The organism is Hydrogenophaga sp. (assembly GCF_030656115.1).
GTDB lineage: Bacteria > Pseudomonadota > Gammaproteobacteria > Burkholderiales > Burkholderiaceae_C > Hydrogenophaga.
In genome coordinates, this window is record NZ_JAUSOO010000122.1 from 1 (window position 1) to 57671 (window position 57671).

Below are 57671 nucleotides of genomic sequence, written 5' to 3' on the forward strand. Positions count from 1 at the left end.
TCTCCCTGACATCAAGGGCTTGTCGGCTTCCAACCGGAAGTATGGCCTGCGCTTTTTCAGGTCTACACCACGGCGCAAGACACGCACGAACCTGGCAACCCGGATGTGCCATTGGGGCAACAGCCTGTTGACCCAATTCTCTGGGGGCACAACACACAACATACAGATGGATGTGGAACGCCAACCGACCCTGCATATCACCAGCAGTGTTCATTTTGAAACGGTATGCAAGGACAAGTGAACACAGGCCGGAGCCGCTTGGTCACGCCAGCCCCCATCCCAGCCTTCCCCCAGCGGGGGAAGAGGCAAGACACCATTCGCTGCGAGGCGCCTGAGCACGCCATGTCTGACTCCCTCCCCCTCTGGGGGAGGGCTGGGGTGGGGGCTCTCCCGAACTTTTCAAAATGAGAACAGCTGCAGCGTGGCAGAGCCAGCGTCCGCGTGGCGGTTGAGGGGCGGTGGTCGGTAGGGTTGTTGGGCCGTGCGTTTTAGCTGCATCGCCGTCCCGCTACGCTACCATGCCCCGCATGGACAAATTCTTCAACACCGCAGGCCCGAACCAGCCCGACATCCACTACACGCTGAGCCCGATGCAGCGGGTGGACTGGCCTGAACTCTCCGGCCTGATGGCTGCGCGCAAGTATTTCATCCTGCACGCACCGCGCCAAACCGGCAAAACCAGCCTGCTGATCAACCTGATGCACCACCTGAATGCCGAGGGGCATTACCGGGCGTTGTACGTGAACATTGAAGCGGCACAGGCGGCGCGCAACGATGTGCAGCGGGCTGAATCGGGCATGGTGCAAGCCTTGGCCGGGGCAGCGCGCCTGTATTGGAAAGACGCCCCCGAGTTTGAGCAACTGGCCTTGCAGGTGCTGGCACAGTCCGGGGCCGGGGAGCGTGTCCGCCAGACCCTGCAAACCTGGTCGGAGCACAGCGCCAAGCCGCTGGTGGTGTTTTTTGACGAAGTGGACGCGCTGGTGGGCGACACGCTCATCTCGCTGCTGCGCCAGATTCGGGCCGGTTACGCACAGCGCCCCGACGCTTTTCCGCAAAGCATGGTGCTGTGCGGCGTGCGCGATGTGCGCGACTACCGCATCCACCGCAGCGACGGCGAAATCATCACCGGTGGCAGCGCCTTCAACATCAAGAGCGAATCCATTCGCCTGGGCGACTTCACGCAAGACGACGTGGCCGAGTTGCTGCAGCAGCACACCGACGCCACCGGGCAGACCTTCGAGGCCGGTGTGCTGGACGAAATATGGGCCGACACGCAAGGCCAGCCCTGGCTGGTGAACGCGCTGGCCTATGAAGCGTGCTTCAGAAAAACCGGCCAACTCGACCGCACCCAGCCGGTGACGGTGGAGCTGATGCGCCAATCGCGTGAGCGGCTGATTTTGCGGCGCGACACGCACCTGGACCAACTGGCCGACAAGCTGCGCGAAGACCGCGTGCGCCGGGTGGTGGAGCCCATCGTGGCGGGGCTGGGGGGCTCTGAAGACTTGCCCGACGACGATATTCAGTATTGCCGCGATCTCGGTCTGGTGGGCTTGGCGCGCCCTTTGGCCATTGCCAACCGCATTTACCGCGAAATCATTCCCCGCCAGTTGACCTGGAGCACGCAAGAAACGATGGTGCAAACCCAGGCTTGGTATGTGACGCCTGAAGGCCGTATGGACATGGACAAACTGCTGAGCGCGTTCCAGCAGTTTTTCCGGGAAAACGCGCAAAGCTGGCTGGAGCGCTACGCCTACAAAGAGGCCGGGCCGCAGCTGCTGTTGCAAGCGTTTTTGCAGCGCATCGTCAACGGCGGCGGGCGCATTGCGCGCGAATACGGGCTGGGCATGGGGCGCACCGATTTGTTTTTGCAGTGGCCGCTGACCGAGCAAGGCTTTACCGGCCCGATGCAGCAGGTGGTGCTGGAGCTGAAGATTCAGCACAAGGGCAGGGCGGCCACGCTGGCCGCAGGGCTGGAGCAAACCGCGCGTTACGCCGACCAGTGCGGTGCCGAGAGCGCGCACCTGCTGATTTTTGACCGCGACCCGGCCACCCCGTGGGACGACAAGGTGTACCGCCAGACCCACGCCCAGGGCGGGCGGCTGATTGAGGTGTGGGGCATGTGAGAGGCCGAGCATCAGGCACCCGGCGCGCTACCCCGCTGAGGAGATGGACAGGGGCTCTTCGTCGCTTTTGCGCAGGCTTTGCAGGCTGGCGATGAGTTCGGCGCTTTGGGCCTGCAGGTGGTGCCAGGCGCTGGCTGTGTCGGGGTTGTCCAGCCCGTGCTGGTGCGCGGGGTGGCCGGCTTCGGGGCCTGAGGCTGTGGCTTGCTGGAGCAGTTGGGCGCCCAGCGCATGCAGTGTGCTGTGCTGCTGGACGAGCGTCTGGAATGCGCTCAGGTGGCCGTAGCGCTGCCGGGTGGTGGGTTTGTCCAGCCAGTGCCCCAGGCGGCAGGTGTCGTGGCTGTGCGGGGTGGGGGTGCCTTGCTGGCCGGCCAGGCGCGCCTGGGTGGCTTTCATCCAGGCGCGGTGTTCCACTTCGCCCATGAGCAGGGGCACATCGCCGGCCTCCAGGGCGGACGTGGTTTGCCAACTCGGGGGCGGGTGCCACTGGGCCAGCCAGGCGGGCACGGCTTCAGCGGGCATGGGCCGGGCAATGGTGTAGCCCTGGGCCATTTCGCAGCCCAGTTCCACCAGCATCTGGCCGTGGGCTTCGGTTTCCACGCCTTCGGCCAGGGTGTGGCGGTCGAAGCTGCGGGCCAGGCCCAGCACGCTGTTGACGATGCTGGCGTGTTCGGTGTCGTCGAGCATGCCGTGCACAAAGCTCTGGTCGATCTTGATGGTCTGGGCGGCCAGTTGTTTCAGGAAGGTGAGCGACGAGTAGCCGGTGCCAAAGTCGTCGAGCGCGCAGGCCACGCCCATGCCGTGCAGCTGGGCGATCAGCCGCGAGACGTGGGCCATGTTGTCCAGCGCCCCGGTTTCCAGTATTTCCAGCTCCAGCTGGTTCGCTTCCACGCTGGGTTGGTCGGCCAGTTGGCGGGCCAGGCGGGGCACAAAGTCGGGGTCTTGCAGTTGCAGGCTTTCGATGTTGACGCTCAGGCCGGTGCGCAGGCCTTCGGCGTTCCAGCGGGCAAGTTGCGCCAGGGCGGTCTCGATCACCCAGTTGCCGACCTGAATGGCCAGCGGGTGCTGCTCCAGCAGGGGGATGAATTGCCCCGGCAGCACCAGGCCGCGCTGGGGGTGTTGCCAGCGGATGAGGGCTTCAAAGCCCACCACCTTGCCGCTGGTCAGCCAGACTTTGGGCTGGTAATACAGGCACATTTCGCCCTGCATCAGGCCCTGGCGCACTTCTTCGATGTGCATGAAGCGTTCGCGGGTGGACTCGTCCTTCATGGGGTCGAACACGTGGTGGCGGTTCTTGCCCGCCAACTTGGCCAGGTACATGGCCTGGTCGGCCTGGCGCAGCAGTTGTTCGGCTTCCATGTCATCGCTTTGTGGGTATTGCGATACCCCGATGCTGGCCGTGACTTGCGCGGTCGTGCCGTGGAGGTTCAACGGCTTGGACACCGCGGCCAGCATGCGCTGCACCGGTATCAGGTAGTCGTCGGCGTTTTTGAGTCCGGTCAGGACCACCGCAAACTCGTCGCCGCCGATGCGGGCCAGGTATTGGCGGTCCCGCACGGACTGGGCCAGGCGTTGGCCCAATTGCACGATCAGCTGGTTGCCCGCCTCGCGGCCAAACTGGGCGTTGATGGCGGCGAAGCCGTCCATGTCGATGTAGGCCACGGCCAGTTGGGTTTGCAGGGTGCTGCTGTTGGCCATGCACACGCGCAGCAGGTCCAGAAACTGGGCCCGGTTGGGCAGGCCGGTCAGCACATCGTGGTGGGTCATGAAGTCCACCTGCGCCTGGTGGGCCTTGATCTCGGAAATGTCTTGCGTCGTGCCCCAGGCGGTGTGGGGTTGGCCGTCGGTGTCAAAGGCAAACTCGGCGCGCTGGCGCACCCATGCGGCACCGGCGGGCGGCGCGATGCGGTGTTCCACGTCGTAGGGTTGGCCTTGCAGGGCCAATGTCCAGTGGTGGGCCACTTTGCCCTGGTCGTCTGGGTGCACCTTGTCCACGAAGTCGTTCAAGGTCAGCGGTGTGCCCTCGGGCACACCGAACAGGCGGTAGGTTTCGGGCGACCAGCTCAGGGCCTGGGTGCGCAAGTCGAGCTTCCAGCTGCCGATGTGGGCCACTTGCTGGGCGCGCAGCAGGTCGGCGGTGCGTTCGTTGACCAGTTGTTCCAGATCCGCTTTCTGACGGGCCTGGGCTTGCTGCATGGCGTACAGCGCGAGGTGGGTGCGCACCCGGGCCAGCACCTCGCCTTCCTGGAACGGCTTGGTCACATAGTCCATGCCGCCCTGGGCGAAGGCTTTGAGCTTGTTGTCGGTGTCGGCCAGGGCGCTGATGAAAATGACCGGAATGTCTTTGAGCGATGGGTTGGCTTTGAGCTGGCGGCAGACCTCGAAGCCGTCCATCTCGGGCATCATGATGTCGAGCAGGATGAGGCTGGGCGGGTGGGCGGCGGCGGCTTTCAGGGCCAGCGCACCGCGCGGAAACAGCCGCACCTGGTAGCCCTGCTGGCGCAGCAGCTCGTCCAGCAGCCGCAGGTTGGCGGGCGTGTCGTCCACCACCATGATGCTGGGGGAAGCGGTCGCAGGGTTCATGACGGGCTTTCGGTGACTGCGCAGGCAAGCAGCTGTTGCAGCGTATCGTATTCAAAATCGGTGGCCAGCCGTTGCAGGCCCTGCGCCAAGTCGGGCTGCTGGGTGGCCAGTGTGGCCATGTGCACGTTCAGTTGCGCCATGTCGCCTTGGTCCAGCGCCTGGCACATGCCCTGGCGCAAGGCGGGTGGCACATGGGCCTGGATGCGGGCCTGGCTCAGGTCGCCCACGGTGTGGCTGGCGGCGGGTTCTTCGGCCGGTGCCTGGTAGTTCAGGTGCAACAGCTCCTGGAGTTTGGCAAACAGGTGCAAGGGCACGATGGGCTTGCTCAAATAGGCATCGACCCCGCAGTCCATGATGGCTTGCCGGTCGTCTTGCAGTGCGCTGGCGGTGACAGCGATCACGGGGGTGTGTGCACCGTTGGGCGAGGCTTTGATGCGGCGGGTGGCTTCGTATCCGTCCATCACGGGCATGCGCATGTCCATCAGCACCGCATGGGGCGCGTGCTGCTCAAACAGGGTGAGCGCCTCGGCGCCGTTGTGGGCTTGCAGCACGGTGAAGCCGGCGGGTTGCAGCACGTCGTGCAGCAGGCGGCGGTTGTCGGGCAGGTCGTCCACCACCAGCACGCGCACGGCTGGACTGCCTTTGGCCAGTTGCACGTTGACCGCGTGCAGGCCCGGCTCGCGGGGGTGGGCCGGCTCAGTTTCTTGCGCCACGGCCAGTGGCAGGTGGGCGCGAAAGCAGCTGCCGTGGCCGGGTGCGCTGCGCAGGCTGATGCCGCCGCCCATGAGCCGCAGCAGGCGCTGGCTGATGCTCAGGCCCAAGCCGGTGCCGCCGCCCGACTTGCGCCCGGCTTCGGCTTGCTGAAAGGGCCGAAACAGCAGGGCCTGATCGGCCTCGGAGATGCCGGGGCCGGTGTCTTCCACCTCAAACCACACCTGGACCGTGCCGGTGTCGGTGCTGGCGGTGTCGGGTGGGGTGCATCCGGCCCGCAGGCTGACCGCGCCGGCGGCGGTGAACTTGATGGCGTTGCCCAGCAGGTTGATGAGCACCTGGCGCAGCTTGCCCTCGTCGCCCCGCACATGCCGGGGCACGTCTGAGGCGCGTTCCAGGTGCATGTGCAGGCCCTTGGCTTCGGCGCGCAGGCCAAACATTTTGGCCAGGTCGTCCAGCAGCAGGTGCAGGTTGAAGTCGCCCGGGTTGAGGGCCAGCCGCCCGGCTTCGATCTTGGACAGGTCGAGGATGTCGTTGATCAGCCCCAGCAGGTGCTGGCCGCTGCGGGCCACGGTAGCGATCTGTTCCTGCTGGCGTGGGTCCAGCCCGCTGTCGCGCTCCAGAATTTGCGAGAACCCGATGATGGCGTTGAGCGGCGTGCGGATCTCGTGGCTCATGTTGGTCAGAAAAATGCTCTTGGCCCGGTTGGCGGCTTCGGCGTCTTCCTTGGCCTGGGCCAGCTCGGCGGTGCGCGCCTGCACCAGTTCGGTGAGGTGGTGGCGGTGCTGCAGCAGCTCAGCCTCAGATTTTTTGCGCTCGGTGATGTCCACCACGATGCAGGCAAACTGGCGCGGTGCGGGCTGAAAGGCCTTCACTTCAAAGTACTTGCTCAGCGGGGTGGAGAAGTTTTCGTAGGCCACGGATTCGCCCGTCAGGGCCACGCGGCCAAAGGTGTCAATCCAGTGCGGATCGGTGCCGGGCAGCACCTCCATCACGGTGCGGCCCACGGTGTCCTGGGCGCGCAGCCCGGTCATGCGCTCAAAGCTGGGGTTGATGGCCAGGTAGCGGTAGTCCACCGGCACACCGGCGTCGTCGCAGATGATTTCGTGCAGCGCAAAGCCGTCGAGCATTTCGTTGAACAGCATCTGGTAGCGCCGCTCCACCTCCAGGCGCTCGGAGATGTCTTGCAAGGTGCCCACCAGCACATCGCCTTCGGGGGTGCTGACGCGGCCCGAGCAACGCAGTTCGGCCCAGAAGCTGCGGCCGGTGCGGGGGTGCATGCGGCAATGGCGCACAAAAGGCTGGTTGTGTTTCCAGGCGTTCCGGACGTCGGCGGTGATGGAGGCATGGTCGTCGGGGTCGTAATACGCCATGCTCTGCGCCATGGTGGGGGCATCGCCCAGCGGGTGCTCCACCATGCGGTAGACCTCTTCGGTCCACTTCAGCATGCCGCTCTCCGGGTTGGCTTTCCAGCCACCCACGCGGGCAATGGTCTGGGTTTCGCGCATGAACAGCATGGCTTCCTGCAGGTCTTGCTGCATCTGGCGCTGCGCCGTGATGTCGTGGCCAATGCCCAGCACGCCGATCAGCTGGGCGTCGGCCTGTTGGATGCTGACCTTGGTGGTCTCCAGCAGGATGCGCTGGCCGCTGTCAGCCAGCGTCACCCATTCCTCGTTCACCGTTGGCCGGTTGGCCGCCATCGCGGCCCGGTCGTTGGCCCGGAAAAAATCGGCCAGCTCTTTGGGCACAAAGTCGTGGTCGGTTTTGCCCAGAATATCGGCTTCGGCCGCCCCAAAAAACCGCTCAAACGCCGGGTTGCACAGCAGGTACACGCCGTTGGCATCTTTGAGCCACACCATGTCGGGCAGGGTGTTGACCAGCGTGCGCAGCCGGGCTTCGCTGTTGCCCAGGGCTTCGCTGGCCAGCACCCGCTGGGTCACATCGTGCCCGATGCCTTCGAGCCCGATCACCTGGCCCTGCTCATCGAGCATCGGGGTTTCGTTCATTTCCAGCCAGCGGGTGCTGCCGTCCTGGTGGCGGGCCTGCACGAGGTAGGTGGGTTGCTTTTCGCCGCGCAACCCGGCCTCGGTCAGCGGGGCAACCTGTGCGTTGATGGGGTGGTCGGTGAGAAAGGGTTGGTAGGGCCCCAAGGCTTCCTGGGTGCTCCAGCCCAGCATGGTGCTGGCTGATGGGCTGATATAGCTGATGTTGCCTTGGGCATCGCTGGTGTAGAAAAAGTATTCACCGCTGAGGTTTTCCACCAGGTGGCGGTATTTGACTTCGCTGGCCCTCAGCGCGCTGCTGGCCTGCTGCAGGCTGTGTTCCTGGGCCTTGCGCTCTGAAATATCGCGGAAAACGCCCACCTGAAAGTTGCGTCCGTTCACGGTGTAGCGCCGCCCGCTGCTGATTTCCACCGCGATGTCGCGCCCATCGGCGTGGCGGATCAAGGTTTCGTGCAGCCTGGGCCCGGATGCATCGGAATTGATGCGGTGTTTGAAGTTGTCGGGCTCGGTGAGGTGGAGCCCAGGAGGGTGCAGCTGCGAAAAGTGCAGGCCCACCAGCTCGTGCACCGGGCGTCCAAACAGCGCAGCGGCCTGGGCATTGGCGCTGACCACGTTGCCGCTGGCTTCGTCGGCCACCACCACCGCGTCGGCGATCGATTCAAACAGCACCTCATAGCGCTGCACGCTGGCTTGTTGCGCTTGTTCGGCCCGCTGGCGCAGCAGGCTGGCGGTGACCAGGTTGGCCATGAGGCGCAGCCAGCTCAGGTCGTCGTCGCTCCAGTGGCGCGGGGCGCGCACCGCATCGAGCGTTACAAAACCCAGCAGCTGGTCTTGCGCCAGCAGGGGCACCGAGCACACCGACAGCGTGCCGGCCTGCTGCAGCAGGCGCGAGGGGGTTTGTGCCTCGGGGGGCATCTGGTCGGTGCGGTCGATGCGGATGCACCCGGTGCTGAGCAACTGCGTGAACCACCACTGCATGTGCTCGTTCAGGGCCTGGTGGCCGATTCCTTCGGGAATGGCGGGCACCCCAGAGCGGTACCAGCCGTGGGTGCCGGACCACTGCTGCCCGTCGGTGGCCATCAGAAAAATCACGGCCCTGTCCACCCCCACGGCGTCGCCCATGCGCTCCAGCAGGGTGTGCAAGGCGGCGTCGATCTGGCCATGGGGCGTGGCCAGCAGGTGCCCGGCCAGTTCGGTGGCCAGTTGCTGGCGGTCGCGTTCTTGCTGGATACGCTCCAGTGCCTGCTCGGCCTTCAAGCGGGCATGGCGCTCGTGCATCAGGCTCAGCGCCTGGGTGGAAATCTTGCGGTACATGTCGAGCACCGTCTGGATCAGGGTGGCGGTGGCGCCGCGCATCTCGTCGTCGGCCTGCTGGTGGGCCTGGGCCAGCGGCAGGCCCGCCCGGTGCGCCAGGGCCGCCTTGGCCATGCGCTTGTCGCAGTCGAGGATGTGAAAGGCCAGCCAGCTGCTCAGGTAGCCAAACAGATCGTCCAGCACCGCCTGGAAAGGCCGTTGACCGGTTTGCAGTTCGGCAATGTGTTCAAAAAACTGCCGGTGGTACTGCTGGTGGCTCTGCAGGTGCGGGTCGTCGCCCAGGGATTCCATCCACACCGCTTCTTCGGTGCTGAAGTGGACCTGCGCGTAGTCGGCCAGTTCGGCCAGAATCTGCCGCGTTTGTGCCTCGGTGGCGCCGTCGATGTAGTGCTGCGCCATGCGGTTGAGCAGCGACACCAACACGCGGTGCTGTTCGTCCACCACGTCGATACCGGTTTCAAAATTGGCGTTCCACGGAAAAATCTCGAACGCATCGGGCTTGGCGGCGGCGGTGGAGGGTGTCATGGTGGTGTGGCGCGGTGGGTTCCAACGGTCAACGGCGGTAGCCGGGCAGCGGCCCAGCAACTGTAGTGTGCAAGCGGCGCTGCAGGTGTCAACGTGTGAATCAAGATTGCGTTATGTCAATCCTTGATGGGACGGCGCGGCGTGCAATCGGGGTGGGCGTTGCGCTGGGTGCGCTGGCGTACCAACCGGATGTGTTGCAATCGCGCGGTTCGCCGGGCCGGTTTGTCCCTTTTTAGTGGTCCGTTTTACCAAAGTCATGACATGCAACAGCGTCTTTTTTCGCCGTGGTGGGGCTGGGTTGTCGGTATGGTGCTCGGCTGGGCGGTGCAAGGGCCAGCCCTGGCGGTGCAGCCGCCCTTGCGCCTGTCGGCGGTTCCCCTGGCGGGGGCCGAGGCCATGGTGCGGGAGTTTGAGCCGCTGGCGAAATCCCTCACCCGCCTGGGTGGGCGCCCGGTCGAGTTTGTCTACATGGACAGCCACGAAAAAGTGTTGGGTGCCTTGCGCGCGGGCCGCATCGATCTGGCCGTGATAGGGGCGCTGCCCTATGCCGAGTTGGTGGGCCTGGGGCCGGGGCAGTTGTCGCCCGGCACCATTCGGCCGCTGGTTCGCTTCAGGCAGGCAGACGGTCAAGGCACCTACCGCTGTGTGCTGGTGGCTTTTCCCGATGACGGTGTGGTGCTGGCCCGGGCGCAGGGACTCACCCTGGGCATGGCCAACCGCCTGTCCACCTGCGGCCCGCTCTCCGCCCGCAAGCTGCTGAGCGCTGCGGGCGTGGACTGGGCGCGCATGCACCCGCACTACCTGGGTCACCAGGCCGATGTGGCGCTGGCCGTGGTGGCCGGGCGGATGCGGTTGGGGGCCATGAACGAGGCGGTGGCCCGCCAACATGCCGGCCTGGGTTTGCAGGTGCTGGCCCGCACCGAGCCGCTGCCCGGGTTTGCGCTGGTGGTCCATGCGCAGCGGGTGGATGCCGACACACGGGTGCTGCTGGCCCGTTTGCTCGACACGCCCGCAGCCGAATACAGCCAATGGGGCGCCACCATTCGCCATGGCTTGCTGCCCGTGACCGATGCCGATTACGCGCCTGTGCGCGACCTGATGAAAGCCCAGCGGCCATGAAGCACCACGTTGCCTCGCGTTGGTTGCGTTTGCGTTTGCGGTTGTTGGTGTGGGTGGCGTTCATCGTGGGGATGGCGGCGGGGGTGTTCGGGTATGTGCAGGCCGGTTATGAGCGCGAGGCCGCGCTGGTGGCCCAAAGCCAACAGACGGCGCTGAGCGTGGCCTACCACGCGACCGCCGGCATGCACCAGCTGGAATTGGAAACCCGCTTGCGGACCGATGTGTTGACCCCGCCGGTGCTGGCGCTGTGGGCCCGTGCCAGCCAGGCCGCACCCGAAGACCTGCCACTGTGGCGTGGCCGCCTGTACCGGCTGATGGCGCAGCCTTACCAGCGGCTGCACGCCGATGGCTTGCGCCAGGTGCATTTTCACTGGCCCGATGGCCGGTCCTGGTTGCGCATGCACAGCCCCGATCTGTCGAACGACCCGCTGTTCGAGGTGCGTGCCTCGGTGCGGCTGGCCAACACGCGCTACCTGTCTGTGCACGGTTTTGAGGGGGGGCGGGTGTTGCCGGGGTTTCGGCATGTGTACCCGGTGTGGCACCAGGGCCAGCACCTGGGCAGTGTGGAAATGTCGGTGCCGTTTGAGCAACTGCACCAGCAACTGATGGTCTTGCTGCCCAGCGCCGACATGCAGTTGCTGCTGGACAAGCGCATCAGCGCCGACACGGTGGCCCCACAGTTCCGGTCGCATTTCGTGCCTTCGGGCCTGTCCGACGCCTATGTGCGCGAAAACCCCAGCATCTCGCAGGTGACGCGCCAGTTCATGGCCTCGGCCCAGACCACCGAACTCAGCGCCTGGCTGGCCACCCAACCGGGTTTGCAAGCCGGTCTGGCCGCCCAGGCGTCGTTTGCGCTGCCGCTGCTGCACCAGGGCCAGGGCACGGTGGCCAGTTTTCATGCCCTTGACGACGTGGAGGGCCGCCACGCCGGTTATGTGGTGGCTTACACGCCCATGCCCCAGTTGGCGCAGATGGGGCTGGCCAAGCGCCAGCAGGCCTGGGCGGGTGCGGTGGGTGTGTTGGTGCTGGGGGCTGCCATGTTGATGCTGCGCCGGCAGCGCCACCGTTTGCAGCGAGAAAAGCAACGCCTGAGCGTCATCACCGAGCAAATGGCCGATGGCCTGTATGTGATGGACGCGGCCGGGCGGGCGCTCTACGTCAACCACGCCGCTTGCCAGGCCCTGGGCTACACCGAGAGCGAACTGCGCGGGCGGGAAATTCACCGCCTGATCCACCAGCATGCCCAGAACGGCCAGATGCCGTTGCAAGACTGCCCCGTGTACCAAACCACCGCCCACGGCCGCATGTATGCGGGTGAAGAACGGTTCTGCCGCCAGGACGGCACGGTGTTCGAGGCCGAGGTGCGCAGCACACCCTTGGTGTACGAGGGCCAACGCGCGCCCGCTTCGGTGACGCTGTTCCGGGATGTGACGGCCAGCAAGCAGGCCCAGACCCAGCTGCGCCAGGCCGCCAGCGTGTTCGAGCATGTGCACGAGGGCATTTGCGTGACCGATGCACAGGGCAACGTGGTGGATGCCAATGCCGCCTACGCCCGCATCACCGGCTACGGGCGCGACGAGGTGTTGGGCCGCAACCTGCGCATGCTGACCAGTGGCCGCCACGCGCCCGGTTTTTACCAGGCCATGTGGGACGCCGTGCTCAACCAGGGCCACTGGCGCGGCGAGATCTGGAACCGGCACAAGGCCGGGCACGAGTACGCCGCGGTGCTCACCGTGTCGGCCATCAAGGCCGGCGACGGCAGTGTGACCAGTTACGTGGGCATTCTGTCGGACATCACCGCCCTCAAGCTGCACGAGGCCGAACTGGAGCGCATCGCGCTGTACGACGCGCTCACCGGCGTGCCCAACCGCCGCCTGCTGCAAACCCGGCTGGAAGATGCGCTGGGGCGGGCCCGCCGCCACGGCACCCGGCTGGCCCTGGCCTACCTCGATCTGGACGGCTTCAAGGCTGTCAACGACATGCATGGCCACGAAGCCGGTGACCGGTTGTTGGTGGAGATGTGCCGCCGCCTGAGCGGCTGCCTGCGCGAGACCGACACCCTGGCCCGGCTGGGTGGCGACGAATTCGTGCTGCTGCTGGTCGATCTGAAGCAGGACGCCGAATGGCAGATCGTGGTGCAGCGCGTGCTGGATGCCGTGGCCCGCCCGGTGCCCGAGGGTGAACACCGTTTGCAGGTGTCGTGCAGCATCGGCGTGACGCTGTACCCCGACAACAACGTGGGCCCCGATGCCCTGATGCGCCACGCCGACCAGGCCATGTACCAGGCCAAGCAGGCGGGCAAGAACCGCTATGTGCTGTTCGATCCCGCGTCGGTCAACGCCACCGGTGCGTGACGTGGCGCCCGCCGGTGGGTCAGCGGTTTTGCCAGATCACCGGCCTGCCCATGGCTTCCCAGTGGTCGTAGTTCTTGGCGTACAGGTCTTCAATGCGGTTGCGCTTGACCTTGAAGGTGGGGGTGATCACGTCGTTGTCCACCGTCCACGCGGTGGTGACCACCACCAGGCATTGCAGGCGCTCGTGTGGGTCCAGCGTGGTGTTGATCTGCTTCAGGTGGTTGGCCAACGAGCTTTCCAGATCGATGCGTGCGGCGGCATCGCTCGCTCGCGCCACAAAGTCGGCGTTGAGCATCACGATGCCCAGGGGCTGGCCCAGGTTGGCGCCGGTGACCACGCAGGCCTCCACCGCTTCGTGCATCACCAGCTTGTCTTCAATGGGCGCGGGCGCCACGTATTTGCCCTTGCCGGTTTTGAACAGGTCTTTCACCCGGCCGGTGATGTGCAGGTTGCCCTGCGCGTCGATGTGGCCTTTGTCGCCGGTTTTCAGCCAGCCGTCGTCGGTGAAGGTCTCGCGGGTTTTCTCCGGTTCTTTGTAGTAACCCTGCATCAGCGCCTGGCTGGTCATTTGCACCTCGCCGGTGCTGGGGTCGATGCGGTGCTGCACACCTTCGTACACCGGGCCCACCGAGCCTTGCTGGTTCTTGCCGGGTTCGGTGATGTGCGACAAGGCCAGGTTTTCGGTCATGCCGTAGCCTTCGTTGATGTGCAGGCCGAGCTTGCTGTACCACTGCAGCAGCGCCAGCGGCATGGGCGCGGCACCGCCAGCGGCGAACTTGCACTGGTCCAGGCCCAGCGCCTTCATGACCTTCTTGCGCACGATGCCGCCCAGAATGGGAATGCCCAGCAGGCGGTTGAGCTTGGCGGGCGGCATTTTGTGGTGAATGCCTTGCTGAAACTTCACCCACAGGCGCGGCACCGAGAAGAAGATGGTGGGGCGCGCGCGCTGCAGGTCGGCGGTGAAGGTGTCCAGCGATTCGGCAAAAAACACGTGCATGCCGGTGCGCAGCCAGCCGTGTTCCACCAGCATGCGCTCCACCACGTGGGCCAGCGGCAGGTACGACAGCATGCGGTCTTCGCCGCTCATGGGAATGCGCTTGAGGCCCGAGTCCAGCGCCCAGGCAAAGTTGCCAAACGAATGCATCACGCCTTTGGGCATGCCGGTGGTGCCCGAGGTGTAGATCAGCGTGGCCAGGTCGTCGGCGTCGCGCACCGGCTGGCCTTGCAGCGGCTGGCAGCGGGCACAGATGGCGTCCCAGCCTTCGTAGGCCTTGAGCGCGTCGGGCGGTGACAGCGGGTAGCTGATGCACGGCAGGCCGGCGGGCACACCGGGTTTCATGCCCTCCCAGCCGTCGAGCTTGCCCACAAAGCAGGCCTTGGCTTCGCTGTGCTCCAGAATTTGCCGCACCGTGTCGGGCGCCAGCGTGGGGTAGAGCGGCACCGACACGTAACCCGCCATCCAGATAGCGAGGTCGCTCATCATCCACCAGGCGCAGTTTTTAGAGAGGATTGCCACCTTGGAGCCCGGCGCCCAGCCTTGCGACTGCAGGTGCGTGGCCATGCGCCGCACCTGGTCGCCAATCTGTGCCCAGGTGAAGTCTTGCACCGCACCGCCGCCCATGGGCTGGGTGAGGGCGACCTTGTTGGGTGCTGTGTTTTCCCAGTGGTAGAGGCGCTGCAGGGCCAGCAGGTCAGCAGGTATGTTTTGCATAAAGGGTGCCTTGGTCGGTGGTTGTGTGGGGTCAATCTACCAAGATCACAGCCGCGGCGGCACAGGGTTTGTCCGGCCGTGGGGTAGAGCGTCCAATCCAGTTGCAGGGTGCGTTGAGGTGGGTCAAGGCTGGCCAGCGTCCACCCAGGGGTTGGGCGGTGGCGGCTGGGCCGGTGACGGTCGGCACCCGCTATGCTGCCCCCCATGAACACCCAAACCCTTGAAATCATCGAACTCGTCACCGGTGGCGACACCGCCGCCCAGCCTGTGGCCAGCATCGTGGTGCTGCACGGCCTGGGGGCCGACGGCAGCGACTTTGTGCCCATTGCCCAAGAGCTGGACCTGAGCGCCGTGGGCCCGGTGCGCTTTGTATTCCCCAGTGCGCCGGTGCGTCCGGTGACCATCAACGGGGGTTACGAGATGCGGGCCTGGTACGACATTGAGCCGCCCGATGCGCAGGGCAAGCGGCGCGAAGACGGCCCCGGCCTGCGGGCCTCGCAAGGCATCGTGCAGCAGCTGCTGAACCGCGAAGCGGCGCGCGGTGTGCCGCCCGAGCGCACCGTGCTCATGGGTTTTTCGCAAGGCTGCGCCATGACCTTGCTGGCCGGTTTGCGGGCGCCGCAGCGGCTGGCGGGCCTGGTGGCGCTGTCGGGCTATCTGCCGCTGGCCGAGCACACCGCGGCTGAGCGCAGCGCCGCCAACCAGCAAACCCCCCTTTTTATGGCCCACGGCCAGCACGACCCGGTGGTGGTGTTGCAGCGCGGCGAAGCCGCCCGCGACGCCTTGCAGGCGCTGGGCTACCGCGTGGACTGGTTCACCTACGCCATGGAGCATTCGGTGTGCCCGCAGGAAATTGCCGACCTGAACGCTTGGTTGCTGCAGGTGCTGGCGGGGCGCTGACGGCGGGGCTGCGGTGCTGGCGCAAGTCCTATTTTGTTCATGGCACGGGCTGTTCAGCGCTGCCCCCATCCCAGCCTTCCCCCAGAGGGGGAAGGGGCCAAGCGGGGAAGGGGCGGCGGGGATGGCGTGCCCCGGTTTTGGCTCCCTCCCCCTCTGGGGGAGGGTTGGGGTGGGGGCTCTCCCGGGGCCGCTACACCCAGCCCTGGCGCCAGCGCGCGGTGTCGCGCAGCTCGCGCCAGGCGATGAGCGTGACCGTGCCCGAATACACCGCCTCCAGGTCCACCCATTCCGGGGTGGTGGCCGGGGGGTCGGGCTCATGCACCTTCACCACCATGAAATGTTTGTTGCGCGCCACGGGTTGCACGGCGGTCCATTTGCTGCGCAGCAATTTTTTGGGGTGCAAGGGGTTCATGGATGCGAGGTTGCCACACCGCCGGGCTTGGCTGGCGTGCGCCGGTGCTGCCCACGCGCGCCCGTGGGGTATGGCGCGGCAGCCCGGCCTGCGGGCGCCAGATGCGCTACCTTGGCGCCCCATGGGTCGCATCAACCGCCTTTTGATGGCCGCACGGGCCGTTCCCCAGCCGCCGCAGGCCGAGCCGCTGTGCCCGCTGTGTGGCCGCGCCATACCGGCTTCGCAGCGCGACGCGCACCACCTGGTGCCCAAGAGCAAAGGCGGGCGCGAGACCTTGTTTCTGCACCGCATTTGCCACCGCCAGGTGCACGCCTTGCTCAGCGAAACGGAGCTGGCCCGCAGCTACCACACCGCCGAAGCGCTGCTGAGCCACCCCGAGGTGGCGCGCTTTGTGGCCTGGGTCAAAACCAAGCCCGACGACTTCATGGAACGCACCCGCAAGCACCACAGCCGGCGCTGAAGCGGCCCACCTGACCAAGACCTCTGCATGATTCCCGACCACCTCCCCCACCGCATCTGGCAAGAACTGGCCCGCGCCACGCAAGACCGCCACCACGGCTGGCGCACGCCGGTGCTGGCCACGGTGGGTGCCGACCAGCAGCCCAACGCGCGCACGGTGGTGCTGCGCCAGGCGCGTGAGCCGTTGGGCGAACTGGCTTTTTTCACCGACGGGCGCAGCCCCAAGGTGGCCGAACTGCAGGCCCAGCCGCAGGCCGTGCTGGTGTTCTGGAGTGCCCGTTTGCGCTGGCAGCTGCGGGTGGCGGCGCGTTGCGAGGTGCTGACCGACGGCCCCGAGGTGGACGCGGCGTGGGCGCGGGTAGGCCAGTCGGCGGCGGCGGGCGACTACCTGACGGCGCAGCCGCCCGGCCAGCCTTGGGCCGAGGGGGAACTGGAACCGGTACCGGCGAGCTCCGGTGCGCACCATTTGGCGGTGGTGCGGGCGCGTGTGCAGACCATGGACTGGCTGGCGCTGGGCCTGGACGGCCAGCACCGGCGTGCCCGCATTGAAGGTCAGGCGCTGACTTGGCTCACGCCTTGAACAGCGTTGGCATTTTGAGCACGGCGGGTTTGTGGTCCAGGCTGTAGCCGGAGCTTCCAGCTCCGGTTCTCCTGGAGCTGGAAGCTCGCAGCACCTGTTCAGGCGCTGCGAGCAGCTTGTGCCAAGTTCAGGGCCAAGCGGTTGTGCCGTTCCACCAGCGGCCCCAGGTCCACGGTGGTGAGCTGTCCTTCGCGCACCACCACGCGCCCGTTCACCACGGTGTAAGCCGCAGGCGGGCTGGCGCACAGCAGCAGGCTGGCCACGGGGTCGTGCACCGCGCCGCCGGCAAAGGCCAGCGTGCGCAGGTCGAACAGGGCCAGGTCGGCGCACAGGCCCACCGCCAGGCGGCCGATGTCCTGCCGGCCCAGCACCTGCGCGCCGCCGCGTGTGGCGGTGTGCAGTGCGTCGCGGGCGGTCATTTCGGCGGGGCCCAGGTCGCAGCCGAAGAAGCTGCGGCCGTCGCGGGTTTCGGGCGGCATCAGTGCGCGGCCCACGCGGGCCAGCAGCATCGCCTGCCGCGCTTCGTTCACCATGTGGGCGGCGTCGTTGCTGGCGCTGCCGTCCACCCCCAGGCCCACCGGCACACCGGCGTTGAGCAGGCGGCGAATGGGCGCAATGCCGCTGGCCAGCCGCATGTTGCTGCACGGGCAGTGGGCCACGCCGGTGCGGCTGGCGGCAAAGAGCGAAATGCCCTCGTCGTCCAGCTTCACGCAGTGCGCGTGCCACACGTCGTGGCCCAGCCAGCCCAGTTCTTGCGCGTACTGCGCGGGCGTCATGTTGAATTTTTCGCGGCTGTAGGCGATGTCGTGGTCGTTCTCGGCCAGGTGGGTGTGCAGGCGCACGCCTTGGCCCTTGAAGCTGCGGGCCAGTTCGGCGCTTTGGCGCATCAGCGCCGGGCTGACGGAAAACGGTGAACACGGCGCCAGCGCCACCTGCACCATGGCCCCAAAGGCCGCGCTGTGCCAGGTTTCAATCAGCCGCTGGCTGTCTTTCAAAATCGCGTCTTCGGTTTCCACCACCCGGTCGGGCGGCAGGCCGCCTTGCGACTGGCCGACGCTCATGCTGCCGCGCGTGGCCACAAAGCGCATGCCGATCTGTTGCGCGGCTTCGATGGAATCTTCCAGCCGCACACCGTTGGGGTAGATGTAGAGGTGGTCGCTGCTCGTGGTGCAGCCGCTGAGCAGCAGCTCGGCCATGGCCACCTGGGTGGACACCTGCACCATCTCGGGCGTGAGCCCGGCCCAGATGGGGTACAGCCCGCGCAGCCAGCCGAACAGCTCGGCGTCTTGCACGCCGGGTATGGCGCGGGTGAGGCTCTGGTACATGTGGTGGTGTGTGTTCACCAGGCCGGGTGTCACCAGGTGGCCGCTGGCGTCGATGGTTTCGCCGGCCGATTCACGCAGCGCGCGCGGCAGCTCGCGGGTCAGGCCGATCCACTCGATCACGTTGTCGCGCACAAAGATCGACGCGTCTTTCAGCTCGCGCCCCCGCGCCGGGTCGGCGTGGTCAAAGGTGGCGATGCAGGTGGCGTTGTGGATCAGCAGGGTGTTCATGTCACGGCGAGGCTTCAGGGCGTGGGTGATTTGACATTGGATGATAGAGCGCTGGGTGGTGTGCCCCGACCCCAACCCGTTGGGCCGGGGGGCGGTCGCCTGCACATGGACCGCAGTGGCCATGTCACCCCCCGTTGCTTGACCCCTGGCGGGTCTGTGGGCCTGCGAATCGGACAAAGACTGCCCGGCAGCACCCGCCCGCTTCAGGCCGCCACGGTCCTGAAGCCCGAAACAATGTCGTTGCGCTCGGGCGTGAAGTAGTTGCGGTACTTCGGGTGGCGCATGCGCGGCACCGTGGCGGGGCTGGCGCCTTTGAGCACCGGGCGGCCGTCAAACCAGGGCGCCGAGTAGTCCACATACGGGTGCGGCGTGAAGCCGGGGAAGGGTGCAAACGGGCTGGCCGTCCATTCCCACGCGTCGCCCCACACAAAGCCGGGCAGCGTGTGCGCGGCCACTTCCCATTCGGCCTCGGTGGGCAGGCGCCGCCCGGCCCAGGCGCACCAGGCTTGGGCTTCAAAGGCCGTGAGGTGGCGGGCGGTGGCGCCCAGGTCCAGCGCTTGCCACTGGCCGTGGCGCAGCTGCTCCCAGCCGCTGCGGGCCGGGCGCACATAACGCGGCCAGGCGGACTGCGAGCGGCTGCGCCAGGCCCATCCGGCATCGCTCCAGAACCGGCGCTGTGCCGCTGCGCCGCTCTCCACAAACGGCAGGTACTGCGCCCAGGTCACGGCGTGCGCGTCCACCTCAAACGCGGCCACCGCCACCGGATGGGCGCCCAACTCGTTGTCAAACGCAAAACCCGACCCGCTGCGGCCCAGTTCCCACGTGGTGGCGGGCGCCTGCAGTGTGCGCGGTGGGCGCGCTGCGGTGGCTGCCGCGCCAGCGCCAGGCGTGGGGTCAAACCCCAGGTTTTGCGCCATGTACACCGCCGCTTCGGCGTGCATGTCTTCGTGAAACAGCGCCAGGCGAAAGAAATACAGGCCGGCGTCGGTGGCCTCTGCGCCGTGCAGCAGGGCCATGGTGTCTTGCAGGCTCTCAGCCAGGTCGGTGCGCAGGGCATCGGCTGCGGGCAGGTTCAGCGCCCAGCGGTGGTCGTGCGGCACCGTGCTGGAATTGAACAGGCTGTCTGCGTCCACGCCGCGCCGGGCTTGCCGGGCAGGCCGGCGCGGGGCTTGGGGGTTGGCTTGCAGGCCACGGTGGCGCTCGGGGTTGCGGGCCAGCCACCAGTCGGCAAACCAGCCCACATGGCCCAGTTCCCACAGCGGCAGGTTCAGCTCGGGGGTGCAGGGCACGCGCAAGCCGGGGCCCAGCGCGCCCTCGCAGGCGCCAAACAGCGCCAGCGTTCGCGCCCGTGCGTCGGTCAGCGCAGCGGCCAGCGCGGCCTTGCCGGCGCAGCGGGCTTGTTCGGACTCCCCGGTGGGTTCGGACACAATGTCAGACACTCGCGACTCCCATGAAAAAACCTTCGCTTTGTATCGTCACGCCGGCCCTGGCCGACGCCAACAACGGCAACTGGCAAACCGCCCGCCGCTGGGCCGGTCTGCTTCGCGGGCATTATGCGGTTCGTCTGGCCAAGGAATGGCCCGATTCAACCACCACCGACGACGGCACGAACATCCTGCTCGCGCTGCACGCCCGCCGCTCGGCCGCCAGCGTGGCCGCCTGGGCGCTGGCTCACCCGGCCCGGCCTGTGGTGCTGGCGCTCACCGGCACCGACCTCTACCGCGACATCGCCACCGACGCCAGCGCCCAGCAGTCGCTGGCCTTGGCGCACCGCCTCATCGTGTTGCAAGCGCAAGGCCCGCTGGAGCTGCCGCCCGCGCTGCGCAGCCAGTGCCGGGTGGTGTTCCAGTCGAGCACCGCGCGCCAGACCCTGCCCAAAACCCGCAGCCATCTGCGTGCCCTCGCGGTGGGCCACCTGCGCGAAGAAAAGTCGCCGCAAACCGTGTTGGAAGCCGCCCGCCTGATTCGGCCCGACGAAGGCATTTTGATCGACCACGTGGGCCACGCGCTCGACCCCGCACTGGGCGAAGCCGCCCGCCAAACCATGCTCGACTGCCCGCACTACCGCTGGCTGGGCGGCCTGCCGCACGCCGCCACGCGCGCACGCATCCAGCGCGCCCACCTGCTGGTGCACCCCAGCCGCATGGAAGGCGGCGCCCACGTTGTCATGGAAGCGGTGTTGTGCGGCACGCCGGTGCTGGCCTCGCGCGTGCCGGGCAATGTGGGCATGCTGGGCAACGCTTACGCCGGTTACTTTGCGCCCGGCAACGCCGCCGAACTGGCCGAGCTGCTGCGCCACATCCGCCGCGAGCAGTCCCAGGGCAGCGGCACGCTGGCTGCGCTGCAAGCCCAGTGCGCCGCCCGGGCGCCGCTCTTTGCCCCCGCCGCCGAGCGGGCCGCGCTGCTGGGTGTGCTGGCCGAGCTGCTGTAGGCGCCGGCCCATTCACTCCACTTTCTTATCAACACGCCCACCCGATTGCCCCCTATGAACACACCCGCCACGCCCACCACCACCGCACCCACCCAACCCCGCCTCACCAGCCTGTCGCACGGCGGCGGCTGCGGCTGCAAGATTGCGCCCGGCGTGCTGAGCGAGATACTCAAGGGCACGGCCGCCATGCCCATGCCCAAAGAACTGCTGGTCGGCATCGAGACCGCGGACGACGCGGCGGTCTACCAGCTCAACGACGAGCAGGCGCTGATCGCCACCACCGACTTCTTCATGCCCATCGTGGACGATCCCTACGAGTTCGGTCGCATCGCCGCCACCAACGCCATCAGCGACGTCTACGCCATGGGCGGCACGCCCATCATGGCGCTGGCGCTGGTCGGCATGCCCATTGCCGTGCTCAGCACCGAGACCATCGGCAAGATCCTGCAGGGCGGGCAGGACGTGTGCCGCGCCGCCGGCATCCCGATCGCGGGCGGCCACACCATCGACTCGGTCGAACCCATCTACGGCCTGGTCGCCATGGGCCTGGTGCACCCGAAGCGGGTGAAGCGCAACGCTGACGCACAGGTGGGCGACCGCCTGATTCTGGGCAAGCCCATTGGCGTGGGTGTGCTCTCGGCCGCGCTGAAAAAAGACGCACTGCCCGCGGAGGGCTACGCGCAGATGATCGCCAACACCACCCAGCTGAACACGCCCGGCCCCGATCTGGCGAAGCTCGACGGCGTGCACGCGCTGACCGACATCACCGGCTTCGGCCTTGCCGGCCACGTGCTCGAAATGGCGCGCGGCTCCAACACCACCGTTCGGATTGACATGGCGAAAGTGCCGCTGATCACCGGCGTGCGCGAGCTTGCCGCGCAGGGCATGGTCACCGGCGCCAGCGGCCGCAACTGGGCGGCGTATGGCCACGAAGTGCGCCTGGGCGCAAACCTGCAGCCGGTGGACCAGGCCCTGCTGAGCGATCCGCAGACCAGCGGCGGCCTGCTCGTGGCCTGCGCGCCCGAGGCGGTGGCCGAGGTGCTGGCGATCTTTGAACGCCACGGCTTTGCCGAAGCGGCCGAGGTGGGTGAGATCGTCGCCGCCGAGGCCGGTGGTGTGCGGCTGCGCGTGGTTTGAAGCAACTTATTTGAGGAGGTTTTGATGAAAAACTGGCTCCGCGACAACCGCGGTTTTCTGGTGCTGCTGCTGTGTTTTGGCGTGTTCCGCACCGCCATCGCCGACTGGAACCCTGTGCCCTCGGGCTCCATGCGACCGACCATCCTGGAAGGCGACGTGGTGCTGGTGAACCGCCTCGCCTACGACCTCAAGATTCCGCTCACCGATGTGTCGCTGGCGCGGCTGGGTGAGCCGCAGCGCGGCGACATCGTCACCTTCAGTTCGCCGCAAGACGGCACGCGCCTGATCAAGCGCCTGGTGGCGCTGCCGGGCGATGTGGTGGCCATGCGGGCCGGGGTGCTGGTCATCAACGGCCTGGCCGCCGACTACTCGGACGTCAACGAGGTCAGCGAACCCCTGGCGCCAGGGGTGCTGGTCCCGGCCTTGCGGGCCACCGAGCGGGTGGCGGGCCACGGCCGCGTGGTGCAGAGCCTGCAGGGTGCCCACAGCCGCCACACCTTCGGGCCGCTGACGGTGCCGCCAGACCATTACTTCATGCTGGGCGACAACCGGGACAACAGCGCGGATTCGCGCTATGTGGGCTTCGTGCCGCGCGCACTGCTGATCGCACGGGCCGAGCGCGTTCTGGTGTCGGCCGACATCACCACCCACTGGATGCCTCGCTGGGAGCGGACGGTCTCGCCGTTGCGCTGACATCCCATCCCTGGCCAACGCCTTCACATCTTTCACATCTTTCACGGAGTTTTCCATGTCGTTGTCCACCTGGCTGCTCTACGTCGCGGCCGTCTTCGTTCTCACCGTCACGCCCGGTCCTTCGGTGCTCATGTGCGTGTCCACGTCGGTCAACCTGGGGCCGCGCAAGGCCCTCATCACCTCGCTCGGCAGCACCTCGGCCATCGTCGGGCTGATGGCGCTGTCGGCGCTCGGTCTGGGTGCGTTGCTGGCGGCGTCGGAGCTGCTGTTCAACGCGCTGAAGTGGGCGGGTGCGGCTTACCTGGCCTATCTCGGCGTTCGCGCGCTGCTCGCGCCGGCGTCGGACATCCGCGTGGCGGGCGGCGCGGTGGCGGGTGGGCGTCGCCTGTTTGCGCAGGGCTTTCTGGTGGGCATGAGCAACCCCAAGGCGCTGCTGTTTTTCGGCGCCCTGTTCCCGCAGTTCATCGACCCTGCCGCGCCGCAAGGGCCGCAGTTTTTGGTGCTGGGCGCCACCTTCGTATTTTTTGAAATGGGGTGGTTGATGGTGTACGCGCTCACCGCGGCGCGCGCCCAGCGCTGGCTGCAGCAGCCGCGTCGCGCGCGCCAGTTCAACCGCCTCACCGGCGTGGTGTTCCTGCTCGCGGCGGGTCTGCTGGCCACGAGCCGGCGGCAACCCGCCTGATTTTGGCAACGACTTCAAGACCTACACCATGCGGGTGCGCCGCTGGCTATGACACCATGAACAACCCATTTCCGGTTCTCGCTTTCGACATCTTCGGCACCGTGGTGGACTGGCACGGCAGCATCGTCGCCGAGGTGCAGGCGCTCTACCCGCAAGTTGACGCCAACGCCTTTGCGCTCGCCTGGCGCACGGGCTACCAGCCGGCCATGCAGCGGGTGCGATCGGGTGAGCTGGGGTGGACGCGCATCGACGGGTTGCACCGCCTGATCCTGGACGACCTGTTGCCCCGCTTCGGGCTCGCGCACCTGGGCGAGGCCGAGCGACAGCACCTCAACCGCGTGTGGCACCGGCTCAACCCCTGGCCCGACACGTTGGCCGGTCTCACCCGCCTGAAGACCCGGCACCTCATCTGCACGCTGTCCAACGGCAACATCGGCCTGCTGACCCACATGGCCAAACGCGCCGGCCTGCCGTGGGACTGCATTCTGTCGGCCGAGGTGTTCCGCGCCTACAAGCCCGACCCGCGCGCCTACCTGGGCGTGGCGCACACCTTCGACATGGCTCCCGAGCAGGTGATGCTGGTGGCCGCGCACCAGGACGACCTGGCGGCGGCCCGCGCCTGCGGCCTGGGCACGGCCTACATCGAGCGGCCGCTGGAGTTCGGCGCGCTGCAACCCAAAGACGTGTCGCCCGACCCGGCGAACACGCACCACGCGCGCGACTTGCTGCACCTGGCCGATGTGTTGGGCTGCTGAAAACACCGGTGACCGGGGGGCTTCAGGTGCCGGTCGCTTGCTTGCACAAACGATCTAATGATCGTTAGAATGTGTGCAAATCAAACATTGGCCTGAAAGCGGGCTGTATGACCCGTTGACCCGTTCTGTTTGCCGTTGAACGAAGCCGCCAACGGGCTGCAATGTCAGGGCTACCCGGCCCGCCAGGTGGCGGGCGGCGTGGGCCAGCGGCCGGCTGATCGAACGTCCACCAGGAGATCCCCATGGGTGTTGTGCTTTTCATTCTCAACAGGCGCTATGGCGCGCCACGCATCATGCAGACCGGTCTCGTGCTGCTGCTGGGGCATGTGGCCATTGCGCTTTCGGGGCTGGAGTTCCTGCACTTCGTTTCTGCGCTGGTGCTGCTCGGCGTGGGCTGGAACTTCGCCTTCGTGGGCGGGGCCGTGGTGCCGTTTCTGGTGCTGGCCTTGCTGGCGTCCGTTGGTACCGAGCTGAAAACCATCCGCTTGCGGGAGGCCCTATGAATTTTGAACAGTTTGTCCTTTCCTATGAACCGCAGATCCGCATGGGCTTCTTTGTCGGGGTGTTCGCGCTGGTGGCCCTGTGGGAGCTGGCCGCGCCGCGCCGGGTCTTGAAGCTCTCGCGCCAGCAGCGCTGGACCGCCAACCTCGGCATCGTGCTGCTCAACACGGTGATCGTGCGGGTGGCCTTTCCCGCGGCCGCGGTGGGCATGGCGGCCCTGAGCGTCGACAAGGGCTGGGGGCTGCTGAACCACTTCGATGTGCCGTTCTGGCTCGCCGTGCCGCTGGCCGTGGTGGCGATGGACTTCGTGATCTGGCTGCAGCATGTGATGGTGCACGCCGTGCCCGCGCTCTGGCGGCTGCACCGGGTGCACCACGCCGACCTCGACTACGACCTGACCACCGGCGCACGCTTCCACCCGCTGGAGATCGTGCTGTCCATGGGCATCAAGTTCGCCACCATCGTGCTGCTGGGCGCGCCGGTGCTGGCGGTGGTGGTCTTTGAGGTGCTGCTCAGCGCCTGCGCCATGTTCAACCACGGCAACATCCGCCTGCCGGCCGCGCTGGACCGCGCCTTGCGCTGGTTCCTCGTCACGCCCGACATGCACCGCGTGCACCACTCGGTGGAAGACGACGAGAGCAACTCCAACTTCGGTTTCAACCTCACCTGGTGGGACCGTCTGTTTGGCACCTACCGCGAGCAGTCGCGCGCCGGCCAGCTCGGCATGACCATCGGCATCCACGACCACACCGACCCGCACGAGGTGGCGCGCCTGCCCGGCATGTTGATGCTGCCGTTCAAGGGCAAAGTGACCGACTACGCCATCAACCGCCGCAACTGGACCCCGCCCGCTGCGGACGCCAAGCTCTGAACCCGCCCCGATGGACCCGCAACACACCGATGAACATGCCCATTTCGCCCCGACGCCCCATCTTGTCCCTCGCCGGTCTGTTGCTCTCACTGGCGGCCATTGCTGCCGTGCTGCTGGCCGGCGTTGGCTACCGGCAGGGCTGGTGGCATTTTCTGCAAGGCCTGCAGATCGCCGAGTGGGCGGTGTACGCGGCGGGGCTGGGCCTGGTGCTGTCGCTGGCGGCTGCGATCACCGCGCGCCCGGGTCGGCAACCGCGCCGGCACGGTTTCGTGACCGGTCTGCTGGGTGTGTTGCTGGCGCTGCCGGTGCTGGGCATGGCGCTGCAGTGGGAAGTGGCGACGCGGACCACGCCGCCGATCAACGACATCAGCACCGACACCGAGGACCCACCGGTGTTCTGGGACATGCCCAACCCCACGGAATACCCCGGCGAGGCATTCGCCACCTTGCAGCGCACGGGCTACCCGGACCTCGCGCCGCTGCGGGTCAAGCAGGCCCCCGACGCGGTGTACGCCCAGGCGCTGGCGCTGGTGAATCAGCGGGGCTGGGCCGTCGTGGCCAGCGACGCGGCGGAAGGCCGCATCGAGGCGGTGGCGACCAGCCGTTTGTTCGGTTTTGCCGACGAGGTGGCGGTGCGCATCTCTCCCGCTGACGGGGGTGCGCGCGTGGACATGCGCTCGCGCTCGCGCCTGGGCAAGATCGACCGCGGCACCAACGCGAAACGCATCCGCGCCTACCTGGGCGATCTGAACCAGCGCTTGAGCCCACCCTGACCGCGCACACCGGGATGGCGGAAAGCCCTATGCCCGCATGCCGTTCATTGCGCGAAAATATCAGCATTCACTTATTTTTAACGCCCATCCTTCTGAGACGCCCCATGAAACTGCAACACCTCGCCCTCGCCGCCCTCACCGCCGCCAGCCTGCTGCTGGCGCCCGCCGCCCACGCCGACAACAAAGCCGTTGCCGTGGACGAGATGGAGGCTTACCTGGAGTTCGTGGACTACGGCGGCGGCGTGATCTTTGCCGAGCAGATCCCGGCCGACGAGTGGAAAAAGATGATCGTCATTGACGCACGCGACGCCGGCCAGTTCGCCAAGGGCCACATCCCCGGCGCCATCAACATGGACTGGCGCCAGGTGCTCGCCAAGCGCAACACCATCCCCAAAGACAAGCCGGTGCTGATCTACTGCAACACCGGTTCCCTCTCGGCCCAGGCCGGTTTTGCCATGCGCGTGGCGGGCTGGGACAACCTGCGCATCCTGCAGGGCGGCATGGAAGAGTGGAAGGCCAAGGGCGGGTTCGACGCCGCCGCCAAGGCCACCGCGCCCGCCCAACACTGATCGCCGGGCGCCAACCCGCGCCCGAGGGGTCTCAAAGCCCGACGCCCGGCAGGAGTTCAATCCCCGTGCGTTGGACGAGTTCCGGGTAGCTGATGGGCGGCCCCGCCTGCGCATCGTCCCGGTTGGCATGCCAGTGCGCCCAGGCCCTGTGCCCCGCCTCGTCGTACACCAGCTTGAACAGGTAGTCCGGCACCCGCACCCGGTTCTCGCCAACCGTCTTGCTGCCTTGCGCATACACCGGGCCGGTGATCACATACACATTGCCCTTGGCGCGCTCGGCAAATTGGCGCGTGTCCTGTTCCACCTTGGCCCATGCCCCGCCGTTGTGGCGCGCGGACTGCGGAACGGTGTTGGCCAGCGAAAACGACTGCTCCATGGCGGTTGGGTTGGGCATGTCCGCCGCCGGCGCCATGTGTCCGCGCGAATAGCCCGAATTTCTGTAGTCGTCCAGCTCGGCGCGCTCGGCCCGGGGCAAACGGGCATCGGCAAAGAAGCGGTCGGTGCGTTTTTCGTTGGCATTGGCCACCGAGCGCCGGTTGAGCTTTTGCGCCACAAACACCGGGGTTTTGGTCTGTCCGCTGTGCAGAATCGCAAATGCCTCAAAACACAGCGGGCGCTGCAGCGGCTGAAAATGCAGCACAGGCGACATGCCCCCAGCAAAAAACTGGGGGCACGCGGCAAACGGCTCGGCCCCCTGCCGGGCAGCGGGGGGCGTCTTGGCCTGGACCACCGGGCGGTCTGCTGCGCCGGGGTTGAGCACCGCATCCAGTTTTTCTCTCAACACGTCCGAGGTCAGCACCGCCTGAACAAAACGCGCCAGCTCTTTGCCGGTGCCCGTGAGCGAATCGGAGCACGAGCCCAAGGCCACCCCCACGCACAGGGTGACCACGGGCAGGGCCCAGCGCGAGAAGCTGAAAGCCGGTTTGGGGGTGTTCGCGGAACGGACGCTGCGCTTGCGCTGAGTGGTTTTTTTGTGGGCAGGCACGGGTGCAATCGGGTGACTCAAGGGGAGGCTTACAGGGAGGGCAGTCTATCTGGCTTGCATCCAGCCCAACGCTTTGACGTTGCAGTGCTGCGCCGCCGCCGCACAGCAGACTGTTGTGTCAACCAGAACTGCGCACACATGTTGGGCACCCTGCCAGCGCGGTGTCGGTCGTGGTTGTGGTGGTTTTGGCTATATTCAAGCCCACACCGGCCACGGCCAGCGGAGCCCATTCGCCCTCACCAACCCCAGAAAGAAAGCCCCATGGCGCGACTGATCCCGGACCTGCACACCCTGCGGCTCCTCAATGGCGGGCACTACCGCGAGCGGGACGTTCTCGTCCAGTTGGCAGACGGCCTGCCGCCGGACTGGGTTGTGCTCCACAGCGTGGACTGGTCCAGCATCCACCCCGACGATGGGACGCAGCACTTTGGAGAAATCGACATCGTGGTCATGGCGCCCTGGGGCCATCTGGTGATCATCGAAGTCAAGGCCGGCGTGCTCCAGCAAACACAGGCAGGGCTGGTCAAGCAGTACGGCGAAAAATCCAAATCGCTCGACTGGCAGGCCCGCGTCCAGCATGCCGCCATGCGCCACAACCTGATCCGGGAATCCCTTTCGGGGGTGCGCCTGGGCCAGCTCCTGGTGCTGCCAGACCAGCGCGTGCTGGCCGGAACCCTGGCGCACCCGCGCGAGCGCATTGTGGACAGCCGCGACATGCCCGAGCTGTGCCAGCGCGTCAAGGCGGCCATGCCCGCCGACCTGGGCACCCGCCTGGACACCGAGAGCGTGCTGGCCTTCTTGCTCAACCGGTTTTCTGCGTCCATCGACGTGACCGCGCAAGCCACCCAGGCCGCCCTGGCAACCCGGCACCTGTCCAACGGCCTGGCCACCTGGGTGCCGCGCATCACCTCGCCCAGCAACACCTTTGTCATCGAAGCCACCGCCGGTTCGGGCAAAACCCAGCTGGCCCTGACGCTGATCCAGCAAGCCCTGCAACGCCAGGAGCGGGTGGCCTACGTCTGTTTCAACCGACCGCTGGCCGACCATGTGGTGACCCTGGTCAGCCACAAGGTTGACGTGTGCACCGTTCACGAATGGGCGCTGCAACGCGCTCACAAAGCCGGCATGGAGCCAGACTTCAGCGAACCCGGTGTTTTTGATGCGATCACCCGCACCTGGACCGCCCTCGCCGAAACACAAGACGCCAACCTGGACTTGCTGATCGTGGATGAGTCGCAAGACTTCGACGCCGAATGGATCGCCGCCCTGACCCTGCGCATCAAAAGCGACGGGCGGCTGTACCTGATGGGCGACGCCGAACAGGTGCTGTACGGGCGCGATGCCTTCGAACTGCCGGACGCCGTGCAGATTCACTGCGACGAAAACTTTCGCAGCCCCCGGCGCATTGTGGCCACCGTCAATGCCCTGCGCCTGACCGCCACGCCGGTGCAAGCCATGTCCGCTTTTGAGGGCGACATCCCCGAATTTGTGCGCTGTGGAGGTTCTGCAGACGGCACCGTGCAGGCCACCGAAAAAGTGCTCCATGCCCTGTGGGACGAGGGTTATGCGCCCGAGCAGGTGGTGGTGCTGAACTGGCACGGTGGCACCCAATCGCCGCTGTTGCAGCGCAACACCCTGGCCGGCCAACGGGTTTGTCGTTGGCTGGGCCGCTTTGATGCAGCCGCCAACCCGGTGTTCAGCGAAGGGCCGCTGCGCGCCGAAACCGTGCACCGCTTCAAAGGCCAATCGGCCCCGGTCATTGTGCTGAGCGGGCTGGACTTCACAGAACTCACGCCAGCCCTGCGCCGGCGCCTGTTTGTGGCCATGACCCGCGCCCAGTACAAACTGGTGTGCGTGGCCAACCAGGATGCGATGGATGCATTGGGGCGGGTGTTGGCCGAGTGATCAGTCCTGGTGAGCCGGGCAGGGCGCTCGTGCCAGTTTCCCGCATGGATAAACCGCCGTCCTGCAGCCCATGAATTTCAGCGCAACCGCCGTTTGATGGGGTTCCTCAACCGCCCCAAGTCCGACAGGTTCCCAGGCGTCACTGCGTGGCGCAGCGGTGCGGATTCAAGGGCCAAACGCAAAGCGGCTGAGAGGCTGCACCGGCCAGGCGCCGGCAGCTTGTGAATACGCCAGTGGCTTGCTGGCGGCGTGCCTGTGCAGATGCGGTGGTTTGGTGTAAAAGGTTTGTTCTTTTTAAACCCGGTCCAAGACAACCAAGGTCAACACAATGGCGGTGAATGGATCAGACGAGCCGGTGTTGCGCATGCCGCAGACAGCGGCTTATGTGGGTGCGCTTTGGGGCGGTGTGCTGGCGCTCTGTGCCTTGGCGTGGGTGTTTCGCTCGCTGTCTTGCCTGGCCGTTGCCGTTGCCGTGGCGGTTGTGGCCTATCCGGTGTGGTGCCTGCTGGTGGAGCGTGCACAGTTGCGCCGCCAAGCCATTTTGCAAACCGTTGCCGAAGACCAGAGCGCCCTGGTGCGCTGGCTGTGGCGGGGCACGCTGCTTCAGGTGGGGCTGGTCTTTGTGGCCTTGCTGAATGCGGCGCTGCTGCTGGGCGTTTTGGCGCAGCTGAGCCCGTGGCACTGGGCTGTTTTGTGGGGGGATGCGCTGGTGTTGGGCCTGGTCTTCCATCGGGTCCGGCGGTCTTTGTCCCAGCAGATTCGAGCGCCTTACCAAGGCTTGGTGGCGCGCATGTGGCCTGTCATGGCGGGCAACGTTTTGCTGCTGATGGGGGCGTTTGTCGCTCTGGACTTTTACGCGGAGCACTTGGCCACGCCGGGCCCGTGGGGGGAGGTTGTTCAAGGTGCGTTTGAGCAAGGCCGCACCGGCGTGGTGTGTTCCGTGGCAGGGGCCTGGCTGGGCGCCGTTCACGCGGTGGACCAACTGGCCTGGAGGGTGGCCATCAGCACGCTTCCGACCTTGCCCGGCATGCCGATGCGCCTGGTGGGATGGGTCCTTTTTCTGGCGTGGACGGGCGTTGGGGCGGTGCTCTTCAGCCGGTTTTTGCTGGGCGTCCTGGCCGGGGTCGACGCGCGGACAGTGAAGCCCCTCCGGACCGCGCCTCCCACGGCGCCCATGGGCAGCATGTGGCGCAGTTTTGTGGCCACCATCGTGGCACTTGCCGTGCTCTCGCTGTTCGCCGCGTGGAAACTGGCGGCCTGGGAACCCTCCAGCGAACGCGGGGTATCCGGTGTGTCCGTGGCTGACGATCCTTGTGCCCGGGTCGCTGTCGACACGGCGGGCCTTCGGTCGGCGCTGACGGACCAGATACAGCAGGCCCGGCTTGGCGCACACCGCACGGCCGACCAGCACATAGATGCTTTGCTGGACACCGCTTTTGGCCGCGCCGAGCAGGGCGTGGATGCCTACCTGGGGTGGTATTTCAGTCTTTACGGCGATTACAGCCGCCTGGCGGCGGTCATGGTGGGCGATCTGGGCCAGGTGATGCAGGAGAACCTTACCCGGCATGTGTTCGAGGACACGGGTTTTCAACACATCATGGCGTCGCAATCCCAGGTCATCCAGGCGGCGATGGCGCAGCAGATGCTCAGCGTGGCCCCGGACCTTGCGCAGGGGGTGCGCGCCACCGTGGCACAGGCGGGGTGTCCGGTTCCTTCGCTCAACCTCGATGCGCTTGCGGACCTGGGCCCCGACCGGATTCATGCGGCGGTGTCGACGGCTTCGGCGGTGACCGTGGGCACGGTCACCGCCAAGATGGTGGCTCAAAAAGCCGTGGCGGCAGCGGCAGGCAAGGCGGCGGCCAGCGGTTCGCTGAAGCTGGCGGCAAAGTTGGCCGCCAAAGCGGTGGCCAAGCCGGGTGCGGCCCTGGCCGCTGGCACGGCGGCCACGGCGGTGTGCGCCCCCACGGGGCCGGCGGCGCTGCTGTGCGGCATCGCCGCCGGGGTGGTCACGTGGATCACCGTTGACAAGGCGGCCATTGAGATAGAGGAGCATCTGAAGCGCGACGACATGCGGGCCGATTTGATGGCGGTGCTGAACGAGCAACGGGCCACCATGCGCACGGAGCTGCAGGTCATCTACCACGGGCTCGCCGACGCGTACGCAGCCGAGATCGATGCGCGGGCGCAGCGGGTGTTTGTGCCGGCGAGGGATGGGGTGTGAGAACCACCCCTCTCAAGGGGCTGCCTGCACAGCTGCCAATAACCTTCGGAGCAGACGGCTGGGCGCAGACGCTCACGCCCGCACGCTCCCGCGAATGGGGGGGAGCAAGGCCACCAGCGTGCGGTTTTTGGCGGATGAACCCAAGGTGTTTGCTGGTTTTGACTGCATAATTTTTGCCACCCCAAAGAACGACAAGCCACTGTTTTTGAGATCGGATCATTTTCGTGAAAACCACCCAGATCTTGAAACAGCGCGATCCGAACGCGTGCGTCAGCGTGCTCGGCTGCACCCCAAGCTGTGTGGCTGCCTTGTTTGTTCGGCTGGGTGCACCCCGGCGCACCTGGCCCATTCCATGGCTGGACTGACGCATGGTTGAACGTCCGGCCATGCCCGTCCGTGCCGATTCGGTCAGCAAATCTGTTCCTTCGCTGGGGGTGGGCGCATGGCTCTGGCCTGCGCTGGTGTTGTTGGCGGGTTTGACTCTGGCGGTGTTTGTGTGGTCTTTGTTGCGCGGCAAAGCGCATGAAGTTGCCGAGCAGGCCTTTCAGCAGCAGGCGCAAACGCTGCGCATCGCCATTGAGAACGACCACGAACGCCAGTTCAAATCGCTGCGCGGGCTGGTGTCGTTCATGGCTGCTTCGGAAAAGGTGGAGCCCCGCGAGTTTTCGGCGTACGTGGCGAACCTGCACCTGCCCACCGACCAACCCACGCTGCGGGCCCTGTTTTTTGTGGCTTCGCAGCCCGATCCGTCTGGGCACAACCGCTATCCGGTGATGCTGGCCGAGCCGTTTCCGCCGGACTGGGTGGGGCTGGACCTGTCGGTGTACCCGCAGGCTGCCCACGTGCTGGAGCAGTCCATGCACCGTGCCAGCGCGATGTTGTCCGATCCGTTTGATCTGGCGCAGGAGCACCTGAGCGGCAGCAAGAACATGCTGTTGGCCCTGCCGGTGTACCACGAGGCGGTGCCGCCCGACGACCTGACGGCCCGACGGCAGAGTCTGCGGGGGTGGATGGTGGCGGTGTTCGAGCCCGACTGGTTGAGTTTGGTTCATGGTCTGCAGCAAGACGCCTTGCAACTGGACATCTACGACAGCGGCCCTGACGGCGATGCGCTGATCTTCAGTCTGGATGCGCAAGAGGGGCTGTGGACGCGCAGCTACCGGCGTGCCGACTACGCGAGCCAGCGCTTTCACCGGGTGGACCTGTTGCGGCTGGGTGGACGGCAATGGAAGCTGGTCAGCAGTTCCACCCCGGTGTTTGAGGCGGCCTGGCTCAATCTGGCGCCCGCCTGGGTGGCTTTGTTCGGAGGCTTGCTGGCCAGTTTGCTGGCGGCTGGGGCGCTGCGCCTGCTGATGGTGGACCGTGCCCGCATCCGTGAGCAGGCCGACTCGGTGTCGATAGAGCGCGACACGCTGTCCGAAGTGGCGCAGTTCACCCACAGCGCGGTGATTTTGACCGGTGTGGACGGGCGCATCGGCTGGGTCAACGAAGGTTTCTGCAAGCAGACCGGTTTTTCCGCCGACGAGGCCTTGGGCGCTTTGCCCGAAGCATTGCTGGGATCACCGCAGACGACGCCTGCCGAGCTGCTGCGCATTCGCCAGGCCAAGCAAGAGCGCACAGGCGTTGAAGCCGACGTGATGAACCGGCGCAAGAACGGTGAGCACTATTGGGTGCGCCTGGAGCTGCGGCCCCGTTTTGACCGCCAGCAGAAGTTTTTGGGCTACATCGGGATTCAGACCGATATTCATGAAGAGCGCAGCAATGCCGAGTTGCTGCAAAACGCCCTGAATGAAAACGATGCCCTGATGCGCACCCTGAATGCGCACGCCATCGTGTCGGAGACCGACATCGAGGGCAACATCACCCGGGCCAACCCACTGTTTGTGGACATCAGCGGCTACAGCGCCGAGGAGCTGCGGGGTCAGAACCACCGCATTGTCAATTCTGGATACCACGACAAGGCTTTCTGGAAAGACATGTGGGACACCATTTCTCAGGGCAAGCCGTGGCGTGGCGAGGTGTGCAACCGCAACCGCCGTGGCGAGCTGTATTGGGTCAACAGCATGATGGCCCCGGTGTTCAATGTGCAGGGCGAGATTGAGAAGTACGTCTCCATCCGCTTTGACATCACCCAGCGCAAGCGCGTGGAAGAAAAACTGCGTGTCAACCGCGATTTTTTCCACCGCATGGGCGAAATTGCCAAGGTGGGGTATTGGGTGGCCGACTTCCAGACCCACACGATGGACTGGTCGCTGGAGTCTTTGCGCATCATGGACACCCCCGAGGGACTCCGGCCAACGGCGGCCGAGGTGCGCGTACGCTATGCGCCTGCGTCCATCGCGTCCATTGGCCAGGCCTGGAAAGCCGCGCGCGAACACGGCGATGGCTTCGATCTGGAGTTGCAGTTCACCACCTTTCAGGGCGAGCCCAAGTGGCTGCGCGTGGCGGCCAGCCCCGAGTTGAAAGAGGGCAAGCCCTGGCGGCTGATCGGCATCACGCAAGACATCACGGAACGTGTGCAGGCGCGCCAGCGCATTGAAGAAAACGAGCGTATTTTGCGTTCGGCCATCGACACGCTGGACGAAGCTTTTGTGCTGTACGACCCGAACGACCGGCTGCTGCTGCACAACCAGCGCTATGTGGAGCTGTTTGCCGAGTCGGCACCCGCCATTTTCCCTGGGGCCCGGTTCGAAGATGTCATTCGGTACGGGATTGCCCATGGGCAGTACCCCTCGGCCAAGGGCCGGGAAGAGGCGTTTTTGGTTGAGCGGCTGGAGTTGCACAACCGCAACCAGGTGACCTTTGAGACCCAGCTGACCAATGGCCGCTGGGTCCGCGTGGCCGAATGCCGCACCACCGACGGCTACCACGTGGGTTTCCGTATCGATGTGACCAACTTTAAGCGTGCGGTGGAGCTGGCCGAGGAAGCTTCGCGCAGCAAGAGCCAGTTTCTGGCCAACATGAGCCACGAAATTCGCACGCCCATGAACGCCATTCTGGGCATGTTGCAGTTGCTGCAGACCACACCCCTGACGCAAGGGCAGATCGATTACGTCAGCAAGACGCAGGCGGCTGCCAAGTCGCTGTTGGGCATCCTGAACGACATTCTGGATTTTTCCAAGGTGGAGGCCGGCAAGATGCAACTTGACCCTGAGCCCACCGTGCTCGACACCGCGCTGCGCGAGCTGGGTGTGATTTTGGCCGGCAGCCTGGGCAAAAAGCGGCTGGATGTGCTGTTTGACATCGACATGGACATTCCGCGCGAGCTGGTGTTTGACGCCATGCGGCTCAAGCAGGTGTTGATCAACCTGGGTGGCAACGCCATCAAGTTCACTGGCCAGGGCGAGGTGCTGCTGCAGGTCAGGCTGCTAGAGCACCTGGGCGACAAGGTGCGGCTGCTGTTTGCGGTCAAGGACACCGGAATGGGTGTGTCGTTCGAGCAGCAGGAACGTATTTTTGAAGGGTTTTCGCAGGCCGAAACCTCGACCTCGCGGCGCTTTGGAGGTACCGGCCTGGGCCTGGCCATTTCGCGCCGGTTGGTGGCGCTCATGGGGGGCACGCTCAAGCTGGAAAGCGACCCTGGTGCCGGCAGCGTGTTCTCGTTTGAACTGGTGTTGCCGGTGCACGGTGAGCCCAAGCGGACGGCACCCCATCCGGTCAACGCGGCCACGGTGCTGGTGCTGGACGAAGGGCCGGTGGCGCGTGTGGTACATGCGCGCCAGTTGAGCGGGTTGGGTTGTTTTGTGGACACGGCCGAATCGCTCGCCCAAGCCCAGGACGCCATGCGCCGGCGCGCCAAACGCGGTCAGGCTTTCAACGTTGTGCTGGTGGCCGACTGCGTGGCCGACCCCACCGGGGCTGCCACGGTGGCTGCGCTGCGCCAGTACCAGCAGAGTCTGGCCCCCGAATTGAAGTTGCCCCGCTTTGTGTTGGTGGCGTCGCATGCTCCCGATGTGCTGGAAGAAAACAGCGACCTGCCCAAGAACGGCATCAATGCCTACCTGCTCAAGCCGGTCACGCCCGAGGGCTTCATGGAGGCCATGCAACCCACGCAGGCCAGGCCCCCCGCCTGGGTGCGCCAGCCCACGGCCGCGTTGAGCGAGGAACTGGCCGGCGTGCGCATTCTGTTGGCCGAGGACAACCTCATCAACCAGCAGGTGGCCACCGAACTGCTCCAGCGCAAAGGCGCTACGGTGTTTGTGGCCAACAACGGGCAGGAGGCGCTCGACGCCATCGATGCGTTGGGTTCGCATTTCGATGCGGTGCTGATGGACATGCAAATGCCTGAAATGGACGGTCTGCAGGCCACGCAAGCCATCCGCCAGCGCCTGATGCGGACCGATCTGCCCATCATTGCCATGACCGCCAATGCCATGTCCGCCGACCGGGAGGCCTGCCTGGCCGCCGGCATGGATGACCACACCGGCAAGCCGTTCGATTTGAACAAGCTGGTGGCACAGCTGCGCTATTGGGTGTTTGAGCGGCACGGTATTGAGCCGCCAGCACCTGGGCCTGTGCCGGCGCCTGCGACAGCGCCCACCGAGCAGCCCGCGCCAGCCCACCCTCCCGCCGCACCTCAAGCGCAGCCACCATCGGCTGCACCGGCCGACCCGCAGGGTTCGTTGAGCAACGCCATGATGGGTTTTGATCCACAGGCGGCGGTTGAGCGTTTGGGTGGTGATCTTGACTTCTACCGCATCTTGCTGGTGCATTTTGTGGGCGATGTGCCCGCGCTTCAGGCCGACTTGGCGGACCGCAGCGACACCACGCTGGCGCGTTGGTCCGCAGCGTGCCATGCCCTCAAGGGCACCGCCGCCACGCTCGGGTTCACCGCATTGGCTCATGCTTCGGCCGACGTCGAGCAGGCATTCAAGCAACTGGCGCTCACATCCAACGAAACCATGAGCGCGCCTTTGTTCGATCGGATGGCGCATCTGAGCGATCTGGTCAGTCAAGCCCGCGATGCCGCCCAACGTTGGCTTGGGCAGCGGCAGGCCCTCGAAGCGTCCATGAACTTGCCGGAGTCGTTGGCTGCAGGCGCGCAGTCAGGACTCGGGGGCACTGAAGATGCCCATGCGCTGGTGAATGGGCTACAAAGCCTGATGGCTTGCCTGAAAGAGTCGGACCTTCAGGCGTTGGATCTGTATGAGCGGCTCAAAAGCCGGCGCGAATCCGCCACAGACGCGCTCTGGCAGGACCTGGACGATGCGATGCACGACCTGGACTTTGAACGTGCGGCCCAGTCCGCAGCTAAACTGCTTGAAGACGCACCAGAGAGCCCAGCGCCTTAGCTGCCCTGACCTCCAGATGACCACACATTCCGATACGCTTCCCAACCACACCGACTCGCACCGCGTTCTGGCTCCTGGTGCGGGCTTTCCCAGGCAACCGCGCCTGCTGGTGGTGGAGGACCAGCCCCTGCACATTCAGGTGTTGAACCGGGCGCTGTCGCCCGAATGCCGGGTTTTCATGGTCACCCAAGGCAAACAGGCCGTGCAATTTTGCGTGGACCGCCAGCCCGACCTGGTGTTGCTGGATGTGGAAATGCCCGACATGGACGGTTTCCAGGTGCTGGAGGCACTCAAGGCGGAGGAGGTCACGCGCAACATTCCGGTTATTTTTGTCACGGCGCACACCAGCACCGACATGGAAACCCGCTGCCTCAAGGCCGGTGCGGTGGACTTCATCTCCAAGCCCATCAACCCCAGTGTGGTGAAAGCGCGCGTGTACACCCACCTCAAACTCAAGTTCCAGTCGGACCTGATGCACCAGTGGGTCTATCTCGATGGGATGACAGGCGCCTTCAACCGCCGCTATTTCGACGACCAATTGCAAACCGAGTGGCGCCGTGCGCAGCGCACGGCCAAGCCGTTGTCGGTGATCTTGATAGACGTGGATTTTTTCAAAGCCTACAACGACCACCACGGCCATTTGTTGGGCGACGAGGCTTTGCGCACCCTGGTGAAAGCAGCCAAGCCGGTGTTGCAGCGCCCCGGCGATTTTCTGGCCCGCTACGGTGGCGAGGAGTTCGTGTGTCTGTTGCCGGACACGCCGTTGGCAGATGCCGCAACATTGGCCGAGCGCATTCGCCAAGCGGTGCTCGAACAGCGGGTGCTGCACGAACACAACCCTGGGGTGGGCGTGATGAGCATCAGCCTGGGGGTGGCCGAGAACTTCCAGCCAGGCATCGCCAACGCGGCCCAATTGCTTGGCGAGGCCGATAAACACCTGTACGTGGCCAAACACAGCGGCAAAAACCGGGTCTGCTCCCAGTAACGGGTGGCTTGACAAGGCCTGCGCGCGGGTGGGCCGCAACGCATTTTCAACCCCGGTGCGACCGCAAATGCGGTCGGAATCCTGGGCTCAAATGGGCGCAGCCGCAGGGGCCCAGTGCAGACCCGCCAGCCAGCCGGTGCTGCGGCTGGCGGTGTTGTCGCTGTCGGCGCCGATCAACACCGAGCGCACGTGGGGCAGGGGCGCACCGGTGGGCAGTTCGTCGGCAAAGAGTGTGGCGAAGTCTTGTGCCACGTCTCGGGTTTCGGTGGCCCACTGGCCCAGTGCTGCGCCCTGGCCTTGCAGGCTGATGAAGCGCACGCGTCGGGTGTAGGGGTTGGCACCTTGCAGGCCAGCGGGTGCGGCGCTGTCCCACACATAACACAGCGTGGCGGTGGGCAGGTTTTCGCCGCTCACGCTGCGGGCCAGGCGCAACACCGTGCGTTCCACAAAGGGCACGCGCTCCAGCGGGTGATCAAACATCACGCAGACCTTGAGTGCCGCATCGTCGCCGGCCTTGGTGCGCAGGTCGGGCGGGGCCTTGCCGCCTGTGAGGGGCTGGTCGAGTCGCCAGCGCCATTGCAGGCGCCCGGGCGCAGCGTCTGGGGTGTCGTGCACCAGCGTACCGTAAGACGATGCGGTGCTCACCTTGAGCGCGGCTTGGCCGTCAACGTGGGCTGCTTCGAAGCGGGTGGCGGGCAAGTCGGCGTGTTTTTTCGGAAAACCCACAAAACGCCACGCGGGGTTGAGCGCGCCATCGGCTTGAAGCAACGGGGGCAGGGCCGGCGCGGCCTGTGCCATGCCGGCCGCCGCCAGCGTGAGGGCGGCGAGCCCGCGAACAGTCAAAATACCCCAACCGGCATGGGAATAGCCCTGATGCAGCGTTGCCCCAGCGGCGCTAAGGTTCGGGTCAACCGATGAGGAGACCCGCAAGATGAAGAAGTTGTTGCTGGCTGTATGGTTGTTCATGGTGGTATCGACCTGTCAGGCCTTGTCACCTTACACGAGTGGCACGGCGCTGCCGGCGGCCGAGCTGCAGGCGTTGATGGGGGCGGTGGAAAAAAGGCTGCAGGCCGAGGGTTTCGCCCTGCTGGGTCGCCACCTGCCCAAGGGGCTGGAGTCGGGGGGCGTGGTTCTTGTGACCGACACCGCCATGCTGCAGGCCATCCAGGCTGCGGGGGGCAGCAGCATTGTGGCTGCGGCGATCCGGGTCGGTGTGCAGCGCGATGGCCGGGTGTCGTACACGACACCGGAGTACTGGTACCGGGCCTATCTGCGCCAGGCCTATCCGCAGGCCGAGGCCGCGGCGCGCTCGGTACAGGCGCGGCTGGCCAGGGCGCTGGGGCCGGGCAACGGCTTCGGTGGTGATGTACCGGCCGATCAGCTGGCGAACTACCAGTACATGACGTCCATGGAGCGGTTTGATTCGTTCCGGGCCGAACTGCGGGCCTTCGGCAGCTTTGACGAAGCCTTGCAGACGGTGCGCAAGGGCCTGAGCAATGGCGTGGGCGCCACCACCAAGGTGTACGAGGTGGTCATGGCCGACCGCAAGCTGGCGGTTTTCGGCGTGGCGTTGAACGAAGCGGCTCGTGGCGAAGGCTGGTGGGTCGGCAAGCTCGGGAAGGCCGGGCTGGAAAACATGGCCGCATTGCCTTACGAGATCTTCATAGTCGACAACAAGGTCTATTCGCTGCCGGGACGCTACCGTATCGCGCTGGCCTGGCCTTCCCTCAGCATGAGCGAATTCATGAACATCCGCTATGCGCCCGATGTGATTCTGCAAACCATGAACAAGCTGGCCGATGTCCAGGAGCAGCGTCCCGGCGACTGACGGACGACGGGCCCTGGTCGTCCGCCGGCCCACCGCTCAGCGCCCCGTGTCGTTGAGCGACCAGTCGTAGTCGAGGTGACCCACGCGCAGTGTTTTGGCTTTCAGCGCGGCCTGCTCGGCCGGCTGGTCGCTGAGCAGCTCGGCGTAGGTGGCCAACACGTCTTCCACCTGCCTGAAACCGCCGTGGCCTTTTTCAAAGTCTTCCTTGAACCACTTGAAGATGCTGCTCACTTCCACCTTGTTGCCCCGAACCCGGTTGCGGGTGCGGTCGGCCATGAAGCGGCGCATGCCGTCTTCGAGCTGGGCTTCCAACTGGTCGGCAGTGAAGGCCTCGTCGCGCAGCGCCGGGCAGCCGATGCTGGCGCAGTTGACGGCGGCGTGGATGCGCGGCTCGTGGTAGCGCGGGCGCAGCTGCTCGTGTTCGATCCAGTCCAGGTGCCGCTCTTCGCCCAGCAGGGTGAAAAACTGCTTTTTCCAGGCCGATTGCACGAACGAACCCAGGTCTTTGATGGATTTGAGGTCCGGGTACTGGGTGAGGATCAGCTCAACGGTGAAGGCGTTGTAGGCGTTGATCAGAAAGGCCATTTGCTGTGGCCGGCTCCAGCCGTCGAAGCTGGCTTTGGGCACGGCGCTCAGGGTGTCGAGCACGGCCTTGAGCGCCGTGCGGTCGGCGGCAAAGCCCTTGTAGTTGGCGCGCGACTGTTTGCCGTCGGGCAGCCAGCGCACGTGTTTCTTCAGCAGGGCGTCCCAGGCGGCGTAGCGGTGGTCGAAGGCGGTTTGCGCCTGGGCCGCCAGCGGCGCGACGGCGGCGGCCAGCAGGGCGATGAAGTGGCGGCGGGTGTTCATGGGGTGGGGACTCTGGGTATGACCTGGAGGTTCAACCGCCCGCTCAACCACGTTTCCAGTCGTGAAACTTCTTCACCCAGGCCAGCAACTGGTGCGGCTGGTGCGCGCGTTTCCATTCGCCGGCGGCGTATTTGTTGGCCTCGGCCAGGGTGGGGTAGGTGTGGATGGTGCCCAGAATTTTGTTCAGGCCCAGGCCGTGTTTCATGGCCAACACGTATTCGGCCAGCAGGTCGCCCGCGTGGGTGCCGACGATGGTCACGCCCAGAATCTTGTCTTTGCCCGGCACGGTGAGCACCTTCACGAAGCCGTGTGCTTCGCTGTCGGCAATCGCACGGTCCAGGTCGTCGATGCCGTACTTGGTGACTTCGTAGGGAATGTTCTTTTCCTTCGCTTCCTGTTCGTTCAGGCCCACGCGCGCGACCTCGGGGTCGATGAAGGTGGCCCAGGGAATGACCGAGTAGTCGGCCTTGAACTTCCTGAAATCACCGAACAGCGCATTCACCGCCGCGTACCAGGCCTGGTGCGCCGCCACGTGGGTGAACTGGTAGGGGCCGGCCACGTCGCCAGCGGCGTAGATGTTGGGGTAGATCGTCTGCAGGTATTCGTTGGTCTGCACCGTGCGGTTGGTGGGAATGCCCAGGTCTTCCAGGCCGTAACCGGTCAGGCGCGCCACGCGGCCCACGGCGCACAGCAGTTGGTCAAACGGTATGCGTTTTTCGGCACCCGCGTGTTCCACCACCAGTGTTTTCTCACCGTCCACCAGCTCGCAGCGCAGCGCCTTGTGGCCGGTGAGCACCGCCACGCCATCGGCCTCCAGCGAAGCCTGGGCGAGGGCTGAAACCTCTTCGTCTTCGCGCACCATGATGCGCGCGCCCATTTCCACCTGCGTGACCTGCGAGCCCAGGCGCGCAAAGCTCTGCGCCAGCTCCGAACCGATCGGACCACCGCCGAGCACCACCAAGCGTTTGGGTACTTCATCGAGCTTGGCGAACTCGTCCCACAGGGTGTCGCTGGTCACGTAGCCCACACCGTCCAGCCCGGGCAGCGGTGGCACAAAAGGCCGGGCACCAGCGGCGATCACGATGCTGCGCGCGGTGAGTCTTTGTGTGCCGCCACCGTTCAATGCAATCTCCACCGTCCACGGGTTCACCAGCTTGGCGTAGCCTGGCAGCACCTCCACGCCCAGACCGGTGTAGCGCGCCACGCTGTCGTGCGGCTCAATGGCTTTGATGACGTCGTGGATGCGCTGCATCACCGCCTTGAAGCTGAACGTGGGCGTGGTGTCGTTCAGGCCGTAGTTCGCGCCGTGGCGCATCTGGTGCGCGAGCTTGGCGCTTTTGATCAGCGCCTTGCTTGGCACGCAGCCGTAGTTCAGGCAGTCGCCGCCCATCTTGTGCGCTTCGATCAGCGTCACCTTGGCCTTGACGGCCGCAGCGATGTAGGCCGACACCAGGCCACCCGCACCCGCGCCAATGACGATCAGGTTGCGGTCAAAACTTGTGGGGCGCACGTTGGCCCATTGGGCGTAGACCTTGCGTTTTTGCACCGCTTCGACCACTTGGCGGGCGATCAGTGGAAACAGGCCCAGCAGCACAAAGCTGCCCAGCAGGCCGGGGCTCAAAATGCCTTGCAGCGAATCGAGTTGGCCCAGTTGTGTGCCCGCGTTCACATACACGGCCGTGCCGGCCAGCATGCCCAACTGGCTGACCCAGTAGTAGGTCCAAGTCTTCATCTTCGTCAGGCCCATCAGCAGGTTGATGACGAAGAACGGCACCACCGGAATCAGCCGCAGCGTGAACAGGTAGAACGCACCGTCTTTCTGAATGCCTTTGTCCATATCGGCCATGCGCTGGCCGAATCGGCTTTGTACCGAGTCACGCAGCAAAAAGCGGGCGGTCAAAAAAGCCAGTGTGGCACCCACGCTGGACGCAAACGACACCAGCAGCAAACCCCAGCCCAGGCCGAAGATGGCGCCGCCCGCCAGCGTGACGATGACCGCGCCCGGCAACGACAGCGCGGTGACCGCCACGTAGACCAGAAAGAAGCCCAGCGCCAATTGCAGCGGCTGCTGTTCGCGCAGCGTGGCCAGACTGGCCTGGCTTTCTTTCAAAAACGCGAGGCTGAAATAGCGGTCCAGCCCCAAGGCAAAAAACGCCACGATGCCCAGCAGCACGGCGACCAGCAGTAAGACTTTGCGAAGATTCACGACCGTTCCTTGTAGGTTCTGTTGGGCATGAGTCGCAACAGGCCACCCATTCTTACACTCGGACCCTGCCGACCCACCGCACCCAACCCATGAACCCCACGGATTCCACAGACGCAGCGCTCGCGCCTTTGCAGCCAGACCGGACGCAAGCCCTGTGCACCGCCTTGCGCGCGGCGCTGGCCGACGCGCACCACCCCGCCGCCCAGCAGCCACTGGAGCCCCTGCCCGACAAGGGCCTGGCGCACGACCACGTGCGCCTGGTGGGCACCGGGCTGCTGGCGCGCCTGCCCAAACAAAGCCAGATGGGGCTGGACGCCGCGCACAACCTGGCCTACCAGCGCGCCTGCTTCGCCCGCGCAGCGGTGGGCGGGCACACGCCCGCGTTGCACGGCTGGCTGGCGCCCAGCGCCCACCTGCCACGCGGCGCCTTGCTGGTGGAAGAGGTGGTGGGCCGGCCCGCGCAACTGCCCCTCGACCTGCCCGCCATCGCGCGCAGCCTGGCCGCTTTGCACGCGCTGGCGCTGCCCAGCACGGCGGCATGCGCGCCCTTGCTGCACGCGCCCGACCCGCTGCAAGCGCTGTACGCAGAAATTGAAGCCCAGGCCAGCCACCTGCCTGCAGCCCGGGTGGCGCCGGTCGTGGCGCAGGCGGTGGTGCAGCAGTTGCAGCAGCTCAAGGCTTTGTGCGCCGCAGCGCCGCGCCCACCGCGCAGCCTCATTGCGTTTGACGCGCACCCGGGCAATTTCATCGTGCGTGCCGATGGCCGCGCCGTGTTGGTGGACCTGGAAAAATGCTGCTACAGCCACCCCGGGCTCGACCTGGCCCACGCCACGCTCTACACCTCGACCACCTGGGACGTGGACACCCATGCCGTGCTCAGCGTGGCCGAAGTGACCCGCTTGTACCGCGACTGGGCCGCTGCCGCCGGGCCAGCCGCTGAAGCGGCTGTCGCCTGGCATGTGCCGCTGCGCAGCGCCATGGCGCTGTGGTCGCTCACCTGGTGCGCCAAGTGGCGTGTGCTCTCGCAGGCCGCCGCTCAAAAGGGTGGCGATGGCGAAGACTGGTCGGCCCAGCACAGCCAGGCTGAACTGGTGCGCCATGTGCGCGAGCGGGTCGACCACTACCTCAGCCCCGGCGTGGTGGAGCGCCTGCTGCACGAACTGCACGCGTTGAACGAGGCGCTGCGCCCATGAAGCTGGCCGTGGTGTTGCCGGTATTGAACGAGGGCGCGGCCCTGTTGCCCCGGCTGCAGGCGCTCGCACCGCTGCGCGCACGCGGTGTCTGGGTGGTGGTGGTGGACGGCGGCAGCACCGACGGCACCTGTACCACGGCACAGCCCCTGAGCGACGCCGTGCTGATGGCTCCCCGGGGACGCGCCGCGCAAATGAACGCCGGGGCAGCTGCAGCCGCACAGGCCGGTGCCGATGTGTTGCTGTTTCTGCACGCCGACACCCAGTTGCCGCCCGATGCCGACCGGCTGATCGAAACCGCGTTGGCCCGAGGCGCTGCCTGGGGTCGCTTTGACGTGCGCATCGACGGTGCGCACCCCTTGCTGCCCATGGTGGCCGCGTTCATGAACCTGCGTTCGCGCCTCAGTGGCATTGCCACCGGCGACCAGGCCCTGTTTGTGCGCCGGCGCGTGTTTGAGGCGCTGGGGGGCTTTGCGCCACTGCCGCTCATGGAAGACATTGAGCTCAGCGCCCAACTCAAGCGCTGCTCAGCGCCTGCCTGCGTGGCCCAGCGCGTCACCACATCAGGCCGGCGCTGGGACCGGCACGGTTTGTGGCGCACCATGGTGCTCATGTGGCGCCTGCGCGCTGCCTATGCCGCTGGGGCCGACCCACACGCCCTGGCTCTGCGCTACGGCTACATGCCGCGCGCCCCGGCCGCCGTGGCCGTGGTGGCCAAGGCGCCGGTGCCCGGTCTGGCCAAGACGCGGCTCATACCGCTGCTGGGTGCCGCCGGTGCCGCCCGTGCCCAGCGCGGCTTTGCGCTGCAAACCCTGGCCACCGTGCGCACCGCCAGCACCGGGCCGCTCACGCTGTGGTGCGCGCCCGATACCCGGCACCGTTTCTTTCGCACCCTGCGTGCGCGCCACGGCGTGGTGTGCCAGCCCCAGCCTGCTGGCGACCTGGGCCAACGCATGGCCGCCGCCATGGTGGCCCACTTTGCGGCGCATCCCCGCATGCCCTGGCTGGTGGTGGGCACCGACTGCCCGGCGCTCACACCCGCCCACCTGCAGCAGGCCGCTGATGCTCTGCAAACGCACGACGCCGTGTTGGTACCGGCTGAAGATGGGGGCTACGTGTTGCTGGGCTTGCGGCGCCCGCTGGTCAGCGTGTTCGATCGCATCCATTGGAGCACCGCGCAGGTGTTGGAGCAGACCCGGGAGCGGCTGCACCAGGCAGGCGCCACCTGGGTTGAGCTGCCCGCCTTGTGGGACGTGGACGAGCCCGCCGACTGGCTGCGCTGGGCCCGGGCTGGCCTTGAAGGCTGAGCGTTTTGGGGTGGTGAGCGGGCTCGAACGAAAGACTCTCCGCCTCTTTGAGGTTTGACCGGGGTCAAAGGCAGCGCCTGCTGGCCGAACCTTTTGCGGCCACAGCGTCTGATTGGGGTATGGTTTTCACTACAAATTAAATCCAAGCAAATCAAAGGTCAACGCAACCATGTCTCAGCCGCCGCCATCGATCCGCCCCGACAACCCTTCAACCGCAGCCCCGCCTTGGCACACCCGCACGCCGCATCAGGCGCTGGAGGCGTTGCAGGTCTCGCCCCAGGGACTGAGCAGCCCAGAGGCGGCCAAACGTCTGCAGCAACACGGCCCCAACCGGCTGGAGGTGGCTGAGGGCCCAGGGCTGTGGCGGCGTGTGCTGGCGCAGTTCAACAACCTGCTGATCATGGTGCTGCTGGCGGCGGTGGTGGTCACCGCACTGATTGGCCACACGCTCGACTCGGCCGTCATCCTGGCGGTGGTGCTGCTCAATGTGTTCATTGGCGTGTTGCAAGAGGGCAAGGCCGAGAAAGCGCTGCAAGCCATACGCCACCTGCTGGCTCCGCACGCCATGGTGTGGCGCGATGGCCGACTGCACGAGATCGACGCCGCCGATCTGGTGCCGGGCGATGTGGTGCAGGTCGCTTCGGGCGACAGCCTGCCCGCCGACCTGCGCTGGCTGCAGGTCAACAACCTGCGGGTCGATGAGTCGGCCCTGACCGGCGAATCGATGCCGGTAGAAAAGGCGCTGGCCCCGGTGGAGCCCGGCGCTGCGCTGGGCGACCGCCTGTGCATGGGCTACGCCGGCACCCTGGTGACCCAGGGGCAGGCGCGGGGTGTGGTGGTGGCCACCGCCGGGGGCACCGAAATGGGCCGCATTGGCCGCTTGCTGGCGTCGGTGGAGCAGGTGGTGACGCCGCTGGTGCGCAACATGAGCCAGCTGGCGCGCTGGATCACGCTGGCTGTGGTGGCCGCTGCGGCAGCCCTGTTTGCCTTTGGCACGCTGGTGCGTGGCATGCCCGGCGCTGACATGTTCATGACCGCCGTGGGTCTGGCGGTGGCGGCCATTCCCGAAGGTTTGCCGGCCATCATGTCCATCACCCTGGCCATTGGCGTGCAGCGCATGGCCGCACGCCATGCGGTGATCCGGCGCCTGCCCGCGGTTGAAACCCTGGGTTCGGTCACCGTGATCTGTTCCGACAAAACCGGCACGCTGACCCGCAACGAGATGACGGTGCAGCAGGTGGTGCTGGCCGATCGCGTCGTTGACGTTGACGGGGCCGGCTACGCGCCCGACGGTGCGCTGCGAAGCAACGGTCACCATCTGCAGCCGGCCGAACTGTTTCGCGAGGCGCCCGCACTGCTGGCGCTGGCCGAGGCCGCCGCGCTGTGCAACGACGCCAGCCTGCATCTTGAGGGCGGACATTGGCAGCTGGCCGGCGACCCGACCGAGGGTGCGCTGCTGACCCTGGCCATGAAGGTCGGCATTGATCCGCAAGAACTGGCCCGCGAGCGCCCCCGCACCGGCGCCATTCCGTTCGAGTCGGAGCACCGCTACATGGCCACCGCCCACGCGGCCGAGGCCGACGCACCCGCCGGCCACGACCTGCTGCTCAAAGGCGCGCCCGAGCGGGTGCTGGGCATGTGCAGCCACCAACTGGCCGGCGACGGCCAGGCCGTGCCCATCGACGAAGCGCACTGGCAGCAAGCGGTCAACCAGCAAGCCCGTGCCGGGCGCCGTGTGCTGGCGCTGGCGCGTGGCCATGTCGATGCGGTGTCGGCGCTGGACAGCCGCAGCGGGGTGGACGGCCTGACGTTGCTGGGCCTGGTGGCCATCATCGACCCACCGCGCCAGGAGGCCATCGAGGCCGTGGCCCAGTGCCGGGCGGCCGGTATCCGGGTGAAGATGATCACCGGCGACCACGGCGTGACCGCCAGCGCCATTGCCACCCAGCTGGGCATGGGCAATGACCTGCGGGCGGTGACAGGCCCCGACATTGAGGCCATGGACGACGCAGCCCTGCAGCAGGTGGTGCAGGACACCGATGTGTTTGCCCGCGCCAGCCCCGAACACAAGCTGCGCCTGGTGCAGGCCCTGCAGGCGCGCGGCGAAGTGGTGGCCATGACCGGTGACGGCGTGAACGACGCGCCCGCGCTCAAGCAGGCCGACGTGGGTGTGGCCATGGGCCGCAAGGGCACCGAGGCGGCCAAGCAGGCCGGCGACATTGTGCTGGCCGACGACAACTTTGCCTCCATTGCCCACGCGGTGGAAGAGGGCCGCACGGTCTACGACAACCTGCGCAAGACCGTGACCTTTCTGTTGCCCATCAACGGCGGCGAGTCCATGTCGCTGCTGGCGGCGGTGCTGTTTGGCCTGGCGCTGCCCATCATGCCGGTGCAAATTTTGTGGGTGAACATGGTCAGCTCGGTGGCGCTGGCCATGGTGCTGGCCTTCGAGCCCACCGAGCCCGACGTGATGAAGCGCGCCCCGCGCCCACCCGGCGAAGCCATGCTCAGCCCGTTCGTCATCTGGCGCATCGTGTTGGTGTCGACCCTGTTCACGCTGGGCATCTTCGGCATGTTCCAGTGGTCCTTGTCCACGGGCGCGTCTGTGGAAGAGGCCCGCACCATGGCCGTCAACACCCTGGTGGCCATGGAGGTGTTTTACCTGTTCAGCGTGCGCTACCTCAAGGCGCCTTCGTTCACCGGGGTGGGTGTGCAAGGTACCCCGCTCGTGCTTGTGGCGGTGGCCGGGGTGGTGGTGCTGCAAGCCTTGTTCACCTACGCCCCATTCATGCAAACCCTGTTCGCCACCCGTGCCCTGAGCCTGCAGCAGTTGCTGATGTGTGCCGCAGCGGGGGTGACGGTGCTGGTGGTGCTGGAACTGGAGAAAGCCGTGTTGCGCCAGCGACGCTGAGTGGGTGGGATGGTTTGAACCCAAAACCGCCATGGCGTTGTTGCAAAGCCTTGCCATACCGGGTTGTACTGTCTGCGGCTTTGCGCCTAGCCCTGACGGTTGTGCGTAAGTCCAGAAGGTGAACGGGCTCGTGGGAAAAATTCTCAGCATTCACCCTGCCAACCCGGTACTGTCCAGCGGTTAGAGCGCGGTCAACTGCCTTCAATCAAGCCGCCGTGCCTGTTGTCGGCACATGTAAACTGCTTCGCATCCCTTGACGCGAGGCCAAAACCATGATTGTGCTGCCCACCAAAATCCAGGCCATTCTGGTCGCAACCACGGCTGCGCTTGCGTTGTGGGTCGGGGTGCAAGGTGAAGTGTCCGCATTGGCCGAAACGGGCACTTCGGAACCCTTTGCCTGGGTGGACTGCAAGCCCCGCCTGCTGGACGGCACGCCCGCCGTGGCCGTGATGTTCACGCAGCCGCTGGCCCGCTCGCAAGACTGGGGCAAGCTGGTCAAAGCCAGCGAGGGCGACCAACCTGAAACCGCCACCCCCGTGTCCCCACGCTGGGTGCTGGGCGACAACCCGCGCATGCTGTTTTTGCCCAACGTCACGCCCGATCGCACCTACCGCATCACCATGGCTGAGGGCATGAAAGCCGCAGGCGGCAGCGTCCTGGGCGGTGCACACGAGTGCAGCGTGAAAAGCGAGGCCATGCCTGAGGCCTTCTACTTCGCCAGCAAAGGCTCGGTGTTGCCCGCAGGCCAGAACGGTGGCCTGCCAGTGGTCACCGTGAACACACCGGAGGTGGATGTGCAGTTTCTGCGCGTGAACGCCGAAGCATTGCCCACCTTTCTGGATCAGGTGGGCAACCGGACGGCCAGCCGACGCACCGAAACCGAGGCAAACGCTGACGGTGAAAGCGAGGACGAGTACGGTGGTGGCTGGGTAGACCCTGGCCGCAAACTCAAAGGCATGGTCAATGGCTATGTGCTGGATGAACTGCGCAGCAAAGCCACCAGCGTGTACACCTCGCGCTTTGTCACCGACACCCGGCCCAATCGCCGCAATGTGAGCTACTTGCCTGTCGAAAAGGTCAAAGAGCTGCAAGAGCCTGGCATTTACGTGGCTGTGATGACCCAGCCCGGCCGCTTCAGCGGGGACTACCAGGTGACATACTTCTACGTGACCGACATCGGGCTGCACGTGCGCCGTCACACCGCGCAGGTGGACGTGTTCACCACCTCGCTCAAGACGGGCGAAGCCATCCAGGGTGTGGAACTGACGCTGCTCGACGACCACGGCAAAAGCCTGGACCAGGCCTCCAGCCGTGACGATGGCCACGCCGTTCTGACCGCCCAACTTGGCAAAGCCCGGGCCGTCGTGGCCCGCCGGGGCAAGGAAATGTCGGTCATTGCGCTGCGCGACCCGGCGCTGGATTTGTCGGAATATGACATTGGCGGCCATCCCTCGCGCAACCAGAAACTGTTTGTGTACGCCGGGCGCGACCTGTACCGCCCTGGCGAAGAATTCACCGTGTCGGTGCTGGCGCGCGATGCCGATGGCAGGCCCCTGCCAGCGGCACCCGGTGGCGGCGCCACACCCATCATCCTGGTGCTGAAAAAGCCGGATGGTGAAAGCGTGTCTACCCAAATCGTGCAGCCCAATGCCCAAGGCACGGCCTACTATCAGCACACCCTGAGCCTGCCCGACAGCGCGCCCACGGGTCGCTGGTTGCTTGAGGCCCACCTGGACCCCACGGCGAAACGCCCCGAGGCGGCCTGGAGCTTCCAGGTGGAAGAGTTTTTGCCCGAGCGCATGAAACTGGACCTGAAGGCCCCCGATCAGGTGCTTACAGGCGGTGGCGAGTTGGGCATTCAGGTGGAGGGCAGCTACCTGTACGGTGCCCCGGCGGCAGGCAACACGCTGCAGGCCAGCGCATCGTCCGAGCGCCAGCGTTTGGCCCTGCCCCAAAGCTGGCCCGGTTTCATTTTTGGCGACGTGGCTGACGACACCGCGCGTCAACGACAAGACCTGGAGGAAACCACGCTGGACGAGGATGGCAAAGCCAGCGTCAGCGTGCCATTGCAATTTGCCGAGCGCTCGTCCCCCATGAAGCTGCGCGCTGTGTTCAGCCTGCTCGAATCGGGCGGGCGGCCTGTGGTGCGCTCGGTGGAGCGCAGCTGGTGGCCCACCAATGCCCTGGTGGGCGTGCGCCCGCTGTTCGAGCGCGATGTGGCTCAGGAAAACAGCCTGGCCAGGTTCGAGCTGGTGCGCGTCAACACCGCTGGCAAGCTGGTGCCCGCCAAAGGCCTGCAGGTGCGACTGGTGCGCGAAGACCGACAGTGGTACTGGCGCTACGACGACCAGCGCGGCTGGCACAGCGGCTATACCGAGGGCGAAGAGCTGGTGGACGCCCGCAGCCTGGACATCAGCGCCCGCACCACCCTCAGCCTGCCCGTCACCTATGGCCGTTACCGGTTGGAGGTGCTGGACCCGACCACCCGGCAAACTGCCCGTTACCGCTTTTACGCCGGCTGGAATGCCCAGGACGCCGACGACATGGGCAACCGCCCCGACCGCGTAGGGCTCAAGCTTGAAGGTGCGCCCTACCAACCCGGCGACCAAGCCCGCATCACCCTCACTCCGCCGCACGATGGCGTTGCCCTGGTGACCGTGGAAGGTGACCGCGTGCTGTATCAAAAACGCGTGAAGGTGCGCGCAAGTGGCACCACCATTGAGATTCCGGTAGATCCAACGTGGAACCGGCACGACTTGTACGTGGCTGCTGTGGTGTTCCGCCCCGGCAGCGCGGGCGACCGAATCACCCCGGCCCGCGCATTGGGTCTGGCCCACCTGCCGCTGTCCCGTGGGGCTCGGCAGCACAAGCTGACCATAACCGCCCCGGCCAAAGCCGTGCCCGGGCAAACCGTGCCTGTCACCGTCAAGCTGACCGATGCCCAGGGCCAGGTGATCAAGGGTGTGGCCGGGCAACAAACCGTGGTCACGCTGTCGGCCGTGGATGTGGGTATTTTGAACATCACCCGTTTCGCCACGCCCCAACCCAACGACTTCTTTTTTGGCAAACACCGCTACGACGCTGACTTGCTCGACATCTACGGCAAGCTGATCGAAAAGATGGACGGCAACACGGCCCGGCAGCGCTTCGGTGGCGACGCGGACAAGCGAGACACCCAAAGCCTGCCGCGCAAGGTGCGCCTGGTTGACCTGTTCAGCGGTCCCATGACGTTCAACGACGCGGGCGAAGCCATTGTTCCCCTCAACCTGCCCGACTTCAACGGCACCTTGCGCCTGATGGCCGTGGCCAGCACGCCCGACGCTTATGCCAGCGCCGATGCTGAAATGGTGGTGGCAGCCCCCCTGGTGGCCGAGTTGGCCATGCCGCGCTTTATTTCGGCGGGTGACATGGCAACCATCGCACTGGACGTGACCAATCTGTCAGGCAGCACGCAAGACGTGCGCGTGACGGTGGAATCGGGCGCGCCGCTGCGCATCACCGGTCCGCACGCGCGCTCAAAGCTGACCCAACAGGAGCGCTCGGTGATGCGCATCACGGGCCAACGCCCTCCTGTCAAGCTGGCCCACCAGCAGCGCACCGTATTCCGCTATACGGCAGAAGCCACCGATGCCTGGGGTCTGGCCCCCATCAAACTGACCGTCACGGCGGGAAAGCTGAAGGTGGTGCGAGAGGCCGCGCTGCAGGTGCAACCCGCCACGCCGCTGGTGCGCGAGGCACGGCAGGTGCGCATTGAGCCTGATGGGTCCTTCCAGCTCGACACCACGCTGACCGATGCGTTCTTTGCTGGCTCCGCCAGCGTCAACCTGACGCTGTCGAACAAGCCGCCGATTGACGTGCGTTCTGCCGTGCAAGGGCTGCTGATGTATCCCTATGGTTGCCTGGAGCAAACCACCAGCAGTGCCTACCCGCTGGTGTTCATCGACGAAGCCGGCGCCACCGCCTACGGCATGAAGCCACTGAGCCGCGAAGAGCGTGCCAAACGGCTCGATATGGCCTTTGGCCGCCTGTCAGGCATGCAGCAGCCACAGGGTGGGTTTGGCCTGTGGGCTGCCAGCAACCCGTATGAGGGCTGGCTGAGCGCCTACGTGACCGGGTTTTTGCAAGACGCACACGATGCCGGTTTTGCCGTGCCCGAACCCTTGTTGCAACGCGCCACGCAATCGTTGCTGGAACAGTTGCAAAAAGCACCCGGCCTGCAAAGCAAGCCGCCCAAAGACGTACCCCGCGACGCGAATGGCCGCGTGACGGATTACCGCTGGGTGGACAGCTTGCGCATGGCGCACCAGCGCCTGGCCGAGGCCGCACACGCGGGCTACATATTGGCGCGTGCGCAGAGGGCCCCGCTCGCCACGCTGCGCACCCTGCACGACGAGTGGCGCAGCAACGCCCGCTCGCCCTTGGCGCTGGTGCACCTGGGCCTGGCCCTGAAACTGATGGGCGACGAAGCCCGTGCCACCGTGGCGCTGGATGATGCCTTCAAGCTGGCCTACGGCATCAACCCCAGCATCGGCAGTCAGGACGGGTACGGCGAATGGCTGGGTGACTATGGCTCGGCCCTGCGCGACAACGCGCTGGCCTACGCCTTGCTGCATCGCCACCAGGTGGCACACCCCAAACGCGAGAACCTGCTGCTCGACTTGGCCGCCACGTTTGAAAAACGCCAGTACCTGTCCACCCAGGAACGCCTGTCCCTGTTCCTGGCGGCACGCGCCGCCGGTGGTTCCAGCGATGTGCCTTGGGCAGCCAGCCTTCAAATGGGGAGTGCCGCCGCCACCGCGCTGAGCAGCAAAACGGCAGAGCAACGCAGCTTCGACGCCGCGTCCATCAAACGCGGCGTGACCGTGGCCAACAAGGGCAACAACACGCTGTTTGCCGAAGTGGCCGCCGAGGGCTACCTTGTCAAACCGTTGGCACCGCGTGACGAGCGCATAGCGCTGGAGCGCAGCTGGTGGACAGTCGATGGCAAAGCCATCACCAGCCGCGAGTTCAAAACCGGTGACATGGTGGTGGTGCGCCTGACGGTGCAGGCCAAACAGCGCATCAAAGACGCCCTGGTGGTTGAGCGCGTGCCTGCCGGCATGGAGGTGGAAAACTTCAACCTCAGCCAGGGCGTTCAGGCCAGCGATTTCATGGTGGGTGGCGTGAATGTGGGCGAGGCCATGGCCGACCAACGCATCAAACACCGCGAGTTCCGCGACGACCGCTTCGTGGCCGCCGCCGACCTGCGCGACGGCCCGCTGCACCTGTTCTACGTGCTGCGCGTGGTGACCCCCGGCAAGTTCACCGTGCCCGCCCCGTTCGCCGAAGACATGTACCGACCCGACGTGCGCGGGGTGGGCAAGGCTGAGGCGGACATCACCGTGGTGGACCCGAGGGTGAAATGACCCTGGCCCGTGTCATTTACAAAATCACCTATCTGTCGAGTTCCGTGCGATTATGTACCCCGTCGCAGCTGGCCGTTGTTTCGAGCCCGTGCTGTTTTGGCGGGCAAGGGCCCAAACAACACCAGTCAGTCCCGTCTCACCTTGGATATTTTTTCCTCCAGAATTTTCGACAAAAAGTGGGTTTTTCGATCAATTGGCATGGCTTTGTTGCTGTGCCTGTTGAAATCCTTTGATCTGCTTTTTCCCCTGCCCGCCGCCGCCTTCCAGGGCGCCGCCGCCCCCGGCACGCTGGTGGTGCTGGCCGCCGACGGCACGCCCCTGCGCACCTGGGCCAGCACCGACGGGGCGCTACGGCACCCCATCCAGCCCGAGGCCGTGTCGCCGCTGTACCTGGAGGCGCTGCGCCACTACGAAGACCGCTGGTTTGACTGGCACCCCGGCATCAATCCGGTGGCCATGTTGCGTGCGCTGGGCCAGTGGGCGTGGCACGGGCGTGTGGTGTCGGGTGGATCCACGCTCACCATGCAGGTGGCGCGCATTCTGGACATGAACGACCCAGCCCGTGGTCCGGCCCCTCGCACGGTGGGTACCAAGCTGCGTCAGATGGCGCGCGCCCTCCAGCTGGAGTGGCACTTGAGCAAGCGCGACATCCTCACGCTCTACCTCAACCACGCGCCCATGGGCGGGCAGGTACAGGGCATTGAAATGGCCAGCCGCGCCTACTTGGGCAAAACGGCGGTCAGCCTGAGTCACGCCGAGGCCGCGTTGCTGGTGGCCCTGCCCCAAAGCCCCTCCCGCCTGCGACCCGACCGTGCGCCGGGGCTGGCGCAGGCCGCTCGCGACAAGGTGTTGACACGCATGACCACGCTGGGCGTGTGGCCCGCCGCCACCGTGGCCGATGCCCGGCTGGAGCGCGTGTTTGCCCCGCCGCTCAAGGCCCGTTGGCTGGCCCCTTTGGCGGCCGAGCGCTTGCGCCAAGCCGCCAAAGGGAAAGGTCCTGTGGTGCACAGCACGCTGGATGCCGCGCTGCAACTGAGGCTGGAACAGGTGCTGCTGGACCGCCTGATCCAACTGCCCCCAGCCGTGTCTGTGGCCACGCTGGTGGTGGAGAACGACAGCCTGGCGGTGCGCGGCTACGCGGGCAGCGCCGATTTTTCAGACAACCAGCGCTCAGCCCACGTGGACATGGTGCGCGGCGTGCGCTCACCGGGCTCCACGCTCAAGCCGTTTCTGTACGCCATGGCTCTGGACGAAGGGCTGATCCACTCCGAAAGCCTTCTGGTGGACGCGCCACAGAGCTTTGGGGGCTACGCGCCAGGCAACTTCCAGGCGTCGTTCAGCGGTCCGGTGAGCGTGAGCGAGGCGCTGCAACGCTCGCTCAATGTGCCTGCGGTGGACCTGCTGGAGCGCATTGGCCCCGCCCGTTTTGCTGCGCACCTGCGCAACGCAGCGCTGAAGCTGCGCCTGCCCCCCGGGGCCACACCCAACCTCAGCCTGATTCTGGGCGGTGGCAGCACCACGCTGGAAGAATTGGTGGGTGCATACACCGCCCTGGCCCGCGCAGGTGTGGCGGGCCAGCCGCGCCTGACCCCCGACGCACCGGCGGTGGACACGCGGTTGATGAGCGCGGGCGCGGCCTTCATCGTGCGCGAAATTTTGGAAAACGGGGGCCGCCCTGGCGCACCGTTCAAAGAAACGGGCACCCGCGTGGCCTGGAAAACCGGCACCAGCTTTGGGTTCAGAGATGCATGGGCCATTGGCGTGACCGACCGCTACACCCTGGGCGTGTGGGTGGGCCGCCCTGACGGCACGCCCAACCCCGGTTTTTTTGGCGCCAACACCGCCGCCCCGCTGGTGAAAGACCTGCTGGCTGCGCTCGATGCATCGGCCAGCAGCACTGCCCCGCGCGCCTTGCCCGCCAGTGTGCGTGCCCAAGACATATGCTGGCCGCTGGGGCTGGCCGCCAGCGCCACCCCACCAGAGCACTGCCGCATGCGCCGCCTGGCGTGGACGCTGGACGGCACCGCGCCGCCCACGATGCCCGACCGGCTGCAGCCCACTGGCCTGCTGGACACGGCTTGGGTGCAGAGACCCGCAGGAAACACCGTCAACCACCGCGGCAAAGCGGCAGGTGGCGGTACCCGCCCCGCCGTGCGCCTGAGGCCTGGCTGCGCTGCAGCAGCGGCAACAGACACTGCAGGGGCAGCCCAGACAGCATTCGGGTCTGGTGCAACCAAGACCGGGGTCGCGCAAGCCATCACCTACGCCCGCTGGCCCACCTTGCTGCAACCCTGGATAGAACCCGCCCAGCGCAGCGAGGTGGAGCGACTGCCCTGGGGACCACCCTGCCGGGGAGGCACACCGGCCCGCACCTTGCGCATCAGCGGGCTGGAGCCCGGCAGCGTGTTGCGGGCCGTTCCAGGCACAACCGGCATCACCGTTCAGCTGCAGGCGCTGGGGACCATCGAGGCCGTGAACTGGCTGCTCGATGGCCGACTGGTGGGGACCACGCAGCCCGATGCCGCACAGCTGCGCCTGTTGCTGCAAGGCCCCGGCCAGCACGCCCTGACCGCGATGGACGCTGCGGGGCAGTACCAACAAGTGGTGTTTTCGGTGAGGTGAGCCGGTTTGCGCCTTTTGCTTCAGACAGCAGACAGCATGGCGAATACCCTCTGGCACATCAGCCGCCCCGTGCCAGTCGGACCCCGCAAATCAGACTTTTGAGGGCCTGTAGCGCTGCGCTTTCAGTACCGAGGGCGTGCGTTTGAGGCTGCGCAACACATCGGCCAGGTGAACCCGATCGCGTACGGCCACCGTGAAGCGGATGTCGGTTGCAGTCTGTGCCGGCTCGTCGCCCATGTCCACGTGGGTGATGTCGGCCTCGGCCGAGGCAATGGCAGAAGCCACGCGCGCCAACACCCCCTTTCCATTCGTCACCGTCACCGTCACCACGGTTTCAAACGAGCGCATGGTTTCGTCGGCCCATTCCACCTCCAGAAACCGCTCGCTGTCGCGCAGCAGCAGCCGCTTGCCGGTGGGGCATTCTTCGGCGTGGACCACCAGCCCTTCGCCACGGCCGAGGTAGCCCACGATGCGGTCGCCTGGAATGGGCTTGCAACACGGTGCGTATTGCACCGACAGGCCCTCACTGCCATCGAGTGTGACCACGCCTTGAGAGGCAGAATCGTCCTGCCCGCTGGCATAGCGTTCGGTGCTGATCAGCAGAGCATCGGGTTTGAGCCCTGTTTCGGCCAGCAACACAGCCAACTTCTTGCCCACCATGTTGGCGATGCGTTTGCCCATACCAATGTCGGCCAACAGCTCATCGCGGGTTTTGTTGCCGGTGAACCGCAACAGCTTTTCCCAGGTTGTCTTGTATTCGCCGTCTTCACTCGGCAGCGTGGCAATGCCTTCGGAGCGCAGCGCCTGGCTGAGCATGCGCTCACCCAGTTCGTTGGACTTTTCTTGCGCCACCGTCTTGAGGTGGTGGCGGATTTTGGAACGCGCGCGCCCGGTTTTGACGAAAGACAGCCAGGCGGGGTTGGGTTCGGACTTTTCGTCGGTGACGATTTCCACCACGTCGCCGTTGTTCAACTCCGTGCGCAAAGGGCGCTGTTCGCCGTTGATGCGGGCCGCCACCGCGCGGTTGCCCACGCCGCTGTGGATGGCGTAGGCAAAGTCCATCACCGTGGCGCCGCGCGGCAGTGCCATGATCTTGCTCTTGGGTGTGAACACATACACCGCATCGGGGAAAAGATCGATCTTGATGTGGTCCCAGAATTCCGAGGCGTCGTGCGTTTCTTGCTGAATGTCCAACAACGATTGCAGCCACTGT

The 57671-nt window shown here is 66.0% G+C and carries 37 protein-coding genes (1 of these 37 running past the window's edge); 26 read left to right on the top strand and 11 right to left on the bottom strand.

Annotation, left to right across the window (positions count from 1 at the left end; translation table 11 throughout):
- Both Q7J58_RS14985 and Q7J58_RS14990 read left to right on the top strand, forming a co-directional pair.
- Positions 1–241 (top strand): hypothetical protein (locus Q7J58_RS14985; protein WP_304829685.1); only part of this gene is annotated, 241 nt, incomplete at its 5' end.
- Between the two features lie 286 nt (positions 242–527).
- On the top strand, positions 528–2123 hold the full coding sequence (locus Q7J58_RS14990) for an AAA-like domain-containing protein (RefSeq protein ID WP_304829688.1): 1596 nt from the start codon (positions 528–530) through the stop codon (positions 2121–2123).
- Between the two features lie 27 nt (positions 2124–2150).
- Here Q7J58_RS14990 and Q7J58_RS14995 read toward each other — a convergent pair whose 3' ends face one another.
- Positions 2151–4703, bottom strand: a complete 2553-nt coding sequence (locus tag Q7J58_RS14995) for an EAL domain-containing protein (protein ID WP_304829691.1) — start codon at positions 4701–4703, stop codon at positions 2151–2153.
- Positions 4700–9256, bottom strand: a complete 4557-nt coding sequence (locus Q7J58_RS15000; protein ID WP_304829694.1) for a bacteriohemerythrin — start codon at positions 9254–9256, stop codon at positions 4700–4702. The genes Q7J58_RS14995 and Q7J58_RS15000 overlap by 4 nt, the downstream gene beginning before the upstream one ends.
- Positions 9257–9517: 261 nt before the next feature.
- Here Q7J58_RS15000 and Q7J58_RS15005 point away from each other — a divergent pair, with 261 nt between their 5' ends.
- Entirely contained in the window at positions 9518–10375 is an 858-nt protein-coding gene (locus Q7J58_RS15005; RefSeq protein ID WP_304829696.1) for a PhnD/SsuA/transferrin family substrate-binding protein, read from the top strand.
- A complete protein-coding gene (locus Q7J58_RS15010) occupies positions 10372–12729 on the top strand; it encodes a diguanylate cyclase (RefSeq protein ID WP_304829698.1) in 2358 nt (785 codons plus the stop codon). The genes Q7J58_RS15005 and Q7J58_RS15010 overlap by 4 nt, the downstream gene beginning before the upstream one ends.
- A gap of 19 nt (positions 12730–12748) precedes the next feature.
- Here Q7J58_RS15010 and Q7J58_RS15015 read toward each other — a convergent pair whose 3' ends face one another.
- Positions 12749–14440, bottom strand: a complete 1692-nt coding sequence (locus tag Q7J58_RS15015; RefSeq protein ID WP_304829701.1) for an AMP-binding protein — start codon at positions 14438–14440, stop codon at positions 12749–12751.
- Between the two features lie 204 nt (positions 14441–14644).
- Here Q7J58_RS15015 and Q7J58_RS15020 point away from each other — a divergent pair, with 204 nt between their 5' ends.
- The gene (locus Q7J58_RS15020; RefSeq protein ID WP_304829704.1) at positions 14645–15340 is read left to right on the top strand and encodes a carboxylesterase; all 696 of its coding nucleotides are present in this window, start codon (positions 14645–14647) and stop codon (positions 15338–15340) included.
- A 190-nt stretch (positions 15341–15530) separates the two neighbouring features.
- On the opposite strand, the gene Q7J58_RS15025 is transcribed toward Q7J58_RS15020, so the two are convergent.
- Complete coding sequence (locus Q7J58_RS15025) at positions 15531–15752, bottom strand: TIGR02450 family Trp-rich protein (protein ID WP_304829707.1); 222 nt, start codon at positions 15750–15752, stop codon at positions 15531–15533.
- Between the two features lie 121 nt (positions 15753–15873).
- Between Q7J58_RS15025 and Q7J58_RS15030 the strand changes: the two genes are divergently transcribed.
- Together Q7J58_RS15030 and Q7J58_RS15035 are read left to right on the top strand one after the other, a co-directional pair.
- Positions 15874–16212 carry an HNH endonuclease signature motif containing protein gene (locus Q7J58_RS15030; RefSeq protein WP_304829709.1) on the top strand — a complete coding sequence of 113 codons (339 nt, stop codon included), beginning with the start codon at positions 15874–15876 and terminating at the stop codon, positions 16210–16212.
- Between the two features lie 27 nt (positions 16213–16239).
- Complete coding sequence (locus tag Q7J58_RS15035; protein WP_304829712.1) at positions 16240–16791, top strand: pyridoxamine 5'-phosphate oxidase family protein; 552 nt, start codon at positions 16240–16242, stop codon at positions 16789–16791.
- Positions 16792–16889: 98 nt separating this feature from the next.
- Here the strand turns inward: Q7J58_RS15035 and Q7J58_RS15040 are convergent, their stop codons facing one another.
- Positions 16890–18344 carry an 8-oxoguanine deaminase gene (locus Q7J58_RS15040; protein WP_304829715.1) on the bottom strand — a complete coding sequence of 485 codons (1455 nt, stop codon included), beginning with the start codon at positions 18342–18344 and terminating at the stop codon, positions 16890–16892.
- Between the two features lie 203 nt (positions 18345–18547).
- Complete coding sequence (gene senA, locus Q7J58_RS15045) at positions 18548–19783, bottom strand: selenoneine synthase SenA (RefSeq protein ID WP_304829718.1); 1236 nt, start codon at positions 19781–19783, stop codon at positions 18548–18550.
- Positions 19784–19794: 11 nt separating this feature from the next.
- On the opposite strand from senA, the gene senB reads away from it, so the two are divergent.
- The 9 genes from senB to Q7J58_RS15090 all read left to right on the top strand — a co-directional run bounded on the left by senB (position 19795) and on the right by Q7J58_RS15090 (position 26756).
- Positions 19795–20775 (top strand): selenoneine biosynthesis selenosugar synthase SenB, encoded by a 981-nt coding sequence (senB, locus tag Q7J58_RS15050; RefSeq protein WP_304829721.1) that lies wholly within the window; start codon positions 19795–19797, stop codon positions 20773–20775.
- Positions 20776–20829: 54 nt separating this feature from the next.
- The gene (gene selD / locus Q7J58_RS15055) at positions 20830–21912 is read left to right on the top strand and encodes a selenide, water dikinase SelD (RefSeq protein ID WP_304829724.1); all 1083 of its coding nucleotides are present in this window, start codon (positions 20830–20832) and stop codon (positions 21910–21912) included.
- Between the two features lie 24 nt (positions 21913–21936).
- Entirely contained in the window at positions 21937–22605 is a 669-nt protein-coding gene (gene lepB / locus Q7J58_RS15060) for a signal peptidase I (RefSeq protein ID WP_304829726.1), read from the top strand.
- Between the two features lie 55 nt (positions 22606–22660).
- The gene (locus Q7J58_RS15065) at positions 22661–23287 is read left to right on the top strand and encodes a LysE family translocator (RefSeq protein WP_304829729.1); all 627 of its coding nucleotides are present in this window, start codon (positions 22661–22663) and stop codon (positions 23285–23287) included.
- Between the two features lie 56 nt (positions 23288–23343).
- Positions 23344–24042, top strand: a complete 699-nt coding sequence (locus tag Q7J58_RS15070; RefSeq protein WP_304829732.1) for a haloacid dehalogenase type II — start codon at positions 23344–23346, stop codon at positions 24040–24042.
- 242 nt (positions 24043–24284) lie between these two features.
- Positions 24285–24545 carry a hypothetical protein gene (locus tag Q7J58_RS15075; RefSeq protein WP_304829735.1) on the top strand — a complete coding sequence of 87 codons (261 nt, stop codon included), beginning with the start codon at positions 24285–24287 and terminating at the stop codon, positions 24543–24545.
- Positions 24542–25414, top strand: coding sequence for a sterol desaturase family protein (locus Q7J58_RS15080; RefSeq protein WP_304829738.1), 873 nt, complete (start codon positions 24542–24544; stop codon positions 25412–25414). Before Q7J58_RS15075 ends, Q7J58_RS15080 begins: the two co-directional genes overlap by 4 nt.
- Positions 25415–25449: 35 nt before the next feature.
- A complete protein-coding gene (locus tag Q7J58_RS15085; protein WP_304829741.1) occupies positions 25450–26187 on the top strand; it encodes a DUF1499 domain-containing protein in 738 nt (245 codons plus the stop codon).
- 104 nt (positions 26188–26291) lie between these two features.
- Positions 26292–26756, top strand: coding sequence for a rhodanese-like domain-containing protein (locus Q7J58_RS15090; RefSeq protein WP_304829743.1), 465 nt, complete (start codon positions 26292–26294; stop codon positions 26754–26756).
- 31 nt (positions 26757–26787) lie between these two features.
- On the opposite strand, the gene Q7J58_RS15095 is transcribed toward Q7J58_RS15090, so the two are convergent.
- Complete coding sequence (locus Q7J58_RS15095) at positions 26788–27486, bottom strand: DNA/RNA non-specific endonuclease (protein ID WP_304829858.1); 699 nt, start codon at positions 27484–27486, stop codon at positions 26788–26790.
- Positions 27487–28002: 516 nt separating this feature from the next.
- Here Q7J58_RS15095 and Q7J58_RS15100 point away from each other — a divergent pair.
- The 4 genes from Q7J58_RS15100 to Q7J58_RS15115 all read left to right on the top strand — a co-directional run bounded on the left by Q7J58_RS15100 (position 28003) and on the right by Q7J58_RS15115 (position 38143).
- Positions 28003–29646, top strand: coding sequence for an AAA family ATPase (locus Q7J58_RS15100; protein WP_304829746.1), 1644 nt, complete (start codon positions 28003–28005; stop codon positions 29644–29646).
- Positions 29647–29974: 328 nt separating this feature from the next.
- Positions 29975–31867: a hypothetical protein gene (locus tag Q7J58_RS15105; RefSeq protein ID WP_304829749.1), complete on the top strand. Its 1893-nt coding sequence runs from the start codon at positions 29975–29977 to the stop codon at positions 31865–31867.
- Between the two features lie 368 nt (positions 31868–32235).
- The gene (locus Q7J58_RS15110; protein WP_304829752.1) at positions 32236–37158 is read left to right on the top strand and encodes a PAS domain S-box protein; all 4923 of its coding nucleotides are present in this window, start codon (positions 32236–32238) and stop codon (positions 37156–37158) included.
- 16 nt (positions 37159–37174) lie between these two features.
- On the top strand, positions 37175–38143 hold the full coding sequence (locus tag Q7J58_RS15115) for a diguanylate cyclase (protein WP_304829755.1): 969 nt from the start codon (positions 37175–37177) through the stop codon (positions 38141–38143).
- A gap of 87 nt (positions 38144–38230) precedes the next feature.
- Here Q7J58_RS15115 and Q7J58_RS15120 read toward each other — a convergent pair whose 3' ends face one another.
- The gene (locus Q7J58_RS15120; protein WP_304829758.1) at positions 38231–39109 is read right to left on the bottom strand and encodes a DUF3047 domain-containing protein; all 879 of its coding nucleotides are present in this window, start codon (positions 39107–39109) and stop codon (positions 38231–38233) included.
- Between Q7J58_RS15120 and Q7J58_RS15125 the strand changes: the two genes are divergently transcribed.
- Complete coding sequence (locus Q7J58_RS15125) at positions 39075–39971, top strand: hypothetical protein (RefSeq protein ID WP_304829761.1); 897 nt, start codon at positions 39075–39077, stop codon at positions 39969–39971. The two genes, Q7J58_RS15120 and Q7J58_RS15125, sit on opposite strands and share 35 nt — an antisense overlap.
- A 36-nt stretch (positions 39972–40007) precedes the next feature.
- Here the strand turns inward: Q7J58_RS15125 and Q7J58_RS15130 are convergent, their stop codons facing one another.
- Both Q7J58_RS15130 and Q7J58_RS15135 read right to left on the bottom strand, forming a co-directional pair.
- Positions 40008–40817 (bottom strand): DUF547 domain-containing protein, encoded by an 810-nt coding sequence (locus tag Q7J58_RS15130; protein ID WP_304829764.1) that lies wholly within the window; start codon positions 40815–40817, stop codon positions 40008–40010.
- Between the two features lie 43 nt (positions 40818–40860).
- On the bottom strand, positions 40861–43023 hold the full coding sequence (locus Q7J58_RS15135) for a bifunctional TVP38/TMEM64 family protein/FAD-dependent oxidoreductase (protein ID WP_304829767.1): 2163 nt from the start codon (positions 43021–43023) through the stop codon (positions 40861–40863).
- An 89-nt stretch (positions 43024–43112) separates the two neighbouring features.
- Here Q7J58_RS15135 and Q7J58_RS15140 point away from each other — a divergent pair, with 89 nt between their 5' ends.
- From Q7J58_RS15140 to pbpC, 5 genes are all read left to right on the top strand, one after another.
- A complete protein-coding gene (locus Q7J58_RS15140; protein WP_304829769.1) occupies positions 43113–44216 on the top strand; it encodes a hypothetical protein in 1104 nt (367 codons plus the stop codon).
- Positions 44213–45520 carry a TIGR04283 family arsenosugar biosynthesis glycosyltransferase gene (locus tag Q7J58_RS15145; RefSeq protein WP_304829772.1) on the top strand — a complete coding sequence of 436 codons (1308 nt, stop codon included), beginning with the start codon at positions 44213–44215 and terminating at the stop codon, positions 45518–45520. Before Q7J58_RS15140 ends, Q7J58_RS15145 begins: the two co-directional genes overlap by 4 nt.
- 169 nt (positions 45521–45689) lie before the next feature.
- On the top strand, positions 45690–48431 hold the full coding sequence (locus Q7J58_RS15150) for a cation-transporting P-type ATPase (protein WP_304829775.1): 2742 nt from the start codon (positions 45690–45692) through the stop codon (positions 48429–48431).
- Positions 48432–48703: 272 nt separating this feature from the next.
- Positions 48704–53836 carry an alpha-2-macroglobulin gene (locus tag Q7J58_RS15155; protein WP_304829778.1) on the top strand — a complete coding sequence of 1711 codons (5133 nt, stop codon included), beginning with the start codon at positions 48704–48706 and terminating at the stop codon, positions 53834–53836.
- Between the two features lie 198 nt (positions 53837–54034).
- A complete protein-coding gene (gene pbpC / locus Q7J58_RS15160; RefSeq protein WP_304829781.1) occupies positions 54035–56458 on the top strand; it encodes a penicillin-binding protein 1C in 2424 nt (807 codons plus the stop codon).
- Between the two features lie 90 nt (positions 56459–56548).
- Here pbpC and Q7J58_RS15165 read toward each other — a convergent pair whose 3' ends face one another.
- On the bottom strand, positions 56549–57671 hold the end of the coding sequence (locus tag Q7J58_RS15165; RefSeq protein ID WP_304829784.1) for a bifunctional (p)ppGpp synthetase/guanosine-3',5'-bis(diphosphate) 3'-pyrophosphohydrolase. Its footprint extends 1127 nt past the window's final position; the window shows 1123 of its 2250 coding nt (coding positions 1128–2250); its start codon lies beyond the right edge, outside the window; it ends in the stop codon at positions 56549–56551.

What these genes read in the sequence shown, in the direction of transcription:
- Q7J58_RS14990 (WP_304829688.1), top strand. Translation starts at nt 528, where the DNA reads ATGGACAAATTCTTCAACACCGCAGGCCCGAACCAGCCCGACATCCAC.
- Q7J58_RS14995 (WP_304829691.1), bottom strand. Translation starts at nt 4,703, where the DNA reads ATGAACCCTGCGACCGCTTCCCCCAGCATCATGGTGGTGGACGACACG.
- Q7J58_RS15000 (WP_304829694.1), bottom strand. Translation starts at nt 9,256, where the DNA reads ATGACACCCTCCACCGCCGCCGCCAAGCCCGATGCGTTCGAGATTTTT.
- Q7J58_RS15005 (WP_304829696.1), top strand. Translation starts at nt 9,518, where the DNA reads ATGCAACAGCGTCTTTTTTCGCCGTGGTGGGGCTGGGTTGTCGGTATG.
- Q7J58_RS15010 (WP_304829698.1), top strand. Translation starts at nt 10,372, where the DNA reads ATGAAGCACCACGTTGCCTCGCGTTGGTTGCGTTTGCGTTTGCGGTTG.
- Q7J58_RS15015 (WP_304829701.1), bottom strand. Translation starts at nt 14,440, where the DNA reads ATGCAAAACATACCTGCTGACCTGCTGGCCCTGCAGCGCCTCTACCAC.
- Q7J58_RS15020 (WP_304829704.1), top strand. Translation starts at nt 14,645, where the DNA reads ATGAACACCCAAACCCTTGAAATCATCGAACTCGTCACCGGTGGCGAC.
- Q7J58_RS15025 (WP_304829707.1), bottom strand. Translation starts at nt 15,752, where the DNA reads ATGAACCCCTTGCACCCCAAAAAATTGCTGCGCAGCAAATGGACCGCC.
- Q7J58_RS15030 (WP_304829709.1), top strand. Translation starts at nt 15,874, where the DNA reads ATGGGTCGCATCAACCGCCTTTTGATGGCCGCACGGGCCGTTCCCCAG.
- Q7J58_RS15035 (WP_304829712.1), top strand. Translation starts at nt 16,240, where the DNA reads ATGATTCCCGACCACCTCCCCCACCGCATCTGGCAAGAACTGGCCCGC.
- Q7J58_RS15040 (WP_304829715.1), bottom strand. Translation starts at nt 18,344, where the DNA reads ATGAACACCCTGCTGATCCACAACGCCACCTGCATCGCCACCTTTGAC.
- senB (WP_304829721.1), top strand. Translation starts at nt 19,795, where the DNA reads ATGAAAAAACCTTCGCTTTGTATCGTCACGCCGGCCCTGGCCGACGCC.
- selD (WP_304829724.1), top strand. Translation starts at nt 20,830, where the DNA reads ATGAACACACCCGCCACGCCCACCACCACCGCACCCACCCAACCCCGC.
- lepB (WP_304829726.1), top strand. Translation starts at nt 21,937, where the DNA reads ATGAAAAACTGGCTCCGCGACAACCGCGGTTTTCTGGTGCTGCTGCTG.
- Q7J58_RS15065 (WP_304829729.1), top strand. Translation starts at nt 22,661, where the DNA reads ATGTCGTTGTCCACCTGGCTGCTCTACGTCGCGGCCGTCTTCGTTCTC.
- Q7J58_RS15070 (WP_304829732.1), top strand. Translation starts at nt 23,344, where the DNA reads ATGAACAACCCATTTCCGGTTCTCGCTTTCGACATCTTCGGCACCGTG.
- Q7J58_RS15075 (WP_304829735.1), top strand. Translation starts at nt 24,285, where the DNA reads ATGGGTGTTGTGCTTTTCATTCTCAACAGGCGCTATGGCGCGCCACGC.
- Q7J58_RS15080 (WP_304829738.1), top strand. Translation starts at nt 24,542, where the DNA reads ATGAATTTTGAACAGTTTGTCCTTTCCTATGAACCGCAGATCCGCATG.
- Q7J58_RS15085 (WP_304829741.1), top strand. Translation starts at nt 25,450, where the DNA reads ATGCCCATTTCGCCCCGACGCCCCATCTTGTCCCTCGCCGGTCTGTTG.
- Q7J58_RS15090 (WP_304829743.1), top strand. Translation starts at nt 26,292, where the DNA reads ATGAAACTGCAACACCTCGCCCTCGCCGCCCTCACCGCCGCCAGCCTG.
- Q7J58_RS15100 (WP_304829746.1), top strand. Translation starts at nt 28,003, where the DNA reads ATGGCGCGACTGATCCCGGACCTGCACACCCTGCGGCTCCTCAATGGC.
- Q7J58_RS15105 (WP_304829749.1), top strand. Translation starts at nt 29,975, where the DNA reads ATGGCGGTGAATGGATCAGACGAGCCGGTGTTGCGCATGCCGCAGACA.
- Q7J58_RS15110 (WP_304829752.1), top strand. Translation starts at nt 32,236, where the DNA reads ATGGTTGAACGTCCGGCCATGCCCGTCCGTGCCGATTCGGTCAGCAAA.
- Q7J58_RS15115 (WP_304829755.1), top strand. Translation starts at nt 37,175, where the DNA reads ATGACCACACATTCCGATACGCTTCCCAACCACACCGACTCGCACCGC.
- Q7J58_RS15125 (WP_304829761.1), top strand. Translation starts at nt 39,075, where the DNA reads ATGAAGAAGTTGTTGCTGGCTGTATGGTTGTTCATGGTGGTATCGACC.
- Q7J58_RS15120 (WP_304829758.1), bottom strand. Translation starts at nt 39,109, where the DNA reads ATGAACAACCATACAGCCAGCAACAACTTCTTCATCTTGCGGGTCTCC.
- Q7J58_RS15130 (WP_304829764.1), bottom strand. Translation starts at nt 40,817, where the DNA reads ATGAACACCCGCCGCCACTTCATCGCCCTGCTGGCCGCCGCCGTCGCG.
- Q7J58_RS15140 (WP_304829769.1), top strand. Translation starts at nt 43,113, where the DNA reads ATGAACCCCACGGATTCCACAGACGCAGCGCTCGCGCCTTTGCAGCCA.
- Q7J58_RS15145 (WP_304829772.1), top strand. Translation starts at nt 44,213, where the DNA reads ATGAAGCTGGCCGTGGTGTTGCCGGTATTGAACGAGGGCGCGGCCCTG.
- Q7J58_RS15150 (WP_304829775.1), top strand. Translation starts at nt 45,690, where the DNA reads ATGTCTCAGCCGCCGCCATCGATCCGCCCCGACAACCCTTCAACCGCA.
- Q7J58_RS15155 (WP_304829778.1), top strand. Translation starts at nt 48,704, where the DNA reads ATGATTGTGCTGCCCACCAAAATCCAGGCCATTCTGGTCGCAACCACG.
- pbpC (WP_304829781.1), top strand. Translation starts at nt 54,035, where the DNA reads ATGGCTTTGTTGCTGTGCCTGTTGAAATCCTTTGATCTGCTTTTTCCC.